Source organism: Actinophytocola sp. (genome assembly GCF_035942955.1).
Taxonomy (GTDB): domain Bacteria; phylum Actinomycetota; class Actinomycetes; order Mycobacteriales; family Pseudonocardiaceae; genus DASYTH01.
On sequence record NZ_DASZCQ010000240.1, the window covers coordinates 1 to 42,449 of the forward strand.

The 42,449-nt window shown below is 71.7% G+C and carries 37 protein-coding genes and 1 pseudogene; 15 read left to right on the forward strand and 23 right to left on the reverse strand.

The annotated features are described in order from the left end of the window. The 5 genes from VGX25_RS24725 to VGX25_RS24745 form a co-directional block, all read left to right on the forward strand. Positions 1-1,347, forward strand: a 1,347-nt coding sequence (locus VGX25_RS24725; protein WP_326920282.1) for a sugar ABC transporter ATP-binding protein, incomplete at its 5' end; no start/stop codon positions are given. After that, positions 1,344-2,360, forward strand: coding sequence for an ABC transporter permease (locus tag VGX25_RS24730; RefSeq protein WP_414635950.1), 1,017 nt, complete (start codon positions 1,344-1,346; stop codon positions 2,358-2,360). The genes VGX25_RS24725 and VGX25_RS24730, both read left to right, overlap by 4 nt. After that, positions 2,357-3,349 carry an ABC transporter permease gene (locus VGX25_RS24735; RefSeq protein ID WP_326920283.1) on the forward strand — a complete coding sequence of 331 codons (993 nt, stop codon included), beginning with the start codon at positions 2,357-2,359 and terminating at the stop codon, positions 3,347-3,349. The genes VGX25_RS24730 and VGX25_RS24735 overlap by 4 nt, the downstream gene beginning before the upstream one ends. Before the next feature lie 34 nt (positions 3,350-3,383). Beyond that, complete coding sequence (locus VGX25_RS24740) at positions 3,384-4,568, forward strand: substrate-binding domain-containing protein (protein WP_326920284.1); 1,185 nt, start codon at positions 3,384-3,386, stop codon at positions 4,566-4,568. 3 nt (positions 4,569-4,571) lie between these two features. Then, positions 4,572-5,426, forward strand: coding sequence for a sugar phosphate isomerase/epimerase (locus VGX25_RS24745; protein WP_326920285.1), 855 nt, complete (start codon positions 4,572-4,574; stop codon positions 5,424-5,426). Here VGX25_RS24745 and VGX25_RS24750 read toward each other — a convergent pair. From VGX25_RS24750 to VGX25_RS24765, 4 genes are all read right to left on the reverse strand, one after another. Then, the gene (locus VGX25_RS24750) at positions 5,423-7,132 is read right to left on the reverse strand and encodes an amylo-alpha-1,6-glucosidase (protein ID WP_326920286.1); all 1,710 of its coding nucleotides are present in this window, start codon (positions 7,130-7,132) and stop codon (positions 5,423-5,425) included. The genes VGX25_RS24745 and VGX25_RS24750 overlap by 4 nt on opposite strands. Positions 7,133-7,148: 16 nt before the next feature. Continuing rightward, positions 7,149-7,961 carry a carbohydrate ABC transporter permease gene (locus VGX25_RS24755; protein ID WP_326920287.1) on the reverse strand — a complete coding sequence of 271 codons (813 nt, stop codon included), beginning with the start codon at positions 7,959-7,961 and terminating at the stop codon, positions 7,149-7,151. Positions 7,962-8,377: 416 nt separating this feature from the next. After that, positions 8,378-9,265, reverse strand: a complete 888-nt coding sequence (locus VGX25_RS24760; RefSeq protein WP_326920288.1) for a sugar ABC transporter permease — start codon at positions 9,263-9,265, stop codon at positions 8,378-8,380. A gap of 4 nt (positions 9,266-9,269) precedes the next feature. Then, on the reverse strand, positions 9,270-10,514 hold the full coding sequence (locus tag VGX25_RS24765; protein ID WP_326920289.1) for a sugar ABC transporter substrate-binding protein: 1,245 nt from the start codon (positions 10,512-10,514) through the stop codon (positions 9,270-9,272). Between the two features lie 182 nt (positions 10,515-10,696). Between VGX25_RS24765 and VGX25_RS24770 the strand changes: the two genes are divergently transcribed. The 3 genes from VGX25_RS24770 (at position 10,697) to VGX25_RS24780 (ending at position 14,139) form a co-directional block, all read left to right on the forward strand. Then, complete coding sequence (locus VGX25_RS24770; RefSeq protein ID WP_326920290.1) at positions 10,697-11,707, forward strand: LacI family DNA-binding transcriptional regulator; 1,011 nt, start codon at positions 10,697-10,699, stop codon at positions 11,705-11,707. A 121-nt stretch (positions 11,708-11,828) separates the two neighbouring features. Beyond that, positions 11,829-13,649, forward strand: a complete 1,821-nt coding sequence (locus VGX25_RS24775) for an RICIN domain-containing protein (protein ID WP_326920291.1) — start codon at positions 11,829-11,831, stop codon at positions 13,647-13,649. Between the two features lie 316 nt (positions 13,650-13,965). Next, complete coding sequence (locus tag VGX25_RS24780; protein WP_326920292.1) at positions 13,966-14,139, forward strand: hypothetical protein; 174 nt, start codon at positions 13,966-13,968, stop codon at positions 14,137-14,139. Between the two features lie 42 nt (positions 14,140-14,181). Here the strand turns inward: VGX25_RS24780 and VGX25_RS24785 are convergent, their stop codons facing one another. The 11 genes and pseudogenes from VGX25_RS24785 to VGX25_RS24835 all read right to left on the reverse strand — a co-directional run bounded on the left by VGX25_RS24785 (position 14,182) and on the right by VGX25_RS24835 (position 25,423). Continuing rightward, on the reverse strand, positions 14,182-15,549 hold the full coding sequence (locus tag VGX25_RS24785) for a hypothetical protein (RefSeq protein ID WP_326920293.1): 1,368 nt from the start codon (positions 15,547-15,549) through the stop codon (positions 14,182-14,184). Next, the gene (locus VGX25_RS24790) at positions 15,546-15,851 is read right to left on the reverse strand and encodes a type VII secretion target (protein WP_326920294.1); all 306 of its coding nucleotides are present in this window, start codon (positions 15,849-15,851) and stop codon (positions 15,546-15,548) included. Before VGX25_RS24790 ends, VGX25_RS24785 begins: the two co-directional genes overlap by 4 nt. Then, the gene (locus VGX25_RS24795; protein WP_326920295.1) at positions 15,848-16,249 is read right to left on the reverse strand and encodes a YbaB/EbfC family nucleoid-associated protein; all 402 of its coding nucleotides are present in this window, start codon (positions 16,247-16,249) and stop codon (positions 15,848-15,850) included. The genes VGX25_RS24790 and VGX25_RS24795 overlap by 4 nt, the downstream gene beginning before the upstream one ends. Then, positions 16,218-16,973, reverse strand: coding sequence for an ESX secretion-associated protein EspG (locus VGX25_RS24800; protein ID WP_326920296.1), 756 nt, complete (start codon positions 16,971-16,973; stop codon positions 16,218-16,220). Before VGX25_RS24800 ends, VGX25_RS24795 begins: the two co-directional genes overlap by 32 nt. Next, on the reverse strand, positions 16,970-17,314 hold the full coding sequence (locus tag VGX25_RS24805) for a hypothetical protein (protein ID WP_326920297.1): 345 nt from the start codon (positions 17,312-17,314) through the stop codon (positions 16,970-16,972). The genes VGX25_RS24800 and VGX25_RS24805 overlap by 4 nt, the downstream gene beginning before the upstream one ends. After that, complete coding sequence (locus VGX25_RS24810) at positions 17,304-18,386, reverse strand: hypothetical protein (RefSeq protein ID WP_326920298.1); 1,083 nt, start codon at positions 18,384-18,386, stop codon at positions 17,304-17,306. Before VGX25_RS24810 ends, VGX25_RS24805 begins: the two co-directional genes overlap by 11 nt. 81 nt (positions 18,387-18,467) lie before the next feature. Next, entirely contained in the window at positions 18,468-20,657 is a 2,190-nt protein-coding gene (locus VGX25_RS24815) for a helix-turn-helix domain-containing protein (protein WP_326920299.1), read from the reverse strand. 64 nt (positions 20,658-20,721) lie between these two features. Next, complete coding sequence (locus VGX25_RS24820) at positions 20,722-21,660, reverse strand: FAD-dependent oxidoreductase (protein WP_326920318.1); 939 nt, start codon at positions 21,658-21,660, stop codon at positions 20,722-20,724. A gap of 33 nt (positions 21,661-21,693) precedes the next feature. Further along, positions 21,694-22,157 (reverse strand): annotated as a pseudogene (locus tag VGX25_RS35765) (FAD-binding oxidoreductase); the annotation flags it as partial. A 130-nt stretch (positions 22,158-22,287) separates the two neighbouring features. Continuing rightward, the gene (locus VGX25_RS24830) at positions 22,288-25,176 is read right to left on the reverse strand and encodes a type 2 lanthipeptide synthetase LanM family protein (RefSeq protein WP_326920300.1); all 2,889 of its coding nucleotides are present in this window, start codon (positions 25,174-25,176) and stop codon (positions 22,288-22,290) included. A gap of 13 nt (positions 25,177-25,189) precedes the next feature. Next, entirely contained in the window at positions 25,190-25,423 is a 234-nt protein-coding gene (locus VGX25_RS24835; RefSeq protein ID WP_326920301.1) for a DUF6229 family protein, read from the reverse strand. Between the two features lie 148 nt (positions 25,424-25,571). Here VGX25_RS24835 and VGX25_RS35920 point away from each other — a divergent pair, with 148 nt between their 5' ends. Together VGX25_RS35920 and VGX25_RS24845 are read left to right on the forward strand one after the other, a co-directional pair. Then, entirely contained in the window at positions 25,572-26,369 is a 798-nt protein-coding gene (locus VGX25_RS35920) for an FAD-dependent oxidoreductase (RefSeq protein WP_326920302.1), read from the forward strand. 10 nt (positions 26,370-26,379) lie between these two features. Further along, positions 26,380-27,195: an SAM-dependent methyltransferase gene (locus tag VGX25_RS24845; RefSeq protein WP_326920303.1), complete on the forward strand. Its 816-nt coding sequence runs from the start codon at positions 26,380-26,382 to the stop codon at positions 27,193-27,195. A 41-nt stretch (positions 27,196-27,236) separates the two neighbouring features. Here VGX25_RS24845 and VGX25_RS24850 read toward each other — a convergent pair whose 3' ends face one another. Then, entirely contained in the window at positions 27,237-28,214 is a 978-nt protein-coding gene (locus tag VGX25_RS24850; protein ID WP_326920304.1) for an endonuclease/exonuclease/phosphatase family protein, read from the reverse strand. A gap of 247 nt (positions 28,215-28,461) precedes the next feature. Here VGX25_RS24850 and VGX25_RS24855 point away from each other — a divergent pair, with 247 nt between their 5' ends. Next, positions 28,462-29,079, forward strand: coding sequence for a lamin tail domain-containing protein (locus tag VGX25_RS24855; RefSeq protein WP_326920305.1), 618 nt, complete (start codon positions 28,462-28,464; stop codon positions 29,077-29,079). A 100-nt stretch (positions 29,080-29,179) separates the two neighbouring features. Here the strand turns inward: VGX25_RS24855 and VGX25_RS24860 are convergent, their stop codons facing one another. After that, a complete protein-coding gene (locus VGX25_RS24860; RefSeq protein ID WP_326920306.1) occupies positions 29,180-33,097 on the reverse strand; it encodes a S8 family serine peptidase in 3,918 nt (1,305 codons plus the stop codon). A gap of 135 nt (positions 33,098-33,232) precedes the next feature. Between VGX25_RS24860 and VGX25_RS24865 the strand changes: the two genes are divergently transcribed. Beyond that, positions 33,233-34,186: a hypothetical protein gene (locus VGX25_RS24865; RefSeq protein ID WP_326920307.1), complete on the forward strand. Its 954-nt coding sequence runs from the start codon at positions 33,233-33,235 to the stop codon at positions 34,184-34,186. On the opposite strand, the gene VGX25_RS24870 is transcribed toward VGX25_RS24865, so the two are convergent. The 3 genes from VGX25_RS24870 to VGX25_RS24880 all read right to left on the reverse strand — a co-directional run bounded on the left by VGX25_RS24870 (position 34,133) and on the right by VGX25_RS24880 (position 36,427). After that, the gene (locus VGX25_RS24870) at positions 34,133-34,717 is read right to left on the reverse strand and encodes a hypothetical protein (RefSeq protein ID WP_326920308.1); all 585 of its coding nucleotides are present in this window, start codon (positions 34,715-34,717) and stop codon (positions 34,133-34,135) included. The genes VGX25_RS24865 and VGX25_RS24870 overlap by 54 nt on opposite strands. A 155-nt stretch (positions 34,718-34,872) precedes the next feature. Further along, positions 34,873-35,589, reverse strand: coding sequence for a response regulator transcription factor (locus VGX25_RS24875; protein ID WP_326920309.1), 717 nt, complete (start codon positions 35,587-35,589; stop codon positions 34,873-34,875). A 163-nt stretch (positions 35,590-35,752) separates the two neighbouring features. After that, entirely contained in the window at positions 35,753-36,427 is a 675-nt protein-coding gene (locus VGX25_RS24880; protein WP_326920310.1) for a sensor histidine kinase, read from the reverse strand. A gap of 205 nt (positions 36,428-36,632) precedes the next feature. On the opposite strand from VGX25_RS24880, the gene VGX25_RS24885 reads away from it, so the two are divergent. The 3 genes from VGX25_RS24885 (at position 36,633) to VGX25_RS24895 (ending at position 37,781) form a co-directional block, all read left to right on the forward strand. Further along, complete coding sequence (locus tag VGX25_RS24885) at positions 36,633-36,932, forward strand: helix-turn-helix transcriptional regulator (RefSeq protein WP_326920311.1); 300 nt, start codon at positions 36,633-36,635, stop codon at positions 36,930-36,932. Between the two features lie 166 nt (positions 36,933-37,098). Continuing rightward, positions 37,099-37,434, forward strand: a complete 336-nt coding sequence (locus VGX25_RS24890) for a hypothetical protein (protein ID WP_326920312.1) — start codon at positions 37,099-37,101, stop codon at positions 37,432-37,434. Between the two features lie 188 nt (positions 37,435-37,622). Further along, on the forward strand, positions 37,623-37,781 hold the full coding sequence (locus VGX25_RS24895) for a hypothetical protein (protein WP_326920313.1): 159 nt from the start codon (positions 37,623-37,625) through the stop codon (positions 37,779-37,781). Here VGX25_RS24895 and VGX25_RS24900 read toward each other — a convergent pair. The 3 genes from VGX25_RS24900 to VGX25_RS24910 all read right to left on the reverse strand — a co-directional run. After that, the gene (locus VGX25_RS24900; protein ID WP_326920314.1) at positions 37,759-38,649 is read right to left on the reverse strand and encodes a hypothetical protein; all 891 of its coding nucleotides are present in this window, start codon (positions 38,647-38,649) and stop codon (positions 37,759-37,761) included. The two genes, VGX25_RS24895 and VGX25_RS24900, sit on opposite strands and share 23 nt — an antisense overlap. A 66-nt stretch (positions 38,650-38,715) precedes the next feature. Next, on the reverse strand, positions 38,716-39,189 hold the full coding sequence (locus VGX25_RS24905) for a hypothetical protein (protein WP_326920315.1): 474 nt from the start codon (positions 39,187-39,189) through the stop codon (positions 38,716-38,718). Between the two features lie 182 nt (positions 39,190-39,371). Continuing rightward, on the reverse strand, positions 39,372-42,449 hold a 3,078-nt coding region (locus VGX25_RS24910; protein WP_326920316.1), incomplete at its 5' end, for a WD40 repeat domain-containing protein.

The window sequence follows — 42,449 nt, forward strand, 5'->3', positions numbered from 1 at the left end:
GTTCTCAGCGGCGTGTACCCGCACGGCGACTACGACGGCGAGATTCTCTTCGACGGACGGGTCTGCGAGTTCAAGGATATTCGCTCCAGCGAGCGGGCCGGCATCGCGATCATCCACCAGGAGTTCACCCTGCTGTCGCACCGCAGTGTCGCGGAGAACGTCTACTTGGGACGCGAGCCGGTGCGGCGGCTGCGGGTGGACCGGCGGCGGATGGCGGAGCAGACCCGAGAGCTGCTGGACTGGCTCGGCGAGGAGGGCATCGACCAGAACGCCCCGGTCTCGTCGCTGTCGGTGGCCCAGCGGCAGGTGGTGGAGATCGTCAAGGCGCTGTCCACCGACGCCCGGGTGCTGGCGATGGACGAGCCGACCGCGGCGCTGGCCGACCACGAGGTGGAGCTGCTCTACGACCTGGTGCGCCGGCTGCGCGCGCGGGGCATCGCGATTCTGTACGTCTCGCACCGGATGCGCGAGGTGTTCGACCTCAGCGACCGGATCACCGTGCTCAAGGACGGCGCGTTCGTCACCTGCGCGCCGACGAGCGAGCTGACCTCGGAGGAGCTGGTGCGGCACATGGTGGGCCGCACGCTGGACACGCTCTACCCGGGCCGGGCCGACCCCACGGACGTCGGCCCGGTCCGTCTGGCGCTGCGCGGCGCCGGCAACGACCGGATCCGCGACCTCGACCTGCATGTGCGCGCCGGGGAGATCGTCGGGCTGGCCGGGCTGCAAGGGTCCGGCCGCTCGGCGGTCGCGCGCGCGGTGTTCGGCGTGGAGCCGTTCACCCGCGGGGTGCTCGAAGTGGACGGTGCGGTCCGCCGGGTGAGCCGGCCGCGCGAGGCGGTGCGGCACGGCATCGCGCTGGTCACCGAGGACCGCAAGGGCGACGGGCTGGCGCTGCGCCAGTCGGTGCGGGACAACGCATTGCTGGTGCGCCGGTCCGCGCTCAGCGGTGCGCGATCGCGGCTGACGTCGGATCTGGGGGCGCTGCTCAAGGCGGTCAAGGTGATCGCTCGCGGGGAGCACCAGGAGGTGCGGTACCTCTCCGGCGGCAACCAGCAGAAGGTGGTGTTGGCCAAGTGGCTGGCGGTGGATCCGAAGGTGCTGGTGGTCGACGAGCCGACCCGGGGCATCGACGTCGGCGCCAAGCAGGCCGTGCACGCGCTGCTGCGGGATCTGGCCAAGCGGGGCGTGGCGATCCTGATGATCTCCTCGGAGCTGCCGGAGCTGATCGGGATGAGCGACCGGATCCTCGTCATGCACGACGGCGCCCTTGCCGGTGAGCTGCCCGCGGGGACCAGCGAGGAGGCGGTGGTCAGGCTGGCCACGGGGCACGGTGATGTGGCGTGAGCGTGGTGCGGGAGAAACCCTTACCGGTCAAGGCAAGACCGGCGCGCCGGCCCCGCAGGTTCCGGTTCACCCCGACCGTCACCGTCTACATCGCACTCGTGATCCTACTGATCGCGGGCAGCGTGCTGGTCGGGCTCGACGGCGGGGTGTTGCTGGACCAGGGCGGCATCCTGAACATCTTCACCCGGGCCACCGCGCTCGGCCTGGTCGCGATCGGACAGACGATGGTGATCCTGACCGGGTCGCTGGACCTGTCGGTGGCGTACCTTGTCGGGCTGACGTCGCTGATCGCTGCGGAGACGATGGCCGGGCAGGACGGGATGATCGTGCCCGGCGTGCTGCTGGCCCTCGGTGTGGCCGCGGCGGTGGGTTTGGTCAACGGTCTGGTCATCACCGTGCTCAAGGCCAACGCGTTCATCGCGACCCTGGGTGTGGCGCTGATCCTGCGCGGCTACCTGGAGGACAACTACACCGGGCCGGCCGGGAGCGTGCCGCGGACGTTCCAGCACCTTGGCTACGACCGGATCGGGCCGGTGCCGGTCGCGGCGCTGCTCATGCTCGCGGTGGCCGCGCTGTCCTGGTGGTTCCTGACCCGGACCCGGCCCGGCTACCACATGTACGCCGTGGGCGGGGACCTGGAGGTGGCCCGACTGTCGGGCGTGCGGACGAGGCGGGTCATCGTCACCGCGCACGTGCTGTGCTCGCTCGCGGCCGGGTTGACCGGGATCTACCTGGCCAGCCGGCTGGGCTCGGGCGCGCCGTACGTGGGCACGGACGCCGGCTTCGACCTGGAGTCGATCGCCGCCGTGGTGCTGGGCGGCACGCTGCTGGCCGGTGGCCGGGGCGGCGTGGTGGGCACCATCGGCGGCGTGCTCATGCTAGCCACATTGGACACGATCTTCGACGACCTCGCGGTCGACCCGTTCTTCAAGGACGTGGTGCGCGGCATCGTGCTCATCGCCGCGGTGGCGCTCTACGCCCGCCACATGATCACCACTCGGAGGGCGGCATGACCACCTGGCGTCCCCGGCTGGCCGAGGGCACCGCGCCGGTGCTGGTGGTGCTGGTCGTTCTCCTGGTGGGCCTGGCGATCACCGGCCCGGCGTTCAGCGAGCCGGCCGGCTACCTGGCGCTGCTGAAGCGGGCCGCGCCGCTGATGATCCTCGCGGTCGGCCAGTTCTTCGTGATCGTCTCCGGCGGGTTCGACCTGTCGGTGGGCGCGCTGGTGACCGCCGGCGTGGTGATCGCCGCCCGGGTCATCGACGGCCAGGAGTCCGCCACCGCCTGGGTGATCCTGCTGATCCTCGGGTTCGGCCTGCTGGTCGGGCTGGTGAACGGGCTGATCACGACCAAGCTCCTGGTCCCGAGCTTCATCGTCACGCTGGGCATGCTGCTGGTGCTCGACGGCGCGGTGTGGCTGTGGACCGACGGCGCCCCGCGCGGCGCGCTCTCGGCCGAGTTCCGGATGTTCGGCCGGGGCGAGCTGGACGTGCCGCTGCTGGGCGAGATTCCGTGGTCGGTGCTCATCCTCCTGATGATCGTCGTGGCCGCGGCACTGTTCATGCGCGGCGGCACCGGGCGGGCGCTGGTCGCGGCCGGCGACAACGAGAACGCGGTGCGCCTGTCCGGCGGCCGGGTCGACCGGCTCCGGCTGCTCGCGTTCGTCCTGTCCGGACTGCTCGCCGCCGTCGCCGCGATCCTCCTCGGCGGGTTCGCCGGGGTGTCGGCACAGGTCGGCAGCGGCCTGGAGTTCCGGGCCATCACCGCCGTCGTGCTCGGCGGTGTCCTCCTCGGCGGCGGGCGCGGCTCGGTGGTGGCCGCCGCGGCCGGCGCGCTGTCCCTCGAGGCCCTGTTCACGTTGCTCAACCTGCTCGGCGTCGCCGGTGCGCTGGAATCGGCCGTGCAGGGCGTGATCATCATCGCCGCCGTCGCGTACGCCTCACTTGGCGCCGGACTGCGGCACCGGCTACGGCCACGCGCGACCTCTGCCTCCTCCCCGTGAAGTCCCCTGCGGTAACCCAAGGAGATCTACGACGATGACCAGGAAATGGGCCGTGGCGGCGGTGTCGGGCGCGCTCGCCCTCGCCGGGTGCTCAAGCGACCTGCCCGCGAACAACCCGCCCGGCGGCGCCCCCTCGGGCACCTCCGCCAGTGCCGCGCCGAAGTCGGAGTTCTTCGACCAGGCCGAGTTCGACAAGCAGCTGCGGCTGCGCGGCGTGAAACCGCAGGGCCCGGACGGCAAGCCCTGGGAGCAGATGCTCGAGCCGGAGCTCGTGGACACCGCCAGGTTCGCCAAGCCGGGCGGCAGCTACCACATCTGCTTCTCCAACGCCTCGGTGGACAACCCGTGGCGGCAGGTGGGCTGGAAGACCATGCAGGAGGAGGTGAAGCTGCACCAGGAGATCACCAAGTTCACCGTGCTGGACGCGGAAGCCAAGGACGACAAGCAGATCAGCGACATCCAGTCGCTGGCCGGGCAGCAGTGCAGCGCGATCATCATCTCGCCGAACACCACCGCGACGCTCACCCCTGCGGTCGAGGCGGCCTGCGCCACCGGGGTTCCGGTGATCGTGTTCGACCGCGGGGTCAACACCGACTGCCCGGTCACGTTCATCCACCCGATCGGCGGGTTCGCGTTCGGCGCGGACGGCGCGGAGTTCCTCAAGGAGAAGGTGCAGCCGGGCGGCAAGGTACTGGCCCTGCGCATCCTGCCCGGCGTGGACGTGCTGGAGCAGCGCTGGGCCGCCGCCAACCAGATCTTCTCCGGCAGCCAGCTCAAGATCGTCGGCGTGCAGTTCACCGACGGCGACGCGGCCAAGACCAAGGGCATCGTCTCGGACTACCTCCAGCGCGAGGGCCAGATCGACGGCGTGTGGATGGACGCGGGCGCGACCTCCGTCGCCGCGATCGAGGCGTTCCAGGACGCCGGCGTGAAGCTGCCCGCCGTGGTCGGCGAGGACCAGCAGGACTTCCTGCGGCTGTGGGTGGACGAGAAGCTGACCGCGGTCTCCCCGACGTACCCGACCTACCAGTGGCGCACGCCGATCATCGCCGCGCTGAAGATCCTCAAGGGCGAGCGGGTGCCGCGGGAGTGGGTGCTGCCGCAGCCGCGGATCACCGAGGACAACGTCGCGGACTTCGTCAAGCAGGACATGCCGCCGCTGCACTACGCCATGTGCGGCTGCGAGTCCATGCCCGGCTACCCCGGTCCCTGGAAGTAGTCCATGCATCCGATCGGCGTGAACACCTGGGTGTGGACCTCGCCGCTGTCCGACGCGACCTTGGCCGGCCTCGCGGCCAAGGTCGCCGGGTGGGGCTTCGACGTGCTCGAGCTCCCGGTGGAGAATCCCGGCGACTGGACGCCGGCCCACGCCGCCCGGGTGCTCGCCGACCACAACCTGGGCGCCACCGTGTGCCTGGTCATGCCGCCGGGCCGGGAGCTGGTCGCGGCGGACGCCGCCACCGTCAAGTCCACACAGGACTATCTGCGCACGGTGGTGGACGGCGCCGCCGCGGTCGGCTCGGCGGTGATCGCCGGGCCGGCGTACACCTCGGTCGGCCGTACCTGGCGGATGTCGGCGGCCGAGCGGGCCGCGGCCTACGTCCAGCTTCGGGAGAACCTCGCCCCGGTGACCGAGTACGCCGGCGCCGCCGGGATCACCGTGGCCGTCGAACCGCTCAACCGCTACGAAACCAGCCTGCTCAACACCGTCGGCCAGACCCTCGAGGCGCTCGGCGACCTGCCGCACTGCGGCGTGGGACTGGACCTCTACCACCAGAACATCGAGGAAAAGGATCTCACCGCCACCATCCGCGGGGCCGCCGGCCGCATCGCGCACGTGCAGGTGTGCGGCAACGACCGCGGCGCCCCCGGCGCCGACCACCTCGACTGGCCGGCAATCCTCCGCGCCATCTCCGACGCGGGCTACACCGGCCCGCTGTGCATCGAATCATTCACCGGCGACAACGCCACGATCGCCACCGCCGCCGCCATCTGGCGGCCGCTGGCCCCGACCCAGGACGACCTCGCCCGCACCGGCCTGCGCTACCTCCGGGCGGCGCTGGACTCCCACACCTAAACCATTTCCCGGAGTCTGGTCTCGGCATCCCCGGCGAGGAGGAGGTAGGCGCTGGCGGTCCAGGTATAGGCGCGGTCGCGGAGTCCTTGTCCGGTGAGGGCGTCGAAGTTCTCGGCGAAGCCCGATTTCTCGCACACGGCACGGAATCGCGTGCTGATCTGGTCGGCCAGCTCGGCGGCTCCGGCGCGGCGCAGGCCGTTCTCGATCAGCACCGTGGCGGGTGCCCAGACCGGGCCGCGCCAGTAGCCGTCGGCCTCGTAGAGCGGCGAGTCCGGTCGTTCGGTGGCCAGGCCGACCGGGGTCAGGTGCCCGGCCAGGCCGGCGGCCAGCGTGGTGCGGAGGTCGGGGGGCAACCGTGCACCCAGGACGATCGGCATGAGGTCGAGCAGGCTTGCCGTGGTGCGTGGTGTGCCGCCGACCGTGCGGCTGGTGAACCTGGCGCCGTTCCACAGCTGCTCGAACATCGCGGCCAGCATCGTCTCGGCCTCGTGAGTCCACCGCGCCGCGGCTGCCGGGTCGCCGATCTCCTGGGCCAGGCGCGCCACCTCACGCATCTGGATCACCAGGAACGCGGCGAGGTCGGCGGATTGCACCGGGCGCCGTTCGGTGAAGACGGTGGCGTTGTCCCAGCCGCTGTCGTTGCCGTGCTCGTAGTGTGGGAACGGTTGACCGGGTGCGCGGCGGTGGTTGAGCCAGAAGGTGGTCCAGTCCGCGAGCTGCCGGTACAGCCGGGGCAGCTCGGTGGCCGGGAGCCCGCCCGGCAGGCGCTGGCGCAGCGTGCTCACCGCCCAGCCGTGGATGGGTGGTTTGACGAAGTTGTGCAGGATCTCGGCGTGGGTGATCGAGTCGGGCAAGGCACCCTCGTCGGTCTGGTGGTCGAACACGACCTGGAGTTGGTCCCAGGCCAGCTCGGGCGCTCCCGGAGCCAGCGCAAGGGCGTTGAAGCAGTGGTCCCAGCTCCAGACCTTGTCCATCCAGTGCTTGGACATCAGCACCGCGGGACGGCGGAGGAACCCGGATGGTTCCACGATCGCTGACCACAGCACGTAGCAGGCCAGTTCCGCGGCCGGGGTCCGGTCGCCACGCCAGGGCGCGATCGCGTCGGTGAACTCCGCGAAGGCTTGCCGGGATGCCGCGACGACCTGCGGGAACGGTGCGCGGGTGGGGAAGCGCTCCCGGGCCGTGGTCAGTTCCTCCAGCGCGAGTTCCCACTCGCCGCCGTCCGCACCGATCACGACCGCCCGCTCGGCCGTTCCCAGTACGGAAGTACCGACCCCACCCGCCTGTCCGGATAGGACGGTCAGGCGGTAGCGGTGGCCGGTCTCGTAGGAGGTGAAGACGTAGGCCGAGGTGACCGGGTCGTGGAAGAAGTAGGTTCCGGTGAAGGGGGTGAGGGTGGCGTCGGCCGCGGCGATGCGCAACCCCAGGCCGTGCCCGCGGATCCGCAGCGAGGACGGTGACTCGTACGCCGCCGCCACCAGACCCCGGCCTGCCGACCAGATCAGCACCTGCGGGTTGGCCGTCACCTCGGTCGGCACGCGGGCCTCGCCCAGGGTGGGAACAAGGCGGAGCACGGCGTGCATGCCGTTGCGGTGGGACACGAGGTGGAGGTCGTCGGCGCAGGTGGCGAGCGCGACGACCGGAGAAAGGCCGAACCAGGATCCCCGATGGCTGAACGGGATTTCCCGCACCGAGAAGTCGTCCACGCAGCTTCCCTTCGCCTCAGTCCCGGACGGCGCCAGCGGTGATGCCGGCGGCGACGAAGCGCTGGGCCAGCACGAGCAGGACGGCCGCGGGCAGGGACGCGACCACGGCGGTCGCCATGATCGCGTTCCATTCCTGGTTGTTGTTGCCGATGTAGCGGTAGATGCCGAGGGTCAGCGGTTGGAGCTCGCCGCCACTGTCCAAAGTGGTGGCGAACACGAAGTCCGACCACGCCCACAGGAACGCGAACAGCGCCGCCGTGACGATCCCGTTGCGACTCACGGGCAGCACGACCGACCAGAACACCCGCAACGCGCCGGCTCCGTCGATCCGCGCCGCGGCCACCAGCTCGTCGGGCACCGAGGCCATGAACGCGGCGAGGATCAGCACGGCGAACGGGACGGCGATCGTGGAGTCGGCGAAGATCAAGCCCCACAACGTGTTGGTGATACCGAGGCGGACATACATGCCGTAGAACCCCAACGCCATGATGATCCCCGGGATCATCTGCGCGACCAGCAGGACGAACCCCAGCGACCGGCGGCCGCGTGGACGCAGCTTCGCCAGCGAGTACGCCGCGGGCGCGGCCACCGCCAACGTCAGCACGACGGTGCCCGACGCGATCAGCACGCTGGTTCCGAAATACGGCAGCTGCTCGTCGAGCACGCGGGCGTATCCGTCGAAGGTCGGTGCGGTGGGTAGGAAGTCCGGCGGCGACTTGCGCATCCGGCCAGGCGGGGTGAGCGAGACGTTGATCATCCAGTAGACCGGGAACAGCATCACGGCGGTGAGCAGCACGCCCACCGCGGTACGCCACCACGATCGCGTCATGCTGCATCCTCTGGCTCGGGAATGTTGGCCCTAGTCGTGGGTCGCCTTGGCTGTTGGGTCGCCGGACCGCTTCTCGGGCAGACCTCGTTCCTCGGCCAAGCCGGTCTCTCCTCGCTCCTCGGAGTGGCCGGAGTGTCGGATGGTTCGCTCCGCAAGCTCCGCCAAGCCTGCGTCTCCTCGTTCCTCCGAGCCGCAGGAGCATCGGATGGTTCGCTCCGCAAGCTCCGCCAAGCCTGCGTCTCCTCGTTCCTCGGAGCCGCAGGAGCATTGGATGGTTCGCTCCGCAAGCTCCGCCAAGCCTGCGTCTCCTCGTTCCTCGGAGCCGCAGGAGCATTGGATGGTTCGCTCCGCAAGCTCCGCTCACACCCCCTCGTCGCGGTGGGCCAGCTCCCTCGCCGGCGGCAGTTCCGCAAGCCTCATGCCGGCTCCTGGCGGCGCTGGAGGCGGACGTAGAGCAGGCCGGCGACCACGGCGAGCAGGATCAGCACGTTGCCCACCGCGGCGCCGGGTCCGAAGCGGGGCAGCATGGTGCCGAAACCGAGCTCGTAGGACCAGGTGGCCAGTGTGGTGGACGAGCCGGCGGGCCCGCCGCGGGTCATGATCCAGATGATGTCGAACACCTTGAGCGTGTAGATCAGACCGAGCAGCAGCGTCACGGCCGAGACCGGGCGCAGCATCGGAAAGGTGACGTGCCGGAACGTCTGCCACCCACCGGCGCCGTCCAAAGCGGACGCTTCGTACACCTCGGCGGGGATGTTCCGCAGGCCGCTGTAGAGCACGACGAGGTTGAACGGGATGCCGATCCAGATGTTGGCGATGGTCACCGACACCAGTGACCAGTCCGGCGAGGTCAGCCAGTTCACCTTGTCGACCCCGAAGACGGCAAGAACCGCGTTGACTACCCCGGCCTCGCTGTTGAGCATCCACGCCCAGGTGGACGCCGACACGATCAGCGGCAGCAGCCACGGCACCAGGAACAGCGCCCGCAGCGTCACCGACAGGCGGAAGTTGCGGGCGAAGAACACCGCCAGCGCCAGACCGACGCCGAACTGGAAGGCCAACGACGCCACCGTGAACACCGCCGTGTTGAGCAGCGCCGTGCCGAACGTGGGGTCGGCGAGCACCGTGGCGTAGTTGCCAAGGCCGATCAGCGGCGCGCCGCCGGACACGAAGGAGCGGACGGTGTAGTCGCGGATGCTCAGGTCGAGGTTGGTCAGCAACGGGTAGGCGTAGCACAGCAGCAGATAGCCGACGAGCGGCAGCAGGAACGCCCAGCCGACAAGCTGCCTGCGCAGCGCCAGCACGGCCCTACTTCGCCGCGGCCGCGGCGGCCTTGGCGTCCGACAGCGCGTCCTTCGGCGACTTCGACCCGGTCAGCGCCGCCTGCACGGCGGTCCACAGCGGCTGGGAGATCTTCGGGTAGCGGGTGCCGAGCCCGTCGCTGGTGCGGCCCCTTGCCGCCTTGACCGCGTCCACCCACACCTTCAGGTCCGGCGCCGCCGCGACCTGCTGCTCCTGCACCGAGGGCACCGCCGAGACATAGGTGAGCGCGGTGTCGGTGGCCAGCACGGTCTCCGGGCTGGCCAGGCAGTTGGCGATCTTCGCCGCGGTCGCCTCGGCGTCGGAGTTGGACTGTGCGGTGACGGTGACGAACTCGCCGCCGGTCGGGGCGGGCGCGACACCCCCGGTGCGGGACGGGATCGGGATGACGCCGTACTCGAAGCCCGCCTTCTTGGCGTTCTGCAGCTGCCAGGTGCCGTTCTCGGCGAAGGCGTACTCGCCGGTGGCGAACTCCTGCCAGCTCGTGGTCTGGGTGTTGTTGATCACCGAGTTCGGCGCGTACTTCTTGTCCAGCCACGACTTCCACAGCTCCAGCGCCGCCGCGGCTTCGGGCGAGGACAGGTCGGTCAGCTGCGCGCCCGCACCCCAGAACCACGGCAGGAACTGGAACGTCCCCTCCTCGGTGCCGATCGCGGAGAACGTGATGCCCTTCCTGCCCGCCGCGGTGACCTTCGCCAGCGCCGCGTCCAGGGCCGCCCAGTCCGAAATGGACCCCGGGTCGACGCCCGCCGCGGCAAGCACCGCCTTGTTGTAATACAACGCCAGGGTGTTGGCCCCGATCGGCACGCCGTAGGTCTGCCCACCCGTCTGCGCCGCGGCCACCAGGTTCGGCGACGCCTTGGACGCGTCCAACCCACTGTCCTGATTGGACTTCAACACACCGGCCTCGGCCAGCGTGGACACCACCGGATTGTCCACGACCAGCACGTTCGGCGCGGTGCCCTGCTGCGCGGCCAGCAGCACCTTGTTCGTCAGATCCGTGGTGTCGTAGGCCTGCCGCTCAACCGTGACGCCGGCCTGCCGGCCGCATTCCTCGATCACCTTCACCCAGTCCGAACCCTTGTCGAACTGCGGGTACGGGTCCCACACCGAAAACGTGCCGGGCCCGCTCGGGCCGGAGCCGCCGGAGTCCTGGGAGGAACAGGCCGCCATGGTCAAGCCGGCCACGAGCACTGCCGTGATCAGCCTCCGGCTCGTCGATGAGCGCGTCATGATCGTCCTTCCGGCGACGTGGTCGAACCGGTTCGACTCGACAGGGTTGGGTCAAGATAACGATCTGGGAGGGCTTGCGCAAGATCCCGGACGGCATATCATCGATCAATTGTCGAACCGGTTAGACACGGAGCGGACGTGCGGCGGGTGCGTCGCGGGACCGACCAGATGACGGAGTGCGCGTGAACATCCGGGAGATCGCCCGGCGGGCGGGCGTGTCACGCAGCACGGTGTCCTACGCCCTGTCCGGGAAGCGACCGGTGTCGGCGGCGACCGCCCGGCGGATCAACGAGGTCATCGCCGAGCTGGGCTACAAACCCAACGCCAGCGCCCGAGCCCTCGCCGAGGGCCGCACCCGCACCCTCGGGCTGGTGATCCCACCCGCGAGCCGGCGCCTGACCGATGTCCAGCTCGGCTTCGTCGCCTCCGTCGTCGAGGCGGCCGCCACCCACGACCTCGACGTGCTGCTCTCGCCCAGCGGCGGCGACCACGACCGGTCGTTCGAGCGGATCGTCACCGGCCGCCGGGTGGACGGCGTGATCCTGATGGAGATCCTCCTCGAGGATCCGCGGGTGGAGCGGCTGGAGCGCAGCGCCCTTCCGTTCGTGACCATCGGGCACATCGAGCATCCCGGCGGCTCGTGGTGGGTGGACGTGGACTACGCGGCGCTGGTCCGGCGCTGCGTGCACCACCTGGCCGACCTGGGCCACCAGCACGTGGTACTGATCAACCGGTCCGCCGAGCTGGTGGCCGCCGGCTACGGCCCCGCGCTGCGCTCCACGGCCGGCTTCCAGGAGGCGACCCGGCGGCGCGGCCTTTGCGGCCACGTGGTGTGCTGCGCCGATGAGCCCGCTGCGGGCCTGGCCTGCTTCGAGGAGGTCCGCGCCCGCCGGCCGGAGGTCACCGCGGCGGTGACGATCAACGAGGCGGCGCTGCCCGGCCTGCAGCGGGCCCTGCACAACGCCGGACTGACCGTGCCCAGGGACTTCTCGATCACCGGGGTGATCGCCAACCGCCTGGCCGAGGACTTCCACCCTCCCCTGACGGCGGCCGACGTGCCGGCGGAGGAGATGGCCCGGCTCGCCGTGGATCTACTGGTCGAGCGGCTCGTCAACCCCGAGGCGACACCCCGCCATGCCCTGCTGGAACCGGTCATCTCCCTGCGCTCGAGCACGGGAGCACGGCCGCGGTAGCCGAGCCGGCTGGCGCGAAACGGTTCGACTTGATCTCACCATTGCATTGCTGATGCCTTGTCCCTTACGGTTGCTCGTAGTCGAACCGGTTCGATCCCTGCCGACCCCGTTCGGAGTCCCCATGGTTCTCAGGCGAACTGTCCCCCCTCGTGCTCGCGCGCTCCTCACGATCGTCGCGTCGATCGCCGCGTCCGTCGTCACGCTCGCCGGGCCGGCTCAGGCCGCCGACGAGTCCATCTCGGTCAACTTCTCCCTGGCCGGCGGCTCCCCGACCTACCGGGCCTCCGGATGGATCTACGGCATGACCGAGAACGCCTCGGCACCCGCCGACCACTTCTACCGGGACGTGCGGTTCCGGTACATGCGCGCAGGCGGCGCCCAGCTCGACAGCCCGGGTGGCTGGGTGTCCGGCCGGTACGACCGGCGGTGGAACTCCACCCGCGCCCAGTTGCTGCGCACCCGGTCCCTTGGCGGCGAGTTCATCCTGCTGGTGCACGACCTGTGGGGCGCCGACGGCTTTCCGATCTCCCGCTTCCCCGGCGACAACGGCAACTGGACCGACTACGACAACTTCCTCACCCGCCTGATCAACGACGTGCGGGCGACCGGTGCCCCGGTGCAGTGGGACCTGTGGAACGAGCCCAACATCACGCTGTTCTGGAATCGCCCCCAGGCCCAGTACTTCGAGCTGTGGCGGCGAACCTACCAGCGCGTCCGAGCCGCGTTCCCCACCCACCTGATCGTCGGCCCGAGCTGCGCCTGCGTCCCGTCGACATCCGGTTGGTGGACCCAGTACCTCGACTTCGTCCGCGCCAACAACGTCATCCCCGACATCATCAGCTGGCACGCCCTACCGGGCGACCCGGTGGCCAACGTCGCGACGGCCAACGCCACCCTCAACCCGCGCGGCATCCCGCACCCACGCCCGTACCAGATCAACGAATACGCCGCGCCCAACGAGCAGAACCCCGGTGACGGCGCCTGGTACCTCGCCCGCCTTGAGCGCGCCGGCGCCGACGGCCTGCGGGCCAACTGGGCCGGCGGAGCGAACCTGCACAACGACCTCGCCGGCCTGCTCGTCCGCAACTCCGCCGGCCAGCACCTGCCGAAAGGCGAATGGTGGGTCTACCGCTTCTACGGCTCGCAGACCGGCCAACTCGTCTCCGTTACCCCCAGCCCGGCCTACGACGCGGTCGCCACCAAGGCAACCGGGGTGGCGCGGATCCTCGTCGGCGGTGGCGGCACCACCGGCAACATCGCGGTCAACCTGCAGCGCCTGGACACCACCAGCGGCATCGTGGCGAACAACCAGGTCCGCATGATCGCCGCGCGCATCCCGCACAACGGCGGCGGCGCCGTCGCCGGCCCGATCACCATCCAGAACACCGTGGTGACCCTGGCCGGCAACGCCATCACGGTCAACCTGCCGCACACCAACGCCGACGACACCTTCACCATCACGCTCCTGCCGCCCTCCGACGGCGGCTTCCAGTCCGTCGCCGTCGCCCAGCACTCCCAGCAGTGCCTGGACAACACCAACTTGAGCACCGCAGACGGCAACCGCCAACAGCAGTTCTACTGCGAAGGCGGCGACCAGCAACTCTGGAACTTCCGCCCGGTATCCGGAGTCGCCAACACCTACACCGTCGTCAACCAGCAGTCCGGCAAATGCCTCGACGTCAACGGCGCCGCCACCGCCGACGGCGCCGCCATCCAGCAATGGACCTGCACCGGCGGAACCAACCAGCAGTTCACCCTCCGCAAGGTCACCTACGCCGGCAACGACCCCCACGACTACCAACTCCTCGCCCGCCACAGCGGCAAATGCGTCGACGTGACCGGCATCTCCACCGCCCCCCGCGCCCCGATCCTCCAATGGACCTGCAACCCCACCAACCAGAGCAGTCCCCTCAACCAGACCTGGCGACTCTGGGGCCGCTAATGCCCCATCAATACAATTCCGGCCGCTCGGTGATGTCGTGAACGCCGGACAACCTGGGCTCAGCGGGACTCCCGGCGCGCCCGACGGGCGGGTGCGACCGGTCGCGTGATCCAGCGCCGGGCCGCCTCACCGCGGCGCAACCCGGGGAGGGGCACCAGATGGTAGAGCGGGGTGCAGGTGATGATCACGGATCTGCTCGAGGAACGCCGCGGCCGCACTCGTCGCAGAGGAACTCGACCGCTCACTGATCCTGCCGCCGACGGCCTTCGGCGACCGGTTCCCGCCGACCGACGGCGGCGGCTACGGCTCGATCGGCGTGCCCATCGTCAACTTCATCTCCGCTCCCTTCTACCTGTTCGACGAGACGGACACCATCGACAAGGTCGACGCCGAGCACCTGGTGCCGCTCACCCGAGCCGTGATCCGCATCGTCCACGCCACCCACGGCGTCACGCCCGCGGCCTGGCGCGGGCCGCACCGGGCCGGCTGACCGAAGCTCTCCGCGAAGGCCCGCAGCGCACGCACTTCCCCGCTAGTCCTTGGTCGTACTGCTGGAGATGACCGGCGGCGCGACCTCGAGGGGCTCGTCGTGCTCGGCGACCACGCTGTACTTGCGCTGGTGCTCCGTGTCCGGATCACCGGCCGCCCTGGCGGCGCCCATGGCCCCCAACGGAACGCCGGCCGGCGCGCCACCGGCGGTGGCGGAGGTGCGGGCCGGCTGTTGCCTGCCGGGCTGACGGGCAACGTCGGCGCCGCCGCGCACGGCACCGGTGGCCGGGCCGAGACCGGCGGCGCCGATCGGCACCCCGGCATTGGGCCCGGGGCCGGTGGGCGCACCGGCCCCGCCGGGGTGGCCCGGATACCGGGAGGCTTCCGGCACGGTGCCGTGGGACGGCGGGACCGGCGGGACCGGCGGGACCGCACCTGTCGACTGGGCTCCGACCCCCAGCGGTGCGGCACCCGGAGCGGCCGAGCCACCCGGCGTGGGCGCGCCGCCGCCGAACCCGCCGGCCGGTGACATCGGGGCCGATGATCCGGTGGTTCCGGGATCTTCAGCGCCCATGGGGGTTCCGGACCCCGCCGCACCCGCGGTGCTCGCGGATCCGCCGTCCTGCCGCTGATCGGCACCCGTGCCGGGCGTCGGCTCCGCGTCGGGCCGGATGCTCTGCTGGCTGATGCTCGACAGCGCCTGCTTGATCAGGTCGACGACGGCCATGGCGCCCTGCACGAGCTTGAGCAGGTTCTGCCCGCTGGCCACCAGGGCCGCCAGCTTCGCGGCGATCCTCAGGGCGTACTCGATGGCGATCCCGACGCACGGTGGGATGGCCTCCGCGATGCTCTGGCCGAAGGTTTCCGGGGCCCGCGCCACGGCCTGGGACATGATCGGAACGATCTGCGCGACCGCCTCGGCGATCAGCTCGGTGACCTCCGCGATGGCCTGCGCCACCACCTGGCCCGCGCCGATGATCGCGCTGCCGGTCGTGGTGCTCGCCTGGCCGAGGCCGGCGATGCCGTCCGCGTGCCGCGCGGCGGCGTCCCGGTACTCCGACGCGGCCGCGCCGGACCAGCCGGAGGTCTGCGCGCTGGTCGACTCCCGGTACGCGTCGGCCACGCCGGTGATGTCCCGCCCGGCGTCGCCGAAGCTCTGCGCCCCCGACGCGACCGAGCCCGCGCTGCCGCCCTGCAGTTGGGTGAGCCCCTCACCGAGGAACGACACGAAGGGCATGAACCAGCCGAGGCCGGCCGTGGCGAGCGCGGACAGCGGGTTGAACGTCGAACCCAGCAGGCCGAGCGATGCGCCCGGCACGCCGAGCCCGGGCGACACCCAACCCTTGGCGCGCACGGCGTCGTCGGTCGCCTTGAGGTCGACGACCAGTTGCGCGGTGTTCGTGTCGGTCATCGGGGATACTCCCGGTTCAGGTTGACGGCGTTGCTCTCGTCGGTGTGCTGGTAGGCGGCGGCGGTGCGGGTGACGCCGGTGCTCAGCTCGGCCACGGAGGACGACGCGTCGGTGATCGTGTTCGCCACCTGGGTCATGGCGCCCTGCAGGCCGGACGCGAGGAACTGGGCGAACAGGCCGAGCGCGAGGTCGGCGAGGCCGCTCGGCAGCCGCCCGCCGATGGCGGACAGCTGCTCGGCGACGTCGTCGACGGTGCCGGCGTGGCCTCGGAGTTGCCCGGGGTCGACGTCGAATCGGGTCATCGGGTGATCTCCGGTGGGTTGGCGAAGTAGTCGTCGTCGTCACGATGGTTGGTCACCCGCACACCGGCCGGCAGGTGCTGCTTGATCACGTCCAGCGCGGGCCCCTCGCCGAAGTACTCGGTCGAGATGCCGGCGATCTGGGCGCTGGCCGCGTGCCGCGCCTTCCGCGTGGTGTCCAGGATGAGCCGGGCCAGCTCGTCGGATTCCAGCGTGCGGGCCGCGGGGGTGAGGGTGAGGTTCTCCAGCGTGCCGCCGGCGCCGACGGTCACCTCGACCTCACCGCGGGGCGAGGTCGCCGTCGCGCCGACCTGCCGCAGGCGCGCGCCGGCCTCCTTGGCGCGCGTCGCGACGTCGGTGAGCCGCTTGTCATAGTGCGCGAGCCACTGTTCCGGTTCCATCGTGTTCCCTTCTGGCGATCATCGCCAACTCGTCGAGCGCGAAGCGCATTTCGTTGGGCCGCAACGGGTTGACGCTGATCCACCCGTCGTCCGCGCGGTTCACCCGCACCCGGCCGCGTGGACCGTCCAACCAGGACAGCTCGGTCCCGGTCCGCCCGGCGCCGCGGCGGGTCGCCCCGAGCTGCCCGCCGCCGGTCAGCTCGGGGAGCAACCCGCCGAGCTCGTCGAGCACATAGGGATCCCGACCGTCCGGCGGAAGCGTGATCGGCATGGCCTGGGCCGGCGCGACCTCGGGCACCATCCCGATCAGCTCGTCGGCCAGCGCGTTCTGCGCGACCCGCCGGATCCGCACCCCGGTGGTCACCGGGTCGCCGGTCAGCGGCTGGCGGCAGATCAGCGTCCAGGACCGGTAGACCAAGGCAACGACGCCGGCCGCCGAGTCCGGGCCGGCCAGCACGAGATCGACCGTGCCCCGGTACTCGCGCAGCGCCGTGACCACCTCGGCCGCGACACCGAGCGGCCCGCGCTCGCCGGCCAGCCCACGCGCCCGCATGGTCATGCCGGCCGCGGCCAGCAGCACCTCCCGCTCCGCGGTGATCCGGCCGAACTCCGGCACCCGCAACGGGAACGGGAACCGCGCACCGGCGTGCGCGGCGAGCAGGTCCAGCTCGACGAGTCCGAAGTGGACCCCGGAGCGGGTGTCCCGCGCGAGCGCGGCGGTCACGTCGCGGTCCCCTCGCCGGTGAACCGCAGGGCGGCCGCACCGTCGCCGTCCTGATACCGGTCCACGGTCGCCCGCAGCGCCCGGTGGTAGCTGGCCAGCTCGGCATCGGCCGCGCTGACCTCACCGGTGAGCCCGGCCGGGCCGGCCGCCTCGCGCAGCCGCGCCGCCAGGTGCATCGCGGGCGGAGCGGTGCCGAGCAACGGCCGGTGCTCGGCCAGCCGCCCCGCCGAGGACACCAGGTCGCCCGTCTGGTCGCCGATGTCGGTCAACGCCCGGACCTGACCGACCAGCTCGTCGGTCAGGAGCTCAAAGCCGTGGTGTGATGCCTTTCTAGCGGCCAACGTCGTGCTCCTTGTCAGTCAGATCCCCGATCACCGGGGCGCTGGCCCGCTCGTCCAGCGCGAAGAGCCGGTTGTCCACGTTGGGCAGGCGGCTGCGGTGGCGCTGGTCCTGCTCGCCGTCGGCCGCCCGCGCGGCCATGCCCGCCGGCCAGAAGCCACCGGTACCCATGGCGCGCTTGGCGGCCAGGTCGGACAGCATGGCGCTCTCCGCGGCCAGCACGCTCTGCACCGGCCCGGGACCGATGCCGACCAGCCCGCCCGAGCCCCGCGGGGCGCCCCCGACCAGCCGGGCCCATGGCACGCCACCGCCGGCCACGCCCCGGCCCACGGACGATCCGCCAGCCAACGCCGCGGCCGCGCTGGTCGTTCCGCCATCCAGCCCGTCCGCCGGGTACGTCCTCGGCGTGGTGGCGTCGGCCTGTGCCGGCACGACCCGCTGGCCGCTGTTCCGCAGGCTTGCCTCGTAGCGCTGCATCACCCGCACCGCCTCGGCCTTGGACGCGCCCGCGACGGCGTCGGCGGTGAACAGCCGGGCGCCGCCGACCGCCACCGCCTCCAGCGGCGACAGGGGTCCGGCGCCGACCGCGCTCGTCATCAGCGTCATCGGGTCCGGCGGCGGCGGTGGCATGGTGTTGCGCGCCAGGGCCAGCGCATCGCCGGCGTCACCGACCGCCTTTCCGACCGCGCCCGCCCTGGCGCCGGCGTTCCAGATCCGGTCGCTGAGCTCGGCGAGCCGGTCCGCGGCCGCCTCGGCCGACCGACCCTGCCAGTTCGACCGCAGCGCCGCCGCCTGGCCACGCAGCGCGTCGGCGAACCCGGTCAGCGCCGTGCCGTGCCGGCCCCATTCGGCGGCAACCGCGCTGACGTCCCCGACATCCGCGTCCTGCCACAGCATCCGGTACAGCTGCTCGTGGCTGTAGGCGTTCCAGTTCGTGCCGCCCGGTGGGGTCGGCGAGCCGAAGAACTCCGCCCACACGGTGTCCAGGGCGTCGGTCAGGACCTTGGTCAGCTGCCCGACCGGTCCCAGCACCGCGGTGACCGCGCCCGCCAGCTCCTCGACGGTGTCGAACACGCCGCAGATGCTGGTGCGCCACGCGGATTCCCGACCAGGACAGCGCACCGGCCATCGATGTCCGCCGGATGAAACCGCAGGTCAGCCGGCGTCGGCCAGGTGAGCCTGGAGCCGGGCGTGCCGGAACTGGTACACCGCACCGACCTGGCGCAGCACACCGCGCCGGCAGGCATCCTCGAGGAAGCCGGCCACGGCCCAGGGCAGCCGCCCGGTCAGCGGCAGCCAGACCCGCGCGAGCACCAACCACTGACCCCACGCGGTCAGGCAGGTTCCGATCGCAAGTCCGATCACGGGGCCCATCACGAGGTCGAGCGGGAGTGCGCCCGGATCCACGTGCCCGAGCGCGAGCGCGAGCATCGCCAGGTGGGCGAGCCCGAGCACGAGCCCCCACCCGAGGAACTGCGGGACCACGGTCGAACGGTTGGTGGTCAACAGGACCGCGGGGCTGACGGCGGACCTGACGTCGACGGGTGCTTCGAGCCCGGCCGTGAGACCCCAGATGAGGCCGAGCAGCGTGCCGAGACCGACTCCGGTCGCGAGCCCGCCGAGCAACCCGAACCCGACGAGGCCCATCGGGGGGTGCCCGGCCGCGCCCGCGAGCCCCAGCATCAGCCCGAGGCCGACGCCGCCGGCCAAGCCGACCACGAGCCTGGGACCGAACCTCGCCCGCAGCTGCCGGGCGCCGCCGTGGGTTCGCAGCCGGACCCGCGACGGCTCGAAGGCCCCACCGCCGAGCGTGAGCCCGGCGCCGTGCGCGAGCCCGAAGGCCAAGCCGAACCCGAGCCAGTTCTCCACGGCCGACACGAGCGCGTTCACCACGCCGCGCCCGGCGGCGGGCGTGTCCACCAGAAAGATCAGCAACCCGCTGAGCAGCCCGACGGCCAACCCGGACACCAGCCCGACGACGAGCATGCGCGAGCCGCGGCGCATCGTGGTGCCAAGCTGCCACCAGGCCAGATCGGGAGCGCCGAGCCGGTCGAGGTGCCGGGCGAGGTACCCGAGCCAGCCGCGTACCCGGTCGGGATCCCAGCGCGACCGCTGGTCCCGGTAGACCGTCGGGATGAAGCTGCCGAGCAGATGGTCCTCGAGCTCGTACTGGCTGCCGAACCGGTCGGTGTCGAGCAGCTCCGCCGGGTCGCGGCCGGCGGAGTCGCTGTAGATGGCGCGGGCGAGCCCGACCATCAGCGGGGTGGTCAGCACCGCGCGGAGGTTGACGCAGGCCGGGCGCTCCGGGTGGGCACGCAGCTCGGTCAGGACCGGATCCCACACGGTCGCGCCCGCGCCCTTGCGCGTGGTCCGCGGCAGGTAGTTGACCAGGTCGGTCGCGGTGAGGTCGGTCAGCCGGACGGCCGCGGCGGCGGTCAGGGTGTCGGTTGCGGCCACGGTCGCGTACTCGCCGGGGCGGCTGGTCAGCAGCAGCGGCAGCGTGGAGGCGTTGAGCTCGTCCAGCGCGGCCCGGTGCAGCCCCGCGGCGAGCTCGTCGAACCCGTCCAGCACCGGCAGGATCCGGTCGGCCGCGACCAGCGCGGCGGCCAGCGTCGACCCGTCGTGGCCGGTCTCCGCCAGCCCCGGATGATCACGCAGCAGCCGACCGGCCAGCCAGTCGCGGAACCCGGTGGTGGTCGGGTTCCAGGACCCGAGGCTGAACAGCACCGGAACGGCGCCGTCGCGGGGACGCGTCTTGAGCATGTCGAGGACGAACCGCACGGCCAGCACCGACTTGCCCGAGCCGGCGCGGCCGAGCACGACCAGCCGCCCGGACGGGATCCGCCGGTACACGTCGGCGATCTCGTCCAGCTGACCGGCAAGGTCGACCGGTTCGGCGGACCGGCCGGGCGAGACCCGGCAGATGTTCTCCCAGTGATCCATCACGTCGTCGGGCGCCGGCTGCCAGCGGACCGGCAGCGGGCACGGGTCCTGGATCCGCCGCAGCTCCTCTTCCCGGTCCCAGCGCGCGCGGACCGCGTGCGCGAGACCATCCGCGGCCTCCGCCAGCCTGCGTTCGAACGCCGACTCCGGTGGGACGTCGTTGACACCGGGCGGATCCGCCTGGCCGTGGGCGGCGGCCAGCAGCCGGGCCCGCTCGTCAGGCCCGAGGTCCAGCGCGTCGGCGAGCAGCCGCACCGTGTCCAGCTGCGGGTTGGCGCTCTCCCCCGTCTCCAGCCGGCGAATGGTCCGGACCGACAAGCCGGAGCGTTCCGCCAGCTCCTCCTGCGTCAACCCGTTCCCCCGCCGCGACCGCCGAAGCAGCACGCTGAACTGGCTCGTCACGCGTCGCACTCTAGCCACTGCGCCCAGCCACCATGGGCCGATCCGGCAAGGATCCTGGACAGTCCTAAGTGGAGGGATGGGGCGGGATGGACTGGGCGTGGGCGAACAGGTTGTCCGGGTCGTAGGCGGTCTTGACGTCGCGGAGCCGGGCGAGGTTGGCGCCGTAGTAGGCGGTCTGCCAGCCGGGCAGGCAAGGGTCGGGGTAGCCCTGGTACACGTGTCCGGTGCCGTGCGGACGGACGGTGCGCCACGACTGGTCGAGCCAGCGCCGGGCCGCGCGACGCCGCTCGGCGGTGACCGGTGGCCCGGTCTGGACGGTGTGCCTGATCAGAAAGCTCGGGTGGCGGTGGACGAACGCGGTCGCGGTGGCGGGTGTCCGCCGGTAGGCCCCACCCCACGGGACGAGCTCCAGCTCGCGGTACTCGCCGGTGGTCCGCTCCCGGCCGATCCGGTCGGCGAGGGCCTCGACGGCGGCGACCGGAAGGGGCCGGTCGAAGAACTCCGACCTGGTGGCCTGCAGGCCGGGTTCGGGGAACGGTCCGCACGGCAGCCCCACCTCGTCTCCGGTCCAGCGGGCGGAGCCGGCCAGGTACCGGGCGGCGGCCACGGGGTCGGGAGTGCGGATCCCGGACCGGGCCGGGCGCGTGCCGGCGGCGTCGGTGAGCTCGGCGAGCGCCAGGGCGGCGGCCCCGGCGCCGGTGAGGGTGTTGCCGAACACCCGCACGATCGGTGGCTCCTCCGGCAGGTCGACGGCGACCAGCAGGAGCTCCGCGGTGAGCTCGTCGCCGGCGGCCGGCGCCCACCGCTGCCACCGGTCGACGAGGCCGACCGCGTGCTCGGCCGGCCAGACCGCGTAGAACACGGTCAGCGGCGCCGCCGGGCGGGTGGTGAAGGTGAACGAGGTGACCACGCCGAAGTTGCCGGCGCCGGCCCCGCGCAGCGCCCAGAACAGATCCGGCTCGCGTTCGGCGTCGACGGTGGCGCGGGTGCCGTCGGCCAGCACGACGTCGGCGGCGACCAGGTGGTCGGCGGTGAGGCCGTACCGGCGGCCGAGCAGCCCGAAGCCGCCGGCGAGGGCGATCCCGGCAACGCCGACGGTCGGGCAGGAGCCGCCGGGCAGCACCCGCCCGTGGGCGGCGAGCCGCTCGGCCACCGCACCGATCGTCGCGCCCGCCCCGACCCGCACGGTGTCCCGTCGACCGTGATCGTGTCGAGCGCGCCGACGTCGATGAGCAGGCCGGTGGTCGAGGAGTGCTCGGCGTAGCTGTGGCCCCCGCTGCGGACGGCGAACGGCAGCTCGCGGGTCCGCGCGAAGGCAAGCGCCGCCGCCACGTCGGCCGGCCCGGCGCAGCGGGCCACCGCCATGGGCAGGGTGTCGGCGACGGCGGCGACGAACTGCCGGCGAACCCTGGCGTACCGGTCGTCGCCGGGCAGTACGACGGCGCCGGCCAGCGAGCCGGCCAGCGTCGACCAGTCCGGTGCCACGGTTCGGCGCGCCATGACCGCTACCGCGGGGCCGGCCGGTGGTCGGCCGGCTCGGCCACCGGCCCGCGGAGCCCGGCCCGCAACGCGGTGAGCCGCGCGTACCGGCCACCGGCCGCCGGCAGCCCTGGCGAGAACGCGGCGGAGCTCAGCCGTCCTCACCTCCGAGCGTGAGCACCGACGGCAGGTCGGTGCCCGGATGCATGCGCAACAGCTGGTACGCAAGGCCGCCGTGGCCGGCGAGCAGCCCTGGCGAGAACGCGGCGCGGGCGAGTCCGGTCACCGGCCCGTTCTCCTCGATGCTGCCGATGATGCGGGCGTCCAGGGTGATCCGGTCGAGCCCGTCCGGGCCGCGGCCGCTGTCCAGTGCCAGCCGCAGCACCTCCCAGCCGCCGAGGTCGCCGTGGCACAGCGTGTGTCCCCAGCCCATGCCGCGCGTCCAGGTGGCCGCCGCCGCGCGGCCGAGCACCTCGCGCGCCGGCTCCGGCCGGCCCCGCCGGCGCAGGTCGGCGTCGGCAAGCGCGATCCCGACGGCGCCGTGGCACCACGCGGCCGCGGTCCAGTCGGGCAGGTCCGGCTCGCGGAGGTCCCGCCAGCCCCCGGCCCGCGAGTCGTACAGGGCCTCCTCGAACGCGAACGCCGCGTCCGCCGTGCGCGCGAACCCGCGTTGCCCGGTGGCCAGCGCCAGCCGGTACAGCGCCCACCCCACGCCCGTGGCCCCATGGGAGAACCCGCCAAGCCCGCCGGGCCACCGCTGCGTCGGCCAGCAGGCGGTGCCCGACTCGACCCGCGCCGCGTCCACCAGCCGGTCGCCGATCGCCATCGCCTGCCCCAGCCAGCGCTCCTGCCCGGTCCTGCCGGCCAGCCACAGCAGCGGCACGATCGCCCCGGCGGCGCCGGTCAGCAGCTCGTGGTCGGCATCCGCGGCGACCGACTCGGGGATCTGCTCGGCCAGCCGGCACGCCCGTTCCACGGCGTCGCCGCCCGCGACGCCCCACCGGTCGAGCGTGAGCCAGGCCCAGATCCGCGAGCCGAGCCCGATGTAGCCACCCGGCGGCGACGGACGCAGCGCGGTGCCGGCGCGGTGGTGTGCCTCCCGCTGGTCCTCGCCGGTGCGCAGGGTGTGCAGGACGGCGGTGAGCAGCTCGGCGAGGCCGGGCACCTCGTCGGCGCGGCCGTGCGCGGTCTCCCTGAGGTAGGCGGCGAGCAGGATCGCCACGCCCGAGCTGCCGCTGTACAGGTCCGCGCTGCTTGGCTGGACCCCCCAGCCGGTGACGTTGAGCACCGGGGCGATCCAGGTGACCGTCCCGTCCCGGCCGTGGATGGCCGCGGTCACGACGGACCGGACGATCCGCGCCGCCAGCGCGCGCCGGCGCCGGTCCAGGTCGGCGGTGCGGACCCGCGGCTGCGGCAGCGGCGCACCGCCGGGCAGCCACCCGTCGTTGAGGTAGGCGCTGACCAGTGCCGCCCGGATGACGCCGCGGTCGAGGCCGAGGTCGGCGGCCCGCCACCGGCGCAGCGCCCCGGCCACGAGATCCGCCGCCGGCAGCCAGCTCGTGCCACCCGGCCCGTCGAGCCGGCCGTGCCGGGCGGTGGTGCCGAAGTACGGAACGTCGCCGCGTAGCAGGTCGTCGATCTCCGCGTCGATCACCGCCGGGTCGTCGGGCACACCGGGCACGTTCTGTGCCATCGAGGACAGCAGGCGCCGGGCGCGGGCGACGGCGGCCGCCTCGTCGTGCAGGGAGACCGGATGCCACAGCATCCGGCCGAGCTCGGCGTAGACCTCGGTCGCCCGCAGCACCGCGCGGACCCGGCAGTCGCCGAACGGCTCGAGCATCGGGGCGAGCGCCCCGGCCCGGTCCAGCGCGCGCAGCCGCGCGGTCAGCTCCTCGAATCCGGACAGCACGTGCTCCCAGAACCGGGCGAGCGCCGGTTCCGGGCTCGGGTGGTTGCCCGAGGTCTCCCGGTCGTACCGCCGCATCCCGAGCCGCGCGCGGTCGGTGCCGGCGTCGACGATCACCGGCTGCCAACCGGCCGGCTGCTGGCCCGGCAGGGAACCGCCCGCGGAGATGTCGACGCCGCGCCAGCCGAGGCCGACACCGCGCCCCGGCAGCAGCCCGGTGCTCAGCACGGTCTCGTCGATCAGCCGGTTGGCGTGGTCGACCGCGTCGCCGAGGCCGGACGGACGGTCCGGGCCGACCGGGGTGAACAGTGTCTCGCAGTCGACCACCACCGGCACCGGACCGCAGGCGATCACGTTCTCGGCGTGCAGGTCGCAGCCGCCGAGCAGGCGCATGACCGCCAGCCAGTGGCCGAGCCCCCGGTAGAACGCCGCCAGCTCGGCGTCGCCGGCGCAGTAGCGGTTCTCGACGTGCTCGGCCCAGCCGTAGCCGTCCCCGGCCAGCACCACCGGCACCCTGATCCGGGCCGCCTCCGGCTCGTCGGCCAGCAGCCGGCGCAGGAACCCGGCGAGTACGGCGTCGACCTCGACCGGCCTCGGCTTGTAGACCACGGTCCCGCCGGCGCAGCGCAGGATGGCGACGGCCTGCCCGCGCCGGTGGGTGTCTCCGGCGCCGAACGACACCTCGCCGAGCGCGCCGGCCCCGGCCTCGTCGACGCCCGGCAGTGCGGCCAGCGCGGCGCGGTCGGCGGCGAACCGGCGGGCGACCGACACCGCGGCGGCGCGCCGGTCGTCGATGCCGGCCCGCAGCCGCGCAAGCATCGTGGGGTAGCGGCCGGACAGCGATTCCCAGAACCGCGGTTTGGCCGCCAGCGCAAGGAACTCGTCCCACCGCCGCTCGGGGCTTGGCTCCCGCAGGGTTCCGGTCACCCGGGCCGCGTTGAGCTCGACCAGCAGCACCCGGCTGACCTTGCGGTGAACGAACTCGTACAGGGTCGCACCGGCGCCGGTGCGCAACGCGTGCCGTTCCCGCTCGCCGAGGCCGGCGATCTCACGAAGCTGGGCTGTCAGGTCCGCCAGAGCCGGTTCGACCAGACAGCCCAGCGATGCGGTGAACTCCCCGGAAGGCCGGTTCATGCACCGGCAGGGATCAGCAGCACGGGATCGTGTTCGCCCCGGTGCATGACGACGGACGGCGGGTGTCGATCACAACTGTCGCCACGATGTCCGCCTCGACGAAGTCGCCGCCGGTATACAACGGACCGGCAGGATTGTCCGCACCCGCCTCCCGCAACCAGGACTCGACCACCGCGTCCACCCGCTCTCGCGCATCAACAGGCACGGCTTCCTCCAGCTCCGTAGTGACCAATTCCGCCCAGCGCAACAATCGTAACCCGACTTTTGCGCTCCGGTATTAGCCCGTCCGGCGCATCTCTAATTTACGCATTCCCGTTTAGACCCTTTCAATAATCTCACTATCGGCGGGCCGCGCAATGATCGAATAGGGGGTGGCGCGGGAAGGGAGGTCGAGTATGCCGGCACTGCGGCCACCGGAGGACCCGCGGATGGTCGAGCTGCCGCCGCGGCGCGCGGTGCTCGGCGGCCGGGCGGAGGTGCTGGTCGTCGGCGGCGGTCCGGCCGGTCTCGGCTCCGCGCTCGGCGCCGCCGCCGCGGGCGCCGACGTGGTGCTCGCCGAGCGCTACGCGCTCCTCGGCGGCAACGCGACGGTCGCGCTGGTGATGCCGCTGATGTCGTTCCACAACGAGAAGAAGCAGGCCGCGCCGGGCCGCGGCGCCCGGCTGCCGCCGACCGACCACGGCGAGGGCGATCCGGTGGTGGCCGGGGTGCGGTTGCCGTTCCACGCCTTCGCCTCCGGGCTCGCCGACGGCCAGGACGGCCGCCGGGTGGTGTTCGAGACCAAGTCCGGGCCGGTCGCGATCGACGCTCGGGTCGTCGTGGACTGCACCGGTGACGGCGACCTCGCCGCGGCCGCCGGCGCGCCGTTCGAGGTCGGTCGCCCCGAGGACGGGCACGCGTGCCGTGCGGGCAGGCCTACGAGATCCCGCTGCGCTGCCTGCTCCCCCGCGGCGTCGACGATCTCCTCGTCGCCGGCCGCTGCCTGTCCGGCACCCACGTCGCTCATTCCTCCTACCGGGTCATGCCCATCGCGATGGCCACCGGCCAGGCCGCGGGCGGGTGCGCCGCGCTGGCCGCCCGCACCGAGCGGTCACCCCGCGCCGTCCCCGCCGGCCTGGTCCGGCGTGAGCCGCTCACCCAGGGCGCGAGCCTGCGCGATCCCGCCGAGGTGTGAACGGATCGACCATGGCTAGGATTCGCCGTATGCCAGCCGAACGGCCGTCGTGGGCGCCGCAGCACATCGACCTCGACAAGCCCAACGCGGCCCGGGTGTACGACTACTTCCTCGGCGGGGCCTGTAATTTCGAGATCGACCGGCAGTTCGCCGAGAATTTCCTCACGGTCATGCCGGAAATCGAGCTGGTGGCCAGGCGCAACCGCGCGTTCCTGCGCCGCGCCGTGCGGTTCTGCGTCGACCAGGGCATCCGCCAGTTCCTCGACATCGGCTCGGGCATCCCGACCGTGGGCAACGTGCACCAGATCGCTCAGCAGATGGCGCCGGAGTGCCGCGTGCTCTACGTCGACAACGAGCCGGTGGCCGTCGCGCACAGCGAGCTCATGCTCGAGCACAACCCCAACGCGGCGGTCCTCCAGGCGGATCTGCGTGATCCGGCCACCGTGCTGGGCTCGGAGTCCGCGCGGCAACTGCTGGACTTCGACGCGCCCATGGCGTTGCTGATGGTGGCCGTGCTGCACTTCGTCCCGGAATCGGCACACCCCCGCTCGGCCATCGAGCAGTACCTCAAGGCCCTTGCGCCGGGCAGCCTGTTCGTCGTCTCACACGTCAGCATCGACGACTGGGACGGCGAGCAATCCCGCCCCGGCGTCCCGTCCTACAACCAGACCACGACACCGGTGTACGCCCGGACCCGCCAACAGGTGCTCGAGCTGATGGCCGGCACCGAGCTGGTGGCGCCCGGTCTGGTGTGGGCACAGGACTGGCGCGCGGACCCGTCCGACGACGTCGACGACAAGCCGAAGCATTCCTTCATCCTCGCCGGAGTCGGCCGCAAGAGCTGACCTTCCCGGTGACGCAGGCGCCGCCGCGTGGGGTCGGCCGGTCAGAACACGAAGGTGGCCACCACCGGGGCGTGGTCGGACTCGGGATACTTCTTGTCCACGGCGAAGGCGGCCGACTCGTCGTGCAGCAGCTCGTTGTGGATCTCCGAGCCGCGGTAGTTGGCGAGCAGGTTCCTCGTGATCAGTATGTGGTCGAGCATCTGGCCGCGTCCCTGGTGGTAGAGCGTGTACCTGGCCGGCTCGGGAATCGTGTGCTCGATCGGCACCAGCACGCGGCCGGCCAGCGCGCCGTTTCCGGTGTCCTCGACGCTGCCGCGGATCGCCAGCACCGGAACCTCGTCCGGGGTGGCGTTGAAGTCGCCGAGCACCACGATGCGCGCGGCGGGATCGTCGGTCAGGATCTGGTCGATCAGCCGGCGCACCTCAAGCGCCTGGCTCATCCGCTTCATCGACGAGATGAACACGCCCTCGGCCCAGGCGTCCGCGGCCCTCCAGGTGAAGTTGTCGATCTTCTGGCCGTCGATGTCGGTGGGGATCTTGGACTTCAGGTGCACGTTGATCACGTGGAGCACCGTGCCGTCGATGTCCAGCCGGACGTGCAGGATCGGCCGCTCGATACCGATCTTGCGCGGCTCCTGCTCCGGCGGCAGCGCGGTCAGCGTCCGGTACAGCGGGGCCTCGACCAGCTCGTTGAGCAGCTGCTCCCGGCTCAGCACCGGAAAGTGGCTCACCACGACGAGGTTGCGCTCGTCGAACACCTCGTCGTTCTGCGTCCGGGTGCTGGCGATGTTGGCGCCGTCGAGGTTCGTCCCTTCCAACAACTTCTTGAGCGCATGCAGGTCCCGCTTCTCCCCCGGGCGCTCCTGACCGTGCGTCTCCTGGAAGCACGCCACATCCGCGCGCAGCCGCGCGATCTGCGGCCGCATCAGCGCGATCCGCTCGTCGAGCGACGGCAACTCGCCGGGCTTCGTCTCGTCGAAGTTCTCCAGGTTGAACGTGGCGATGCGTACCTCTCCCATGTCTCATGGTGGGTACGCCGCGCCACGAGAAACCAGGCCTCCGCGGGTGGCGTCGTGGGCGGCCGACAGCACCCCAACGGGCAGGTTCCGCAATGCGTTTCGCACGCCCGCACCCGGGACGTCCAGCAACTGGCCACCTTTCTGTGGTGACGGTTCCGGTGGAGTCTTGAGGTGGTTCCCGCGCTCCCCGACAAGTGCGGGAACCGCAGGGAAATCTCGTCACTCATGTGGATGCAAAGGAGACATAATGCGCCGTGTACTGGCATGCCTTGGCATGGCCGCGCTGGCGTTTCTCGCCGTCCAGCCGGCCGCCACGGCCCAGTCCGAGCCGGGCGCCGGCCCCGAGATCTTCGGCCAGCCGGTGATCAACGAGGTGGCCACGCGCGGTCCCGGTGGGCCGCTCGACCAGTTCATCGAGGTGATGAACCCGAGCCGGACCGACGTCGTGGACATCAGCGGCTGGCAGGTGCACGTGTTCAGCAGCACCAACCAACTGCTGCAGATCATCATCCTGCCGGAGGGCACCGTCCTGCAGCCGGTGGGCGCGGGCCTGCCGCAACTTCCCCTCTGGGTGCTGGCCAGCACGGCCTTCACCGGCGGCCCGGTCAACCAGCCCGGGGCGCTCGTCGTGGACATCCCGGACAACGGCGGCGTCGCGCTGTTCAACCCGGGCGGGGTGAAGATCGACAGCGTGGCCTTCTCCGCGGGCGCCACGTCCGCGGTGGAGGGCACGCCGCTGAGCCCGCAGCCGGCTTTCCTCGACCCGCTGGCCCCGGCGTACGGCCGCAACATCGTCGGTCAGGACACCAACAACAACGCGTTCGACTTCAAGCTGCTGACCCGCAGCCCCGGCATGTTGAACTGAGCCGGCGGGGTTCGGATCACTGGACCTGACCCGAACCCCGGCCGATTGTCGCACCGAACGGGCGGGCGGGCCGGAAGCTTCCGGTCCGCCCGCTCACGCGTCAACCGAGCGCGTAGGCCCGCTGCACGGTCTGCTCGACCCAGTTTCCCGCGGTGTCCCAGGCGCGCGTGCGCAACCACACGAAGGCATCGGCATCGGCCGGGTGGTGCACGGTGACCAGGTATGCGCCGGGTCCGGCGTGGTGGACCCGGCCAAGGGTCCAGGTCGCCCCGTCGTCGGTCGAGTACTGGACGTTCAGGTTGACCAGCGGGGCGCCGCCGTCGGCGCCGGCGCGGTGGCCGGCGAAGATCATGAACCGGTGCTCGCGACCGGCCGGCGCCCGGTTGTCCAGGTCGAGGTTGGGCGCGATGTCGAGCTGTACCAACGGTTGCACGGCACACGGGTCGGCGCAGCCGTAGCCCGCCTGCGCCGGACCGGTCGGTCGCCGGGAGGTGAACTCCCAGGTCGTCTCGGTGCGCGGGGCCAGCCGGAACAGGGCGAGGCTCGGTCCGCCGCGCTGCGCCGCGGGAAACGCGTCGACCATGGTCAGCCGGTACCGCCCGGGATCGGCGGGCAGCCGGAACACCGGGAACGTGGCGAACGGATCCGATCCGTCGGCGGGGATCTCCCGGCCGTCCCGGAACAGCCGCACGGTGGTGGTGTTGAAGTACTGCCGGCCGTTCTGCCAGATCGTGACGAAATGCCCCGCAGCCGTGTCCATCCAGTGCAGCGCCGGCACGAACCGGTCCGGGTCGCCGCCCCCGCGGCAGAACGCGCAGTGCCGCTCCCATGCCGGACCGGTCGTCGCGGGGCCGAACACCGGATGATCCGCGGGGAGCGTGACCGCCCCGTTGCGCAGCGGCGCGCCGAACCAGTCCTCTGTGGACCGACGCGGCTCGTTCGGGCGGAACACGTTCTCGGCGAACAGCGCCAGCTCGCCGATCGTCCGGCCGCTCGCGTCGACGGCGCTCTGGATCGTCCTGCGCTGCCACGGCACCCTGGCGTCGACCGGGCCGAGGTACTCCGTCCACGTGGCCGGACCGGTCCACGTGGTCCGGCGCTGGGCCAGGCTGCCGGGCACCGGCGGGAAGGCCGTCCACTGCTTGGCGTAGCCGATGTCGCGCCGGTCGGCGTGGTACCGGCTCTCGACCGGCACCAGCGTCCGCGGGTCGACCGGCCGGACGTGCGCGGCCGGAATTCCGTTGTCGTCGTGGTAGCTCAGGTTGTACATGTATCCCGGAGCGGGCAGCCCGGTGAGATCGACGGTGACCGGTCCCCCGCCGAGCAGCCCGCGCAGCGCGTTGCCTTCCGCGGCGCCGACGGCGAGGTGCGCGACCGGCGTCGCGGTCGGGCCGGCGATCGGCAGCGCGCCCGGCACGTCGACGTAGCTGAGCATCCCGGCCGCACCGGCGGCGGCCGCGGCGCCGGCCGCCGCCCCAGCGGCCAGGACCGTGGCGCCGATCGGATCGGCCACCGCGCCCGGGTCTGGAACGGCGACGAGGGCGAGCTTGCCGCGCGCGTCGACGGCGGCGAAGTCCTCCTGGCGGCCCCGGTCGGCCCACACCAGCGGTAGGGACCGGGCGCCGGCCAACGTCGCGCCGATCGTGCTCGCGTCGTACCGCGGGTCGAGCACCATGCCGCCGCGCACCCGCACGGCGAGCTGGCGCTCGCTGAGCGTCCAGTAGTCCTGCAGCGAGACGGTGCCCCGCCGGGCCGGCGCCGCCGGCGTGGCGTACACCTGCCAGGTGGCGTCGGCGCCGATCACGAACTGCCACTCGACGAACAGGGTCGTGCCGGGCAGGTGCCGGCGCAGCGCCACGGTCCGGTCGCGCTGCTCGGTGGGCCGCGGCGTGGTCACCCCGATCGCGACGGCGGCGCGGGCGTCGAGGGTGACGGCGGTCGACGCGCCGGTGACCGCGACCTCGGTCGCGGACAGCGCGGTCCAGCGCCGCGCGGTCAGCGACGCCTCCCGGACCGTGCTGGACACCGAGTAGGAACCCTGCGGCACCTCGGCCCGGACGCCGAGCGGGACGAACTGCAGCGGCTCGGGGCCGAGCGGGTCGTTGCCCGAACCGGCCGACTCGTTGAACACCGCGGCGATCCGGTTGGTCGCCGGTTGGCCACGCGAGTCCAGCACGGTGACGGTGATCGGACCGGTCGGGGTCGGCACGTAGTAGCCCACCGGCGTACGCAACGACAGCGGGGTGGCGCCGTCGGCGGTCGCGGTGAGCAGGCCCCCGTACGCGCCGGTGTCGCCGAGCCGGGGGTCGACGGTGACGCCCACCGCGGTCCGGCCGTGTGCCGGGACGACAACGGCCGTGGCTTCCAGCCGCACCGCCCCGTCCGGCGCGGGGTCGCCGGTCCAGCCGTGCACGGCGAGCGTCAGCCTCAGGGTGAGCGCGTGGTCGGAATCGTTGGTGTAGATGACCGACGCGGTGGTCGGGGTGCCGGACCGGGACAGCCGGCCGAGGTTGAGCGCCGCGGTCGCGGTCGCCGGCCGGCCGATCAGCCGGGCGATGTCCAGCCGGCCGGCGCCCTGCTCGTACCACCGCCGCCCGACGTCCCGTGCGGCGCCGACCAGAGCGTCCTTGAGCCGGGGCGCCGGCCAGTCCGGATGCCGCTGGGCGAGCAGCGCCGCCGCGCCGGCCACGTGCGGGGTAGCCATCGAGGTGCCGGACGCCGTGGTGTACCGGTCGTCGACGGGGGTGCCCATCGCGGTGCCCGCCGCGCGGGCGGCGGTGATCGACACGCCGGGCGCCACGATCTCGGGTTTGACGGCGGCGTCGCCGAGGCGCGGTCCCTTGCCGGCGAACGGCGCGAGCACGTCCCGCTTGTCCACGGCACCGACGGTCAACGCCGCGCTCGCCGCGCCGGGACTGGTCACCGACCGGTCGCCGCCGAGGTTGCCGGAGGCCACGACGAACAGCGCCCCGGTGCGCGCGGTCAGGTCGTCGACGAGCCGGCTGACCGGATCGGTCCCGTCGGTGGGTGCGCTGCCCAGGCTCAGGTTCACGATCCTGGCGCCGCGCGTGGCCGCCCATTCCATACCGGCCATCACCTGGGACTCGGTCGCGCTGCCCGAGGCGTCGAACACCTTGGCGACGACGAGCTTCGCGCCCGGCGCGACGCCGGAGTACCGGCCGCCGGACGCGCGGCCGGAACCGACGATCGTGGAGGCGACGTGGGTGCCGTGGCCGAACGTGTCGCGCACGTCCGGCTCGTCGGTGAAGTTGGCGGAGTCGAGCACGGCGCCGGTCAGATCGGGGTGCCCGGTGTCGACGCCGGTGTCCACGACGCCGACCGTCACCCCGCGACCGTCGATGCCGGCGGCCCAGGCGGCGGGCGCGCCGACCATCGGCACGCTCTGGTCCAGCACCGGCCGCACGGTCCGGTCCAGCCGGACGCTGGCCACGCCGCCGGCGAAGGCGGGCGTGCCGGCCGGCGCGATCGCCCGCCAGAACTCGGCGGCCCGATCGTGCCTGACCCGTACGCCGGCCACGCCCGCGGCGGGCACCGGCACGACCCGGGTGACGCCCGGCAGCGCGGTCGCGCCGCGGCCGAGCACCTCCCGGCCGGGCCGGCCGGCGTAGCCGACGATCACCGGCACCGTGTCGGTGGCGGCGTCGTGGAGCCCGTCGGCGACCAGATCCGCGACGTTGAACAGCGCCCGGTCGAGGATGCCGGTGGCCAGGTGCGGCTCGGCGTCGGAGGGGATCACGAAGAAGTCGTCGCGGCCGCCGATGGTCTGGAAGTCCACCGGGGCGCCCGCCGGCCGGGGCGCGGCGTGGATCGCCACCGCGCGGCGGCCCGCGCCGGCGTCGGTGAGCTCGACGGCGTCGCCGGTCACCAGGGTCACCCGGTGCGTGACGGGCGCGGGCGCAGCGGCGCCGCCGGCGGGATGTCCGGGGCCGGCGGCCGCGGATTCGCCGTTCCCCAACAGCGTCACCGTGACCAGCAGCGTCAGTGCGAGCTTTCCCATGGCCGACTCCGTTCGACGCGCAACTGATTGACCGCTCAACGTGAATAGAGTGAAAGGCGAGCGAACGATCTCCGTCCAGGAAATGTCCTGGCGAACACTGGCACCGCCGGATTTCGCCACCGCGTGGAGGTAACAATGTTGCGGGCGCTCGGGGTGACGGCCTTCGACGAGCGGGTGTACCGCGCCCTGCTGCGCTGGCCGGACACCACCGCGGCCGACTTGGCGTCCATTGTGGACTACGACGTGCGCAGGATCGGCGGCGCACTGTCCCGGCTGGCCGGACTGGGTCTGGCCCGCCCGACCGAGGAGGATCGCTACGCGCCCAACGATCCCGACCCGGCGCTGGAGGCGTTGGTGCACCGCCGCGAGGCCGAGCTGCACGCGGCCCGCACCGCCGCGGTGGAGCTCGCCGCCGACTTCCGGATCGGTCGCCTGCGGGCCGACCCGGCCCAGCTGGTCGAAGTGGTCACCGGGCGCGATGAGATCTACCGGCGCACGATGGAGCTCTACCAGGGCGCCACCCGCGAGATCATGGCATTCGAGCGACCGCCCTACGCGGTACCGTCCGATTTCGACGAGCTGGCCGCCGAGCTTCCGTTGCTGGAGCGCGGTGTGGTGCTGCGCATCGTGTACAGCGCCGAGGCGCTTGCGGCACGGGACAAGTTCGACACGGTGAGCACGTTGACCCGGCACGGCGAACGCGCGCGCACGCTGCCGGACCTGCCGCAGAAGCTGATGATCGTCGACGGTCGGGCCGCCCGCGTGTCGCTGGCCTCGGACGAGTACGCCACCGAAAGCGTCGCGATCATCCGCCCGTCCGGTCTGCTCGACGCGCTGATCGCGCTGTTCGAGGCGTACTGGGAGCGCGCCCATCCGATCGGCGAGGGTCGGACGCCGCCGGGCCTGACCGAGGACGAGACCAAGGTGTTGGCCTTGCTGGGCGCCGGGTTCAAGGACGAGGCGATCGCCCGCCATCTGCGCACCAGCATGCGCACCACCGGCCGGCGCATCGTCCGCATCATGGAGCTGTTGGGGTCATCGACCCGCTTTCAGGCCGGCGCCCAGGCGGCTCGCCGCGGCTGGCTGTGATCCGGCCTCGTTGGGTTCGCGCGGCGACATCCGTTGGCAGGAGAAGTCGGCGGCATTGCGTCCGGTGTCGGTGCCGACCGCGTCGCGGGCGGTCGACGCTCCGGGGCACGCCGCCGCCGGGTCTCCCTCCCCGCACGGCGAGTCCGCGATCAGGGCCGCTCCGTCCGCCCAGCCCCGTTCCAGGTGGTACAGCGCGACCCCGCCGCTCGGCAGCACGCCGGCATATCCCTGGTCGGCCCCGCTCCCGGTGAACGACGAGGAGGCGAGCAGATAGAAGTCGCCGGCGGCCAACGCCTGCCCCACGGACAGGTGGATCGTGTCGGTCACCCCGGCGGCGCCGCACAGCCGCAGCTCGAACCGACCGATGTCCACTGTCGACATCGAGACATTGTGCAGCTCGACGAAGCTGCCCACCGCGATCTCGTTGATGACCACCGAGCCGGCGCCGGTCGGCACCGGTCCCGGCGACGGCGCCGGTGCCGCGCCCACGACCAGCACGCACACGAATGTCCATACGCCAACGTGATACACGGCTCTCCTCCGGAACCGGTGCGGAGCGCACCCCTGCTCCTGCAGCATCCGCACCGGCCACCCGGGTAGTCGGCTCGCCTAGGGGATCGGCGTCGCCGCACCACTGAGCGTGGCACCGCGGGGCGGTCGCGGAAAGGGGGCCAATGTCCGGGCCCTCACCGGCGGTTCGATGCGCCGGCCATGTCGACCCAACCCGTGTCGATCGGAGGGATCAGGGCGGCCGCCCTGGCCTTGTTGATGGCGTCCACTCGGGACACGGCGCCGAGCTCGGCATAGATCGTGCTGAGGTGCCGTTTGACCGTGTTCTCCGAGATGAACAGCCGGTGCGCGATCTGGGCGTTGCTCAGCGCCTGCGCGGCCAGGCCGAGAATCTCCTTCTGCCGCCTGGTGAGCGTCTGCTCCTGGTCGTCGCCGAGCTGCCGGAAGCCGTGCCGCGACATCGACACCACGACCCGACCCTCGTCGCTGCAGACGCCGCGGATCACCGAGACGAGCTCCGCCCGCGTCGCGCTCTTCACCAGGTACGCCCGCGCCCCGAGGTTGATCAGCTCATTGGCCAGCTGAGGATCGTCGTACATGGTCAGCATGATGATCCGGGTGCGCGGCGAGACCCGCAGGAGCTGGGGCACGGTTCGCTTCACCTGATGGTGCGGCATCTCGACGTCGAGCAGCAGCACATCGGGATGGCACCGGCACACCACCGCGATTCCCTCGTCCCCGTCGCCCGCCTGCCCCACCACGTCGAAGTCCCGCTCCGTCAACAGGATCTCGCGCAGCCCCTCCCGGAACAGCGTGTGGTCGTCGGCGATGACGATCGAGATCTTGTCGGTACGGAGCGGCGGGCCGACCGGAAACTGCTCACGCCGGCGCAAATGTTGTTGACCTGTCAAATTCATTGAGGAGTCGATTGGGACACTGGGTTCCTCTGATCACCGTGAGATCGCCGCACTCCCGTTACTGAACCAGAAAAGCAAGACCGGTCAAGAGATGGACGACACAAGCCCGGATACGACACCCGGATGGCCGAATGTCCGGTCACTCGTGGTCAGGTATCTCCCCCAGGGGGATACGCACCCGTACGGCGGTGCCCGTCCCCGGCGTGCTGGCAATGGCGACGCTGCCGCCGAGCAGCGCAGCGCGTTCGCGCATGGACGCAAGGCCGCCGGTCCGGCCGTGCCGGGCGAGGTCGAACCCGGCGCCGTCGTCGGACACGCCGGCGAGCACGGCGTCCGGACCAATCACGACGGCGATCTCGACGCGGCGGGCGCGGGAGTGGACCAGCGCGTTGCGGGCCGCCTCGCGGAGGATCAGGAACAGCTCGTCGCGCGTCTCGGCCGGCAGCCGCGAATCGTCGCCGGTCACCGTGACGGTCCACGCGATGGCGGGCGGCGTCACGGCCGCGAGGTACTCCCGGAGCGCGTCCTCGAGCCCGTCGACGACCTCGCGCCGGCGCAGGTTCGAGCACAGCGTGCGCACCGCCTCGTGCGACCTGCGCACCGCGCGCACGGCGGAGCGCAGTTGCTCCTGCGCGCGCGAGGGGTCGCTGTGCAGGTAGACCTCGTGCAGCTCGAGGCTGTTCAGGGCGACGCTGAGCGCGTGTCCGACCTGGTCGTGCAGGTCCCGGGCGATGCGGCGGCGCTCATCGGTGTGTGCCCGGCGGAGCCGGTTGACGATCTCGACGACGGGCGGTGGTAGCTCGTCGTCGGGCACCCGCCAAGTGTGCACGGCGCGACCTCGGGTCGAAACACACCATGGAGGTGCACCGCCTACAACCAACGGGCCATCTTCGATAGCACCTTGTGTGATCATGCAACGACATTCCGTAAATGCCTGGATAGGCTCGGATGCATCGTCGGGGATCAGGGACGTGGACCAGTCAACTAGCACGGGATGCTCTGTGGCGGAGAATTTGATCATGATCGATGAGCGGGTCGGCGAGCCGATCGGCGACCTCATCCGAGACCTGCGCCATCGACGCGGCCTCACCCAGGGAGGATTGGCCGGAAAACTTGCGGACATTTCCGGAAATGACGCCGTAAATCGTCGACAGGTCGCTCGCTGGGAACGGGGAAAGCGTATTCCGAGCCCGTACTGGCGCAACTGGATAGGCGTCGCGTTGGACGTTCCCACCGTGCGGCTGGACCGGGCCGCGGCGCTCGCCAGATTCCTTCGTGCGGCCCCGGATTTGGCCGCCGACCGGACGGATCGCGAGTAATTCGCCGGGCACCGCGGCCGACTCGGGAACCGGGCGGCACGCCGGCGCCGGCGTGCCGCCCCTTTGCCTCCGCAGGCGGCGCACTTCGCCGAGGCCGGGCCGAGCGGGCCGCGACCACCCGGGACGAGCTGCGGACCCACGCCCGCGTGCTGACCACCGACTCGGCATGCGGGGTTTCCGCTTTGCCGCGGCGCCGACCGAGGAGGGCACCTTCACCCTGCTGCCGATGATCCGGCAGGCCGGCGGGGACGTCCCCACCATCGGCGATCGGGCCGGCATCGACGCGCTGACCATGGTCGACACGCTGGTGAACGTGGACCACGGCGCGCCGCGCGGTGCTGGACTTGGGCCAGTCCGACGTCGGCGACAGTTCGCCGCGGACCGGTGCGCGATGATGGTCAACAGCCCGTGGGTGCTGCCGCCGGTGACCACCGGCGGGATCGACTTCGCCGTCGCGCGTGGCCGGCGGGGCCCGCGGCACCGCCGCGCCGCCGGGTGGTGAGGTTCTTGCGGCCGGCAAGGACACCAGGCACCTCGACGCCGCCCGGCAGCTGACCACCTGGCCGGCCGACCCGGCCAACGGCCTCGGCGAGGTGTACCGGGGCCCGTGCGGCATCCCGAACCGGACCAGCACCATCGACGACCCGGCGTGGGCCTGGCATCCGGTGGTCCCGGCGTCCGCCCGGCAAAATGCGCACGGCCCGCCCACGCGGGGTCTACGGCGCCAACTACGGCGCGATCTTCCGGACGATCCCGACCATGCAGCACCAGGTCCTTGCCCAGCACCGCAACCCGGCCGGCGCCGCCGCCGGAGCCAGCGCAACGATCAAACCGCGGCTGACCGGATGAGCCGGTGCGCCAGCCCGGCGACGACGCGGTGGCCGATGAGCCTGACCAAGGTTCTGCGGAATGGGCGCCCGCGTTCGTCATCGCCGGACCTGGCATCCGGAGCGCCGGCCGACAGCAGCAACCGGATCTCCAGCACGGTGCTCCCCGACACCGGCTCGGCCAGGACGACCAGCCGCGTGGGTAATCGGGTGCGGGCACGATCCGTCGGCGACGGGCCGACGAGCTGGCCATGACCCGGCGCGGTGTCGACCAACACCGGCAGCTCGCCATCGCCGTCCGTGCGGGCCGCGTGATCGGGCGTGGAGATCCACGCGAGCGCCACGGTCTCCTTCACCGCCACCCGGACCCGGCGATATCCCGCGGGGTCGACGACGGTGCTGTGCCGGATCACCTCGTCGAAGAACCAGGATGACGCGATCAGCGCGAGCACGCCCGGCGACGTGGCGAGCGCGGCCTTGAGCTGATGCGCATCGAGGAGCCGGAACGCCAGATTGATCGATGTCGACGTCACTCCGTAGTCGTCGTAGCGGACCTCCCCGGCGTGCACCGCCATCCGCAACCGGATGTGCTGCTCCGGCAGGTGTGCGGCGTTGTGCTGGCGCAGCGCGTCCCCGAGCTTGGCCGGCAGCGCGTCCGTGAACAGGTCTTTCGGAACCTCGGGCGGCGCCAGTACCAGGCAGCCGTCCCCGCGATCCTCTCGATGGCAGGCGCCCCACGGAATGCCGACCTCGTGGAACGCCCGCCGCAGGGCCTCGTACAACCCGCTCCTGATCACCACCTGGTGCGGGCCGACCTTGCGCCGATCACCAAATCCTTCCACGTCCACGACCAGAATGGTCCGGTGCACCGCGTGCTGATGGGTGTGCATGTCATGGTCCTCGGGAGAAACGGGTGGCGGCGGTTCACCGCCACCACCCTTTCGTTCCGTTGCGGATCAGCCGATCCGCGTCCACCACTGGTCGCTGCCGGTGAAACGCTTGAAGGCGTCCGGAACCGAGAGGAAGTACGAACGCTGACCGGTGTCCGAGTACCCGTAAAGGGTGAACGCGTCCATGTTCCAGTTGTCGTCGGTCTGGAAGACGTCGTTGTGCGAGACCATGCGGAGCTTCACGCCGCGCCCGTCACAGGACGAGACGGTCCAGTTGGGGTTGAGGAAGGTGACATTGCGGGAGTTGGTGGTACCGCCCCCGAAAGGACCCCACACGTGTTGCAGCTCGATGTCTCCCGCCGTGGTGATGAAGAAGGGGATGACTTCGGAGTTGCCGCGCAGATCGTCGCCGCCGGTGCGGAAATCGAGCGTGAAGCTGTGCAGGTTCGCGCACGGCCCGACCGGGCTGGCGTTGGCCGACGGCGCCAGAACCGTCAGCGAACCCACGGCCAGCAAGGTCATTCCCGCCGCGCCGAGCACGCGCCGCAGGTTGGATCGGAAGTGTTTCATCACGGGCTCCCTTTCTGGATGTCCACCGACACCGGCCTTGGCTTCGGCCGGGTCCGCACCATCATGGGCAGCGCCAGGGACAACCGGCGGTTTCCCGTATACGGGATGCCCGCTACCTGGGTCTTCCACCCGTGCACACCCCGCAGGTGGCTTCACTCCGGGCAGGGTGGCCGATAGTCCAATCCGGGAAAATAGGATTCCCACTCGGCCTTCGTGATTCTGGGATAGGCCACCTCGCAGACGCGGGCGGCGACCATGTCGACGTTCGTCTCCCACAACCGGACAGTGAAATGGTCGCCCACACTCACCAGCGTGCGCTCGGTGGCGCCGAACACCACCCCGCCGACGGCATCGCCGTGGTCGGTGAAAGTCGCGAGCTTCACCGGATGCGACGGGTCCACCACATTCCACAGCTGAACATTCTTGTCACCGCTGGACGTGGCGAGGGTGCGGCCGTCACGGCTGAACGCCACGTTGACGAACGGACCGCTGGGACTGGTGAGTGTGGCCAGCGGCCGAGGATCGCCGAGATCTGTCACATCCACCAATCGCAGGATGTTGTCATTGCTGTTCCCGTTGCTCACCGTGGCCAATATGCGATTGTCAGGACTGAACGCCCCGATCGGGATGGTGTCGCTGCGACCGAAGGGAAACGCCAGTTCGCGGGGATGGCGCGGATCGCGAATGTCCCAGAGCCGGGCCGTGACGTCACCCACGCGGATCCCGGTCGCCAGGGTGCGGCCGTCCGGACTGAACACCAACTCCCAGACCACGCCGGGATAGCCACCGATCGAGGCTATTTCCCGGGGATTGTCGCGATCTGTGACGTCCCACAGCCGTACTTTCTGATACTCCCCGGTTGCAAGCGAGTGGCCGTCCGGGCTGAACGCGACCGCGACCACCTCGCCGTCGGAGGACTGGATCCCGCTCACCTGACGCGGTGCGGAGGGATCCGCCACATCCCACAGCAACGCCTTGCCGTCGTCGCTGGCACTCGCGAGGGTGCGACCGTCCGGGCTGAACGCCACCATTCGGACGAAGCCGGCGTGGGCTCGCAATGTCGCCAACGGACGACGGCTGCGCGAATCACTGATGTCCCACAGCCGAACGGTCCGGTCCCAACTGCCGGTGGCCAGGACCCGGCCATCGGGGTTGACCGCGAGCGACGGCACCTGGTTGGCATGCCCGACCAGCGGCAGATCACGAAGATCCAGCAACCGGACGGTTTTGTCGAAGTCGGCGATCGCCACCGAGTTACCGTCCGGATGGAACGCGGCTGAGCCCCCGCCGGGAATGTTGACCATCGATACGGGGTGCCGGACATCGGAAACGTCCCACAGCCGGGTGCCATCGCCGGTCGTGACGAGCGTGCGGCCGTCGGGACTGAACGCTACCGACAAGATGATCGCGTTGGCCCCGGTGAGCGTGGCCACCGCCGTGGGAGCAACCGGGTTCGTGACATCCCACAGCCGCACATCGTGGTCCGAACTCCCGGTGGCGACGGTGCGGCCGTCGGGACCGAAATCCACCGACCCGACGACGTCTTGGTGCCCGGCGAGGACGCCGAGCTCGTGGGGAGCTCGAACATCGCTCACATCCCACAGTCGCGCGACGTGATCACCAGTTGTCGCCAGCACGCGACCGTCCGGTGCGAACGCCACCTCGGTCACCCAGCCGGCATGGGCGGTCAGCCGGACGATCTCGGTGGGGCGACCTGGATCCGCCAAGTCCCACAGCGCCGCGGTGCCGTTCTTGCTGGCGGTGGCCATGGTCCGGCCGTCCGGGCTGAACGCCACCCGGATCACTTGACCGGCGGGGCTCGGAAGAATCGCCAGTTCCCGGGCATGGCGCAGGTCCGTCACGTCCCACAACCGAACGGTGGTCTCGCCCACCGTGGCCAGGAGACGGCCCCCTTGGCCGAAGACCGCTTGGCCCAGTGCCTCGCCGAAGCCGAGCGTGGCCAGGTCGACAGGGTGGTGGACATCCGACACGTCCCACAACCGTGCGGTGCGATCCACGCTCGCGCTGACCAGCGCACGGCCGTCGGGGGCGTACGCCACCGAGGTGATGTCACCCGTACTGCCGGCCAGCCGGCTGGTGTAGGGCGCGGCGAACGTGCTGAGCAGCGTTTCCCGGGTCTCCGGAAGCTCGGCGAGACGGTAGGCGGCCAGGCTGAGTTGCGTGGCCAGCGGGGGATTGCCGAAGCGCAGGCCGACGGCGTCGCTTGCGGCTTTCCTCGCTATGGCGATGTTGCGTTGCTCGAGGGTCGTCCGCTGGGCACGCACGGCGTAGAACACCGACACGGCCGCGGTGACCAGCAGGACGGTGAGCAGCGCGACGAGCTGGCGAAGACGGCGGGTGCGGCGGCGGGCGGCGCGTTGCTCGGCACGTTCCGCCTCGATGGAGGACACGAGGAAGTCGCGGACCACGGGAGACAGGTCCGGGTCGTCGGTGTCGACCCACTCGCGGGCGGCGGCGAGCCGGGGCCCGCGGTGCAATCCGGCGGGATGCCTGCCTTCGGAGTCCCAGGCGTGGGCGGCGTCGGCAAGGCGTTGATGCACGAGCAGCCTGGTGCGGTCGCCGTCGATCCACGATCGCATCTGTGGCCAGGCACGCAGCAACGCCTCGTGGGAGATCTGGACGACCTGCTCGTCCACGATGATCAGCCGGGAGTTGGTCAGCGCCTCGAGGACGGACGCGGTGATGGCCGGGTCGGCCGACTCGTCGGCGAGCCGGGCGAGCTCGAGGGGCCGCCTGATGTCGTCGGTGCCGTCGCCGACCTGAACCATGCGCAGCAGCAGCCGGCGAGCGACCCGTTGCTCGTCCGGGCTCAGCAGGCCGTAGGCGCGCTCGGCGGTGGCGGCGATCCCGCCGTTGATCCCGCCGGCAAGCCGGTAGCTGTCCAGGGTCAGCCGCCGGTTCTGCCGTTGCCGCCAGGTGGCGAACAGCGCGTGCGACAGCAACGGCAACGCGCCCGGCTCGTAGAAATGCCCGTCCGTCTCCGTCAGGTCCGGGTCGGCCCCGAGGTCGGCCAGCATCACGTCGACGAGACCGGGCTCGATGTCAAGGCCGACCGCGCGGGCGGGCTTCTCGATCGCGTCGCGCAGCTCGGCCGCGCGCATGGCGCCCAGCAACACCTGCCCGTGGCGCAACGCCTCCACCAACTCCGGGTAGGCCGCGCAGTGGCCGTAGAAGTCCGCGCGCAGGCCGAGCACGGCCAGGGCGGCCGG

Excerpts from the sequence above, each read along its gene's own strand:
- VGX25_RS24735 (WP_326920283.1), top strand. The coding sequence starts at position 2,357 with ATGACCACCTGGCGTCCCCGGCTGGCCGAGGGCACCGCGCCGGTGCTG.
- VGX25_RS24740 (WP_326920284.1), top strand. The coding sequence starts at position 3,384 with ATGACCAGGAAATGGGCCGTGGCGGCGGTGTCGGGCGCGCTCGCCCTC.
- VGX25_RS24745 (WP_326920285.1), top strand. The coding sequence starts at position 4,572 with ATGCATCCGATCGGCGTGAACACCTGGGTGTGGACCTCGCCGCTGTCC.
- VGX25_RS24755 (WP_326920287.1), bottom strand. The coding sequence starts at position 7,961 with ATGACGCGATCGTGGTGGCGTACCGCGGTGGGCGTGCTGCTCACCGCC.
- VGX25_RS24765 (WP_326920289.1), bottom strand. The coding sequence starts at position 10,514 with ATGACGCGCTCATCGACGAGCCGGAGGCTGATCACGGCAGTGCTCGTG.
- VGX25_RS24775 (WP_326920291.1), top strand. The coding sequence starts at position 11,829 with ATGGTTCTCAGGCGAACTGTCCCCCCTCGTGCTCGCGCGCTCCTCACG.
- VGX25_RS24785 (WP_326920293.1), bottom strand. The coding sequence starts at position 15,549 with ATGACCGACACGAACACCGCGCAACTGGTCGTCGACCTCAAGGCGACC.
- VGX25_RS24790 (WP_326920294.1), bottom strand. The coding sequence starts at position 15,851 with ATGACCCGATTCGACGTCGACCCCGGGCAACTCCGAGGCCACGCCGGC.
- VGX25_RS24795 (WP_326920295.1), bottom strand. The coding sequence starts at position 16,249 with ATGGAACCGGAACAGTGGCTCGCGCACTATGACAAGCGGCTCACCGAC.
- VGX25_RS24830 (WP_326920300.1), bottom strand. The coding sequence starts at position 25,176 with ATGAACCGGCCTTCCGGGGAGTTCACCGCATCGCTGGGCTGTCTGGTC.
- VGX25_RS35920 (WP_326920302.1), top strand. The coding sequence starts at position 25,572 with ATGCCGGCACTGCGGCCACCGGAGGACCCGCGGATGGTCGAGCTGCCG.
- VGX25_RS24845 (WP_326920303.1), top strand. The coding sequence starts at position 26,380 with ATGCCAGCCGAACGGCCGTCGTGGGCGCCGCAGCACATCGACCTCGAC.
- VGX25_RS24850 (WP_326920304.1), bottom strand. The coding sequence starts at position 28,214 with ATGGGAGAGGTACGCATCGCCACGTTCAACCTGGAGAACTTCGACGAG.
- VGX25_RS24855 (WP_326920305.1), top strand. The coding sequence starts at position 28,462 with ATGCGCCGTGTACTGGCATGCCTTGGCATGGCCGCGCTGGCGTTTCTC.
- VGX25_RS24860 (WP_326920306.1), bottom strand. The coding sequence starts at position 33,097 with ATGGGAAAGCTCGCACTGACGCTGCTGGTCACGGTGACGCTGTTGGGG.
- VGX25_RS24865 (WP_326920307.1), top strand. The coding sequence starts at position 33,233 with ATGTTGCGGGCGCTCGGGGTGACGGCCTTCGACGAGCGGGTGTACCGC.
- VGX25_RS24885 (WP_326920311.1), top strand. The coding sequence starts at position 36,633 with ATGATCGATGAGCGGGTCGGCGAGCCGATCGGCGACCTCATCCGAGAC.
- VGX25_RS24890 (WP_326920312.1), top strand. The coding sequence starts at position 37,099 with ATGCGGGGTTTCCGCTTTGCCGCGGCGCCGACCGAGGAGGGCACCTTC.
- VGX25_RS24895 (WP_326920313.1), top strand. The coding sequence starts at position 37,623 with ATGCGCACGGCCCGCCCACGCGGGGTCTACGGCGCCAACTACGGCGCG.
- VGX25_RS24900 (WP_326920314.1), bottom strand. The coding sequence starts at position 38,649 with ATGCACACCCATCAGCACGCGGTGCACCGGACCATTCTGGTCGTGGAC.